We start from the raw sequence: 54,791 nt of genomic DNA on the forward strand, positions 1-54,791 counted from the left end.
ACCTTACTTAGGTTATTTTACAGAAAAAGTTTCATAGGCTCAACGAATCAGAATATATTCAACAAAAACGTCATTCTTTTTTAAATCGTTATTATAATGGTAAAATAACAGCTATGATATCCTCTTATCTCGAAGATGATGCATTACCTACAACAGAAATAGAGGAACTCCGTTCCATTCTCACAAAAATGTCACAAAAAGGAGGAAAGTAATATGAGTGATTTTATGATACGCTTTCTCATTTGTAATTTATGGATTAGCTGTATCATTGGAATCCTTTTAGTAGTTAAAAAATTATTCAAAAAAATTTTAACTAGCCGTATGCAATATAATTTATGGTTCTTATTATTTATATTGTTGTTAATCCCTTTTGTACCATCAAAGCCAACAAAATTTTTTTCCATATTTGCGTTATTTAGTAACATTCCACAATCAGAATTACCAAATAATGATATTGTATCACATACAACCAATGAAACAATTTTTGAAAATAATATGAATTGGATGAATGACTTTACACTTTCTATCACTCAAGATACATCATCAATATTTGGATTGATTTTAGGAGCTGTTTGGATTATAGGTGTACTAACAATGATTATTTTGGTTACAAAATCAGTTTTACGCTTACATATGTTAAAAAAATCCGCTCTATCTTTGCAAAATGTTGAAGTACGAAAAATTTATTATAGTTGTTTAGATGAGATGAATTTAAAAAAGGATATCCCCATTTACAGTACTGCTTTTTTAAAATCTCCCATCATCGTTGGTATTTGGAAACCATGCATTTATTTGCCGATACATTTGATTTCTGATTATAATACTTCTGATTTACGATATATGTTGCTACACGAGTTACAACATTACAAATATAGGGATAATATTACTAACTATTTTATGATTCTTATTAGAATTATTTATTGGTTTAATCCTATTGTATTGGTTGCGCTAAAAGAAATGTGTCATGATAGGGAAATTGCTTGTGATAGTTCTGTATTAAAAATGCTTGAATATAAGGACTATATTAACTATGGAAATACATTGATTAATTTTGCTGAAAAAATTTCTACCACTCCATTTCCATTTGTAGCTGGACTTGGCGGAAATATGAAGCAAATTAAACGCCGTATTCTTAACATTGCTTCTTATGAAAATCCTACCTATTGGAAACGAATAAAAGGATTGATTGCTTTTTTAATGACAGCTATTTTACTTTTTGGTTGCTCTCCTATGTTGTCCACATATGCATCGGAGGAATGCTATACTTGGGATACTTCCTCAAAAAAGATTACGCTTGTAGATCTCTCATCATATTTTGATGGGTACAAAGGAAGTTTTGTGCTTTACGATTTACAGAAAGATAATTGGAATATATACGATATAGAACAGGCAACTATACGAATATCTCCCAACTCTACTTATAAAATATATGATGCTCTATTTGCTTTAGAAGAAAATATTATTACTTCAGAAAATTCTTTTATTTCCTGTCCTCAACAGAATTATCCATTTGAATCATGGAATGAAGACCAAACTCTGTTTTCTGCAATGAATTCTTCTGTTACTTGGTATTTTCAAGCTTTGGATGCAAAGTTAGGTAAATCTAATTTGCAATCTTATATTGAACAAATTGGATATGGAAATCAAAACATAAATGGAGAACTTTCTTCATATTGGATGGAATCCTCCTTAAAAATCTCTCCTATAGAACAGGTAGAACTTTTAACGTCATTATACTTTAATGATTTTGGATTTACGCCAGAAAACATTCAAACTACAAAAGAAAGTATCCAGCTATTTTCAGATGTTAATTGCACAATTTATGGTAAAACTGGTACTGGATGTATTGAAGAAAAAAATGTAAACGGTTGGTTTATAGGTTTCGTGGAATCTAAAAATCATACATATTTTTTTGCAACAAATATTCAAGCTATAGATAATGCAACTGGCAGTATTGCATCTGAAATTACACTTTCTATATTATCTGATATGAATATTTATAAATTATAAAAGTAACAATCATATAGATAGGAAAAAACAACATAACTCAATCAGTTTAGTTCAACACAATTCTTTAAATTGATAAAAGGATGGTACACAAAAAGATAAACTACCCATATTGTGTGGACAGCATATAAAAAACATTCTTGTTAAGATAATAATATTTGAGTTAAAAACAGGAGTGGCAATGCCACTCCTGTTTTTAACTGGACATACTTATGGTTATAAAAAATGACTAACAGATATAAAATATCCTGTTATATATACATATAAGAAATATCTATTACCCATTTTCTGTGTCAGCAACTTTCTATCCATATTTCTTCATAAATTGCATGATTGTTTTCGAAAATCATAATATCCACAGCAAGATACCTAAAAGAAATGATACATCATTGATAATGTATCGCATACTCTGTGTCTGTATATAACCTCATATTGCACCTGTACTCTCACATCCGTTCTTCTAATCGCAGAAAATTCCGTAAAAGTTCATTTTTCATCTTCAGGCACTCAATTTCTTACTGATATTCTCTGATACTAGCTGGTTCTGTCTGTTTTTTAGGACGTCCTCTGTATTTTAGCAGAAGCCCAGCAATAAGACGAGTCTATTCCCGATTATAGTAATTGATTCAGTTTTCAATTTGTCGAATCTCTAATTAAAAGTATTTTACAAGCTTACGGATTGGTTTTTCCTACTTTACACATAGCAATCAGCTTTGGTTCAATTATTTGATATGCGTGTATTTACTTTTTGCTATAACAAAACCTGCTCATATAATCAAGTGTTTTTTGTTGAAACCACAGGCTCCTTATGTGATTCTATTATTTTAAATAAGGGGGCTTTTTGTCATTGTCCGTTTTTATTGGTTCAGTTCACTTTTTATGCTCAGATACAATAGGAAAAATTATTTTAAATTTTGCTTGACTTTTAAATATTACTATTGTAATATTTAAAGCGTGCTTCACACAATAGACTTATTGCTATATTTTCTCAACTAAAATTTTATATTGACAAATACATATAGAAACTTGTTAGGTGGCTTATACCGAGAAAATCCAGTAAAATCAAGGAATTATGAAGCGGTTAAGAGTAGTAAAAAGTGGGAAAATGTAGGTAATTCATACATTATTCCTGCACTACTCCTATACCGCTATTCCTATATTTGAGCGTCAAATACAAGTCATTTTATTTTTTCTATTTCAGTTCTGAGCCATTCAAATTCTCTGGCTGTATACACCTTTTCGGTGATATCTGAAATCTTATGTCCGACCATATATTTGATAGCGTATTCATCGACTTTAGCATCTTTGCATTTGGTTACGAAATGCTTTCTGCCGTCGTGAGGTCTATGATCCGGGTTGAGTTTAAGCTCGTCCCGAATGCGATTGAATATTTTGCTATACCGATTGTATGTCAACTTGGTATTCTTACCGCGGCGATCTTCATCTGTATAATTGAAAAGATATTTGCTCCCAAGTTGATCAGCCTCTTCGTATGATTTAGAAACCAAGTCCCTTATCCGAGGATGAATCGGTACAACTCTGTTTTCACCAGCATCGGTTTTAATTCCACCTTTAAATGTCCAGTTCGATAAATCAACATCTGCTAATTCTATCAGACCTAACTCCTGGGGTCTCCATCCAGAATAGCATTGAATAATCATGAACTCAATCCCATATTTATGTCCGAGATTCTTCCACAGAAGAGCCATCTCATCATCAGAGAATGGAATGTGTTCTTTCTTGACAGTCTGTATTTCTTTAATGGTATCGTCTGTAAGCTTGAATGTTCTCGAATAGTTCCGATCTACAAGTTCGTATTCAACAGCATAGTCGAGCATCTGATTGAAGAGCGTCTTTATCTTATTCTTCATTGATGCGCTTGGTGTCTGCTCTTGGCCTCTTACGGTAGCAACACCTTCTTCCATGCAGCCTTTTATGTGCCTTGCTCGAACATCCATGACTCGCATATCGTAAACAGCAGAGCAGTATTGCCAAGCCGATGTAGTAGCTCTGGCGCTGTCGTCGCTCTTCAGAGTCTTGAAATATTCCGGTGTCCATTTGTAGTACAGTTCCTTGACTGTGATAGATGGTTCCAGGTCATACGGATTCTTATTAAATTCCACAAGAGCTGTGTATGCATCATTGTATGTTGGAAAGTATGACTCCGGTTTCAACGGCTTACATATTGGTTTGCCATTCTTGTCCTTTCCAACCGTAACCATTGCGCGGAAAGGGTTCCTTAAATTTCTACCTTTAATCTCACTTATTTGACCGAAACCGTTTGGAAGCCGCCTGCGCTTATTTGGTTTACGAGACGATTTGGGCTTTGCGTCTGGTTTCAGCGGGTATCCACAATGCGGACAGGTATTTGCTTTATCGCTTACCTGTAAGTCGCACTCCGGGCATTGTATCAGCATATTAAATCCCTCCTCATGATAATGAACCGAGATTTTATGTTGGATTGTTGATTTATCGTTAGTAATCATATATCATAGTGTAGGAATTGTCAACTCCTACACTAAATTTTTATATTTTAACCTAGGATAGAAAGGGTTAGGTATATGATCAGTAACAATACATCAACCTGCCAGGACTGCGGTGGAAAATTGAAATACTATGACAAAGTTAGAAGAATTGTACGGACGAAAGGTCGTGTGAGCAAATGGGTGAATGTTCCGAGGTATCAATGCTCCGAATGCGGATGTATACATCGGTATCTCCCAGATTATATTTACCCATACAAGCAATACGAATCGGAAATAATAGCCGGTGTTATAGAGGGACTGATCACTTGCGAGACTTTTGGATATGAAGATTATCCATGTGAGATGACTATGATACGTTGGAAGGCGCATAAATCGCAACTGCTTTTATGAATAGAATACATATTTACGGAGGTGCGATATGAGTGTAGAAGAAAGACATCTGCTGAATAAAATTCGATTTTTCGAGGATATGCTTTTGAGAAGTAAGGATTATCGTCAGCAGGAAAACATCGGAAAGGAATTGACTGTAATGCGTATTCGGTTACAGAAACTACGGTTTAACAAAATGAGAACAGGGGCTTAGCAAAGCCTCTTTCTTTTTGCTCATATCCACCGAGGTTGTTTTTACTAAATGCTGTTCCTAACCTAGAATAGCCGTTGAAAGGAGGTAGCAGCCAATGAATGAAAATGAATTTGCAACTGGCTCGGTTCCGGTAATGGTTGCGGCACGAATTTACGGCAAAGACGCGTCATGGGTTAGGGCCGGTATTATATCTGGATGGTTGCCAATCGGAAAAGCCACAAGGAATGGTCAGTTAGTGACAAAAATTGAGGACATGAATTCTAAGTACGGACGTATCAATTTTTATATTTCACCGAAGCGCTTGTACGAGGAGACTGGTTATGTGTGGAAAGGGGAGAAGCGCTAATGGGAACAACAATACGTCCGGAGCTATCCGAAAAGAATCCTTATTGGATAGAGAAGCACCGTTATTACGAGCTTAAACATTTCTGTCTTCAGTATCCAATCTGGAGAAAAGCTTATTCGGTTCTTGATGGGTACTCTAATACGCCGAAAGATTTGGCATCGTTCGTAGCAACCAGTACGCTTGGTGATCCGACTGCAAAATGCGCCATGGCTAAGACATATTATTCTGAGCGTACAGATATGGTCGAGAGAGTCGCAGAGCAGACTGATCGAGAACTGGCGGAGTATATTTTAAAAGCTGTAACAGAGGGATGGTCCTATGACATTCTCAAAGCTAGATTAGAAATTCCATGCTGCAAGGATGTTTACTACGAATTGTACAGACGATTTTTCTGGTTACTTAACAAGGAGCGGAAATGATATGAAGATTGTCGATAAAGCTGTGAAGAAGGTATACCGGTTCAACTGTCCAAATTGCCAGAGCCGACTTGAGGGCGAGAGTAAGGAATTTGAGGATATCGGTGGGAAGATTAGCAAATTCTTTTGCCCAGTATGCAAGAAGGACCGTTATATTACATGGTCTGATCTTCGGAAGAAAACGGTGTACGAAGGTGAGAACACGCAATAATTACAACTCCCTTTATGAAAGGAGAGTGACTACTATGTCTAATTTAAAGAATGTTATCATTTATTTGTTGTCGGTATTGATCGCGTTTGAAAGCGGGGTATTGCTTTTTATAGTGGGGATGTTTACCGTAACAAATGATCTTAAAAACGATCGAAAGAATCGAAGCGTTAGTTACAGAGCTTATCGTAAAGGAGATTGAGCCAGCAATGGCTCTTTCTTTTTATTCTAGGTTAGATACCGTACGTAGGTTACCGTGAAACATGTTATTTTGATATTTGAAAAATTGCCGGGTGGTATTTTTCAGAAAAACATTTTGGAAGGAGGAGCAGAAGTGAGCTTGATGATTGGATTACTGATCGGAATAATGGTTGGGGTGTTATTGTCTCGATTTATATTCAGGGAAAAACCGGTTGGTTCGCTTAGGGTCGATGAATCAGATCCAGATAGCGGACCTTATTTATTTCTCGAATTAGATCGGTCTGGTGCGGATGCAATTTATAAGCAGCGTTACGTACGTCTGCGAGTGGAGCTTAAAAATTATATTTCGCACAAATAACACTCTCTATTATGGAATGAACCTAATAATTATTTGAAAGGAGAACGAAATGGAAGAGAAAAACGTTGATGAATTATTAAGTGAGGAGATTGCAGCACAGATTAAGGCTTTATCTGATTTGCAGTCCGGAAGCAAAGAGAAATCAACAGCGATTGATGATCTGACGAAGCTTTATAAGCTGAGAATCGAAGAGAACAAGAGCGTGTGGGATGCTGATGAGAAGTACAATCGGCGTATGATGGACGGAGAGTCCGTTACGAAAGATAATGACTTCAAAGAACGGCAAATCGCAGAGCAGGTTAAGGATCGATATTTCAGAGTTGGTATTGCAGCGGCAGAATTATTGATTCCGTTGATGTGTTACGGCATCTGGATGAATAAAGGATTTAAGTTTGAAGAAACTGGAACCTTCACATCTTCAACATTCAAAGGGTTAATCAACCGTTTTAGACCTACGAAGAAGTAGAGAGGAAATTCTGAAACGTTGGGGACGTGTGTAATGCATGTCCTCTTCGTTTTTCTCGTGAAAAATGCAAGGGCTATTATGAGAGAATAAAGCTTTATCTCTTGAACTACAGACAACAGCTTGTATACTATATGTATAGGAGCTGGACAGTACGAAAGGAGATATTTAGCTATGAGTATTTTTAACGAGGAGCAGATTAAAGCAATGTTCAGCAGAGAGTATATCTGTCATGAGTGTGGGCATTTAATGGAGTTCGAAGATGAGTGGGAAGATACACTGGTGTGTCCCCACTGCGGCCACAGTATAGATTTAGATGATTACGGCCGTGAAGGCAATGAAGAATATGAGAACTTATACCCAACCAGAGAAGAAGTATTGGGCATTGCAAATGATGATTCCGAGGAAGATTCAGACGATTAAAAACATAAGCTAAGTAGGAGAGGGTCTTAGAGAAATCTAAGGCTCTTTTCTTTTTGCTATGAGGAGATAGAAATGCGGTACCATTACCAAAAGCCAGACATCTATTTATCGATGTATGGTGAGCTTTATATTTGTAATCATCCTGTATATGATCGCTGCACATTATTCACGATAGGCGATAAAGGGCTGGCGGTGATCCAACAGCGATTTAGTGCCGATACAAAAAGTACATATTGGACAGAGGTCGATTCATGGCTGACAGACTCTTTATATTTACATCCAAAATTTAAGGAATATTTCGACAGCCGATCCGGAGAGTGTACGGACGGATTATATCCAACTGTCACTATAAGACAAATAATGTGGGCGTTAAAAATGAAACCAATACAGCGCCAACGATGGGAAACTTGCTTTGACCGGCGAGATATTTAGCGATTTTTACAATTCCTTTTATGGAGAAAGGAGTGTGATAGATATGGATAAATATGAAGAAGCGGTTCGTATAGTGAATAACTACATTCGTGGATTGAAAGAGTGTTATGAAAATGCGTGCGATATTGTTGGTGATAAATCAAAAACACCAGCAGTAAGAGCAAAACACGCTCGAAATGCTGAGGAATTTTATACACTATACAATGAAGTGAACTGTATATTACAGGATATTATTTCACTTGATGAATCAAAAGATGAGTCCTAACAAGGGCTCTTTCTTTTTTTCGCTAAAATCGCAGTTTCTTTTATGAAAAACTGAGGCTTTGAAAGGAGTAAAAGGAGCATGGATGAAATGAGAATAGTATCGAAATTCACAAGAGGAATCATTTCTAAAGCAATAAAGATGGTAATACGCAAGAAGACTGGATACAACATTGATATTCAGTTGAACGAGGCTATTACTACTGTAAACGATGGGAAGACTCATCTTCACTTGGATGTAGATGCAGAACTCGATAAAGATGAGCTGATGAGCATCTTAAAGAGCGTTGGTTTAAATTAACTGAGAGGGGCGCATACAACGCCTCTTTTCTTTTACTTCGCAAAATTTACAAGGCATATTATGAGAGACAGTAGCTCAGTTGGGAGAGCGCGAGACGATCAAAGTCCCGAAGTCGATGGTTCGAGTCCATCCTGTTTCTCTTTTATTTTTTGCAAAAAGGAGAGAGCAGATGTCTATCGAACAACTTGACTTATTGTTATGCGATACGTATCAGATGGATGCGTGGTTTCCATTAGGTTGGAAATGGAAGAAAGAGCTTGAAAAATCGAGCTATTCGGTATGGGGTATTGATGAGTTGAAAAGATACATCGTCGGTAGACTTTATCCAAAGAAATCTGGATCGGTTGAAGATTTCATCACATTTGTTGGTGACTTCCGGCGAATAATGAATCAGTTTTCAAAAATCAATCCGGATAACAATTTTATGTTTTCAGTAGCAGCGGACATATCCACAGATGTCCTGGATTTATTACATGCTATGAAATAAAAACGAAAGGAGAACATGATGAAGAAACCAAATCTTCAAAGACTCGCTCAGAGGTCGAAAATCTATCTGAGAAAAGCATCACCGACAATATTGTCTGGTCTTGGTGCGGCTGGAGTTATCGTAACGTCGGTATTAGCTGTACGTGCGACACCAAAAGCTCTTCGTAAAATCAGAGCGGATAGTAAGACAAATCACGACGGTGATCCAGAGGCTTATAGCAAACTTGAAGCTGTTAAATCAGCATGGGTCTGCTATATTCCGGCAGCAATTAGCGGTACGGCAACGATATTCTGCATCTTCGGTGCCAATGTGTTGAGTAAACGCCAACAGGCAGCACTTACCAGCGCTTATGCGTTGCTGAATGATTCCTATAACAACTATAAGGATAAGCTAAAGGAATTGTACGGCGAAGAGGCTCACCAGAAGATAGTTGATGCTATCGCAGCGGAAAAGGCTAAGGACGTGTATATTACTTCAACTGGATTAGTTAGAAACAGTTCACTTGATTTTGATGAGCATGATCCGAATGACGAAAGGTTATTCTACGATGCCTATTCCAATCGATATTTCGAAAGTTCCATCAACAGAGTTATTCAGGCGGAATATCATTTGAACCGTGATTTTGTCATCAGCGGATATTTACCGGCGAATCATTTTTATCAACTGCTTGGTCTTGAGCCTTTAGAAGGAGGAGATACGGTTGGATGGAGTATTGATACAGGAATATACTGGATCGATTTTAACCATTCCAAAGTAACACTGGATGATGGACTTGAAGTATTGGTTATCGATATGGATTGGGTTCCGGATGCCGGCTGGGATTCTGAATAAATCTGGTCATTCGCAGAAATTACAAGCTGTATTATGAAAGGAGAGTGTCATTATGAGCAATAAAAGTAAATGGATTAAGGCTATTGGAGTAGCAGCAACCGTGATTGGTGTAGGCGTAAACCTTATTACCGATTGGGTGAATGAACAGAAAATGGATGAGAAAATTGAAGAAAAGGTCAGTGAAGCACTTGCCCGGAGAGACAAAGATGAAGCGGAGGAGTCCTAACAAGGCTCTTTCGCTTTTTCTTTTGGAGGAGACAAATGGAATCGCCGACTGAAAGAGCCATTTATACTGTACGTTATGCTATCGCAACAATGCCCGTGGTTCAGCGTGGATATAACTTTGAGCAGGCGAGTTATATGAGATGGGCTGGAAGAGAAGTGTTAATACGACTCTGCAAACACCCAGAGATACCACCGCTGATCGTGATTGAATCATTTCGAGATGAATGTGATTCATATTCATGTGTGAATCCACGAACAAGTTATGTTTTTTCTTGTGCGAAAGATATGCTTGAGTGGATTATTGACCTGCTAATTTCGTAGTTACCAAATAAAAATTTTATATTCTGAAAGGAGAACGTACTATGTGTACAAGAGAAATGACATTAGGAGAAGAAATTATCAACTTAACCAAAAGAGGCATCGATGTTCCGACGGTAGAGAGGATGTATAGAAAGTACATCGATCTTGACGAAAAGGGAAAATCAGAGGGTTGTTATGCGATTGATTTGGGACCGTTATTTCCGACATTTGATATTGGCGATACAGTTCGCTATTGCAGAGCTGATGTTGAGGCGACCTTGAATTTATTTAGAGATACGGTACATAATCCGTATTCTATCCTTCCAGCAGACATTAAAGTTGGCGATAAAATGATGGTTCCTTTAGGAAAGCTCGGAAACTTTACAGCAACAGTTCAGAAAGTTACGAACAATAAGGTGCTATTCATTTTCGACGATTATGTTGCCAAACGCCCGATGAATGAAGATGGTGGCAATGCTGGCGGATATTCTCAGTCCGATCTGAAAAAGTGGATCGATAGCGAGCTGTACAATATGTTCCCTGCGGTTCTTAAGCAGAGAATGACCGGTTTATCAATCCCGACTCTCGGAGAGATTTGTGGCTGGGCCGATAAATGGGATCGAGATCACATCGAAGCGGATGGCGATGAGCAGCTTCCTCTTATGAAACAGAGAAGAAACCGCGTTGCTTATTACAAAAACGATTGTGAGTTCGGCTGGCTCCGCAATGCTACTAAAAAGGAATTTTCTTCGGCTTCCTTTGCCTTTGTGGGCGCCGATGGCATTACGACCTCCGGCTCCGCTTCGGACTCTTTTGGGGTTCGTCCGGAATTCTGGTTGGTTAGATAAATCGCGGGGCCATGTGCCCCGTTTATATTTTATGGAGGATAGACTGAAATGCAGAAACCTAATTTGACTAAGATCTGTAGAAATGTAAAAACAGCTACAGTAAAGCATAGTCCTGAAATCCTCACTGGAGTTGGAATTGCCGGAATGATTACGACTACCGTAATGGCAGTACGAGCTACTCCTAAAGCAATCCAATTATTGGATGAGGAAAAGCGACGTCAGCAGGCAGATAAACTGGAGCCGATGGATGTCGTTAAAACTGCTTGGAAATGTTATATTCCCGCGGCAGTTACGGGAACAGTATCAGTAGCTTGTCTTATCGGGGCAAGTTCCGTTAATGCCAGAAGAAATGCGGCACTGACCGCAGCGTACACCATTTCCGAATCAACGTTGAGAGATTATCAAAAAAAGGTAGTAGAGACAATCGGCGAGAAAAAGGAACAGACTGTGAGGGACGCGGTTGCTAAGGAACGCCTTGAGAAAAATCCTGTTGAAAATAAGGAGGTCATCGTCACAGCAAAAGGCGATACTTTATGTTTTGATGCTGTGTCCGGAAGATATTTTAAGTCAGACATCGACAAATTGAAAAAGGCCGAGAACGATTTGAATCGTAGAATGCGGGATGAAATGTATATTTCACTTAACGATTTCTACTATGAGATCGGGCTTGAGAATATTAAGATCGGCGATGATCTTGGCTGGAATATTGATAATGGATATATCGATCTGAGATTCAGTTCCCAGCTTGCTACGGATGGAACACCTTGTCTGGTTATTGATTATGGCTATGGTCCGAGGTATGACTTCCGTGGCTTAATGTAAGGTTCGCAGAATTTACAAACACTATTATGGAAGAACCACATATTTCAAATCTGAAAGGAGAACATATTATGGAGAACAACGAAATCATGAACAACAACGAAGAGGTTATCGAAACAACTACTGAGGAGATCGTGAAGGCGGCTTCTAACGGCGGTATGAAGAAAGCAACAACTATCGGATTGGCTATGATTGCAGGTGCATTAACCTACAAATTTGTAGTCGTTCCGGCCACATCAAAATTCAAGAACTGGCGTGAGAATCGTAAGACGGTTGTAACTCAGCCGAAGGACGATATCGTCGACGGAGAGTGTATGGATCTCGATGAAGAGACCGAAGAGGATTCTGAATAAGAATTGAATCGATGATTCAGACAGAGGGAGAGTACCTATAACAGGGTGCTTTCCCTTTTGCTTTTTTAAGGGAGGTGTCCTATGAATCAGTATATGTATGACGGACCGGTTATGGAGTTTGATACTTGCGTTGCAAATAGATGGCAGGGTTCTACATACGCGGCATCCGAAAAGAAAGCCAGAAGTAATTTGGCGTATCAGTTTAAAAAGAAAACAAACCGTATTCCAAGTACGAGGATAACCCTCCCTGGAAAAGTGGTAACGGTTAATTGAAAGGAGATTTAGAGATGGAGGAATACAAATCCAATTCCCATAAATCACGACAGAACCAGAATGATGATATTCCGGAGAAAAGAGTTGAAAAAGTTGTCAGCGGTTCTGTCAAATCTAAGAAGAAAAACGGTCTTCAGAAGATTACAAATGTGTTTGTTCCGGAAGATGTAGACGATGTGAAAAGCTATATTTTCGAGGACATTGTGGTTCCGGCGGTAAAGGATATTATCTTGGATGCGGTCAGAGCATTCTTGGGTGTTAGCGGAAGCTCAAGAGGAGGAAGATCGTCAACGTCATCCAAGGTTTCATATCGTAAGTATTATGATGATCGGGATCGAAGAGATTCCGGGCATACAACCAGAACACGAACCGGATACGATTATGATGATATTATTCTGGAATCTCGCGGTGAAGCCGAAGATGTTCTGGAGAGAATGGATGAGCTTATCGCTACATACCAGTTAGTCAGCGTTGCTGATTTCTATGATCTGGTTGGCGTTTCTGGCAACTATACAGACAATAAATATGGATGGACTGATATTCGGAATGCATCTGTAATTCGTGTGAGAGACGGATACATGATTAAACTTCCGAAGGCATTACCGTTGAACTAGGAGGGATATTTATGTACGAATCAGATGATAAAATGGTCTCTCATCCGAGCCATTATCAGTCAGAAACAGGTTTGGAAGTGATTGATGTTATCGAGGCATTCACTTTCGATTTAAAAGGCATCGAAGCAACCGATACAGGTAACATTATTAAGTATGCGTGCCGTTGGAAGAATAAAAACGGTATCCAGGATTTGAAAAAAATCATGTGGTACACGCAGCATTTAATTGAGCATTTAGAGAAGAAAGAAAAAATCGAAGAGGAGAATAACTGATATGAAAAAAGAAGAAATCATGAAGAGCATTTCCACGACTTTCGGCAAAGTAAGTGTGAAACTTAAGAAGCACAGTCCGGAGATTCTGGTGGTGGCTGGAGTTGTCGGTACTGTTGCAAGCGCCGTTATGGCTTGTCATGCAACCACTAAGCTGGACAGCGTATTAGAAAAGTCCAAGAAGGATATTGACGCTATTCATAAATGTGCAGAAAATGAGGAGCTGGCGGATGAGTATTCTAAGGACGACGCAAAAAAGGATCTGGCTATCGTCTATGTACAGGCTGGAGTAAAAGTCGCTAGGCTTTATGCTCCATCCGTAGCACTTGGAACTTTATCCATCGCAAGCATTGTTGCATCCCACAATATTCTCAAGAAGAGAAATGTAGCACTGGCAGCCGCTTACGCAACTGTAGATAAGACTTTCAAAGAATACAGAAATCGAGTTGTCGAGCGCTTTGGTGCGGAGGTTGATAAAGAGCTTCGCTACAACATTAAAGCAAAGAAATTTGAGGAAACTGTAACTGATCCGGACAGCGGTAAAGAGAAAAAGGTAAAGTCTACCGTAGATGTGGCGGCACCTTCTACGAACGATTACGCCCGTTTCTTTGATGAGTCCTGCGAGGCATATGAATCCAATATGGATTACAACCTTATGTATCTGCGCTCTCAGCAGAATCTGGCAAACGACAAACTTAAAGCTAATGGATATTTATTCCTCAGCGATGTATACGATCAGCTTGGCATTAAGCGTACCAAAATGAGCCAGATTGTTGGTTGGGTTTATAAACCGGAAGGAAATGAAAATGGCGACAACTTCGTTGATTTCGGGATTCTGGAGACCAACCGTGAAACTGAGGATGGTGGTTACGAGAAAGCCATTCTAATGGAGTTCAATGTAGACGGACCGATTCTCGATCTGATCTAATTTTTTGAGGAGGATACATATGCGAAATTATATTCGTATTGTGGTCCTTCCTGCTCTTTGCGTATTTGCGATTATTTGCACAGGTTTTGTCTGCTCGGCAGAACAGGTAAACCGATATGAATATATCGAAATACAGCCGACTTTAAAAGCTGAACCTATTGATCCTATTGTAATTATTTCTGAGCAACCCTTAGAGGAAACGGTGTCGGCAGTTGAAATCGAAGAGTATGTGGAGGATACACTATTGCCACGGGAAGATATTGAGCTGATTGCTCTTGTAACTATGGCAGAAGCTGAGGGCGAATGCGAGGAAGGAAAGCGATTAGTGATCGACACCATATTAAATCGTGTTGATTCCGTATATTTCCCGGATACAGTGTACGGTGTTGTATATCAAGCAAATCAGTTTTCATCCATGTGGAATGGGAGAGTTGATAAGTGCTTTGTAGACGATGATATTTGCCAGTTAGTTGAAGAGGAACTGCAATCCAGAACTAATGTAGATACGATATTCTTCACGGCTGGTGAATATGGAAAATACGGAAGACCGATGTTTCAAGTAGGTAACCATTATTTTTCGAGCTATGAATAGAAAGGAGTCCTGAATTATGACAGGTTTTATGGGATTAACATTTTCAGCATTTGCTGGTATTTGCTTTGTTAGTGGTCTGGCCGTTCTTATGGGCGGAAAGGAGCATCACTGATGGATGGCATTGGAAATTTTATATCCATGATGGATTACATATTGGATACCAAAAGAAAAAGACATATCACAGGAGGTATTCTGTTGAGTGCCTCTTTACTTTTCGGTGGGCTTGCGCTTACCGTTATGACAATTCGGAACGAGGAGGACGAAGATGAGTAACAAATCTCTGTTTTCTTTGGCATTTATCATTGGTGCTGCGACTGGATCGGTAGTGACATGGTACCTGCTTAAGGATAAATACGAAGCGCTCGCTCAGGAGGAAATTGATTCTGTAAAAGAGGTTTTCTTAAGACGTGAGCAGGAATTAAAGGATCAGTCCGTAAAGAAAACCGTTGCTGAAGGTATTAAAGATGCGGACAAAGAAAAACCAGATCTTAAAGAGTATGCGGAACGTCTGAAAAAAGAGGGTTACACCCGATATTCTGATTTCGGTTCGGACGAGGAAGAAAAGCCTGTTTCTGAAGCCGGTCCGTATGTGATTCCGCCGGAGCAGTTTGGTGATGATGAGAACTATGAACAGATCAGTCTCACCTACTATGCAGATGGTGTGCTGGCTGATGAAAATGATGAAGTAATCGAGGATGTGGAAGATGCTGTTGGAATTGATTCTTTGAATCATTTTGGAGAGTATGAGGACGATTCTGTCTTTGTTCGTAATGATGCGAGAAAGTGCGATTACGAGATTCTCCTTGATCAGAGAACCTATTCTGAAGTGGCTGAAGATATGCCGCATCAGATGGAGGTATGATGACACGGGATGAGCTGAACAATGCATATTTTGACTGGATGTACCAGCTCGTATGTGACGATGAGTATTCGCGAGGTTTATCGTATCGTAAGCTGTTATATTTGCTTCATGATACGGATTTCACGTACACGATTGCGCTTGACGGTAATCGATATGACGATGGAATCGACCTTCGATATAGATTCGGAAACGAGCAAGGATACTGGGATAATATGATTGCAAGTTATTTGGATAATCGTCCGTGCAGTGTTTTGGAAATGATTATTGCCCTTGCTATACGCTTAGAAGAGCACATCATGGATGATCCGGACATCGGTAATCGAACCGGTCAGTGGTTTTGGGATATGATCGTGAGTCTTGGCTTAGGTTCTATGGATGATTCCAAATTTGACAAGGCTTATGCCATCGATGTTATTCGGCGATTCCTGAATCGTGACTACGAACGGGATGGAAAGGGTGGCTTATTCACAATCGAGCATTGCAGATACGATATGAGAGATATTGAGATTTGGTATCAGGCAAACTGGTATCTTGACAATATCAGATAGGAGGGCGTTATGAGCCATAGTGAAGTATACAAGTGGTTCGAGTTATATTTTCCTCAGTATGCTGGGGATAAAGTAGAGACCTGGTTTCAGAACGGAAAGAACAGTATTCGCATCCGTCAGAAAAACCATCAGGAATTTATATTTACATTCAACAATGAAGGGAATTGGCGGTTTGAGACCGTTGAAAGCTTCATGAATGGATTAAGAGGAGGTAAGAAATAATGGGTGAAATGCTTACTTATATTTTCAGCAGTTTACGGTCATCGGAGAAAAGATTGGACGTTGTCACAAGAGCAGTCAGTAAACAGCGGAGCTTTAATAAGCAGCTTACAATCTTTGCTGCTCTGACAACTGTAAACTTGGTTGTTATGAAAATCGAGCAGAAGGACCAGGCACTGCGTATCAGAAAGCTGGAAAAGGAAATCGAGGAACTTAAGCGTCCGGAAGGAGAGTAAAAAATGCGATGATCGACTTTATGGTGATTTCAACACGTTCAACGAAACGTGGAGTAATAGAAATCTATCCAAAGTTCATTATAAAAAAAAGCACCGATCTAATGATTCGAGGTGGTGATTTCTATGCTATCTGGATTGAGGAACGTGGTTTATGGTCTACGGACGAGCAAGATGCCTTACAGCTCATTGACCGCGAACTGGATAGATATGCTGAGGAGAACCGCCAGCGTTTTAACTCCGATATTAAAGTCCTGCATATGTGGGATGCCGAGTCGGGTATGATCGACTCATGGCATAAGTATTGTCAGAAACAGATGAGGGACAGCTTTCATACGTTGGATGACAAACTTATATTTTCCAATACAGAAACTAATAAAAAAGACTACGCCAGCAAAAAGTTGAATTATCCGCTTGAAGCTGGCGATTTGTCTGCTTACGAGAAATTGATGTCTACTTTATATTCGGAAGAAGAGCGGACAAAAATTGAGTGGGCTATAGGGTCAATCGTATCTGGAGAATCCAAAAAACTGCAAAAATTTATGGTTTTATACGGAGCTGCTGGAACAGGTAAATCCACAGTTCTTAACATTATTCAGCAGCTTTTCGACGGATACTATTCTGTATTTGACGCAAAAGCACTCGGATCTTCCAGCAATTCATTTGCATTGGAAGCATTTAAAACAAACCCTCTGGTTGCTATTCAGCACGATGGCGATTTGTCGAGAATTGAGGACAACACCAGATTAAACAGCTTGGTATCTCATGAGTTGATGACCGTGAATGAAAAATTCAAATCCACATACTCAAACCGGTTTAAATGTTTCCTGTTTATGGGAACGAATAAGCCGGTCAAGATTACAGATGCGAAGTCGGGTCTGATTCGAAGACTGATAGATGTATCACCGTCTGGAAATAAGCTGAATCCAAAAGAGTACAAAACAATTGTGAAGCAGGTAGATTTTGAGTTGGGAGCTATCGCTTATCATTGCCAGGAAGTATATTTGAGCAATCCTGGTCGTTATGACGATTATATTCCGATCACGATGCTTGGAGCATCTAATGATTTTTACAACTTTATCATCGATTCGTACCATGTATTTAAGAAAGAAAACGGGACAACTCTGAAAGCCGCATGGGAGATGTACAAAACCTACTGTGATGATGCCAAGGTCGGGTTCCCGTTCTCGCAGAGGGTATTCAAAGAGGAACTTAAAAACTATTTTCATGATTTTCAGGAACGCTTCAATCTCGATGATGGGACTCGTGTTAGGAGCTATTACATTGGGTTCAGGACAGAAAAATTTGAAGAAGAAACTGTAGAGGAAAAAGCGGAAGCAGTCAAACCGGCACTGATCCAATTCGATAGCACTGAATCTATATTTGATGATGTGTGCTCGGAATGCCCTGCGCAGTATGCTTCGGAAAACGAAACACCTCAGAAAAAATGGGATTCTGTTCGCACGAAATTATCTGGAATTGATACGAAAAAACTTCATTATGTGAAAGTTCCGGAGAATCATATCGTGATTGACTTTGATATTCCAGACGAATCTGGAAATAAGTCATTTGAAAAGAATTTAGCAGAAGCAAGTAAGTGGCCGCCGACCTATGCCGAGCTTAGTAAGTCAGGACAAGGTATACATCTTCATTATATTTATACCGGCGATCCGACACAGCTCAGCAGAGTGTATGACGACCATGTTGAAGTTAAGGTGTTCACAGGCAAAAGCTCTTTACGGCGTATGCTGTCAAAGTGTAATAATTTGCCTATCGCAACAATTAGCTCCGGTTTACCGCTGAAAGGAGAACAAAAAATGGTAAATTTTGAAGCGATTAAGAGCGAGAAAGGGCTTAGAACACTGATCAAACGGAATCTTAATAAAGAGATACATCCGGGAACTAAGCCCAGTATCGATTTTATCTACAAGATACTGGAAGATGCGTATGGAAGTGATTTGAAGTACGATGTCACCGATATGCGAAATGCAGTATTAGCATTTGCAGCAAACAGCACTCATCAGGCAGATTACTGTATTAAGTTAGTCAACAAAATGCAGTTTAAATCCGCAGATCCGTCCACAGCGGTAAAAAATGATGATGCAAAGCTGGTATTCTATGATATTGAGGTTTTCCCAAACTTATTCCTTGTAAACTGGAAAATCGAGGGCGAAGGAAAGCCTGTTGTAAGAATGATTAACCCGTCTCCGAGTGAGATCGAGGAGTTGATGCGGTTCAGACTGGTTGGCTTCAACTGTCGGAGATATGATAACCATATTCTGTATGCAAGGTTAATGGGTTATACAAACGAACAGCTCTATAACCTTTCGCAGAAAATCATCAACGGAGGACGGAACTGTTTCTTTGGAGAGGCGTACAACGTATCCTATACGGATGTGTATGATTTCGCTTCAGCTGGTAATAAGAAGAGTCTTAAGAAATTGGAAATTGAGATGGGAAACCTCACCGATGACGATCTCAAGAAAAAAGGATTCTCCGATGAAAAAATAAGAATCATCAAGGCAGGTACGCATCACCAGGAGCTTGGTCTTCCATGGGATCAACCGGTTCCCGAAGAGCTTTGGATTAAGGTCGCTGAGTATTGTGATAACGATGTTATTGCTACTGAGGCGGCCTTTAATTATCTTGAGGCTGACTGGACGGCGCGACAGATTCTGGCAGATTTAGCAGAGATGACCGTTAATGATACTACGAACTCTCTTACAACCAGAATTATATTTGGAAACAACAGAAAACCACAGTCAGAGTTCCATTACAGAAATCTGGCAGAACCGGTGGAGTCGTTGGATAAAGAGAGCATGGACTTCCTTAAGGAAGCCTGCCCGAAGATGATGGAAGAGCCTCACTATGGTTGGAAGTACAATGATAAGGACGAAGTTCCGTTCGAAGCTCACAGTATTCTTCCATATTTCCCTGGGTACGTATTTGACCACGGAAAATCTACATATCGTGGAGAAGAAGTAGGCGAGGGCGGATTTGCACAGGGTGTTCCAGGAATGTATGGAAATGCGGCACTTCTGGATATTTCTTCAATGCATCCTCATAGTGCTATTGCTGAGGTTCTGTTTGGACCGAGATTTACGAAAGCATTCCGCGATATTGTTGAGGGTCGTGTAAGCATTAAGCATGAGGCTTGGGATATTGTTAATACAATGCTGGACGGCAAGCTTACTCCATATATTCAGAGGGTTATTGATGGTGAGATGACATCAAAGGATCTTGCCAATGCACTGAAGACGGCTATCAATTCCGTATACGGTCTTACATCGGCATCCTTTGATAATCCGTTCCGTGATCCGAGAAACATTGACAATATTGTGGCGAAGCGTGGAGCGTTGTTTATGATCGACCTTAAGAATGAGGTTCTGAAGCGTGGATTCCAGGTTGCTCATATTAAGACGGACTCTATTAAGATTCCGGACGCTACACCGGAGATCATTCAGTTTGTTATGAACTTTGGCGAGAGATATGGATACACATTTGAACACGAGGCTACGTACGATCGTATGTGCTTAGTCAACGATGCCGTATATATCGCTAAGTATAAATCAGCAGAAGAATGCCAGAAAATGTATGGTTATGTCCCTGGCGACAACAAAAAGAAAGGTGGAAAGTGGACGGCAACGGGTACTCAATTCCAGATTCCATATGTATTTAAGAAGCTGTTCAGCAGAGAAGCCATCGCATTTGAAGATATGTGCGAGACCAAATCTGTGAGCAGCTCTTTATATTTGGATCTGAATGAGGAGTTACCGGATGTCAGTAAAGAAGAAAAAGAATTCAGCAAGGCAGAAAGTGATTATAAGAAAGGACTGTTATCTGACACCACTTTTGAAGCCACATGCCAGAAGCTTACGCCATTGATTGAAAAAGGACACGATTATCACTTTATTGGAAAGGTTGGTCAGTTCTGTCCGATGAAAGATGGATATGGAGCTGGACTTCTGATGAGAGAAAAAGACGGTCGTTATTATGCTGCGACCGGTTCTAAAGGCTATCGTTGGATGGAATCGGAGATGGTAAAAGAACTTGGCAAGGAAGACGGCATTGACCGATCCTATTATGACAAGCTGGTTGACGAGGCTGTAAAGACCATTTCTCAGTACGGAGACTTCGAGTGGTTTGTATCTGATGATCCGTATATCCCAGAGCTTGGCGCCAACGACGCTGATGTCGATTGTGTTGTTCCATGGGCTATGCCTTGCGGAGAGGATAAGTATCGGACATGCTTCGACTGCCCGCATTTCAACAACGATAACTTCCATATGGATTGTGACCTTGATTACGATATTTCAGATATTGTGATGAAGCACGCAATGAATCCGCCGGAAAATTAAAAAAAATTAAAGGAGACTAAAATGAGAACAAATCTTGTAATTATCGAAGGTGCTAAATTTATTTATGACACGAACTTTTCTGGAGATCCAAAAAGAGACCGTTTTGGAAATGATCAGAGAAAAGCAAATCTTGTCATTCCGGACATTGAGCAGGCAAGAAGGCTGATTGACGAGGGATATAATGTTAAATTAACTAAGCCTAAAGAAGGCGAAGAAGAAGGATTCATTCCTAGATACTATGTGGTCATCAAAGTTAATTACGATAGCCCATGGCCGCCCAAAATATATTTAGTTACCGAAGAAGAAAACGCCACTCTACTGGACGCTGAATCCGTAAGTGTTATTGATGATATGTGGGTCGAGAGCGTAAATGTTGTATTAAATCCGTATGAAGGTCCAAATGGCAAATCTTTGTACGTTAAGAGTATGGAAGTGTTTCAGAAAGTTGATGACGATCCGATTAGTTCTAAATATGCTAAGAATCGTCGTTATGATGATTCTGATGAGGAGGAAGATATTCCATTCAATTAAAAAATCATATTTTGAGGGTGTCGGTGTAAAAGCCGGCACTCTTACTTTATGAAAGGAGAAAATTTATGTTTTGGAATAAGAAAAAGCCGAAGTCAAAACCACAGATTAAGACTACGGTACCTAAAACATTCAAAGCAAAAGAACCGCCGCCTAGGTGGCAACCAACTTTCGGTGAAACGAAAAAGAAGGATGAGAAACCACCGGAAGTAACTACGAAATCCGAACCCAAAATTGACTGGGAAGATAAATTTTTAAAATCTTTTCAGAAACTTACATACAGACATCGGGCATGGGATGTGTGGGGAGATTATATTTTACTTCATGCATGTTCAATCTCGAATGTTTTGGACAAGGACAACTACGACCAAAGAGAGAAGCGGTATCTAAAAATTATTCATCAGTATTCAAAAGAAGAGCAGGCTATATTTCCAGAATTAGCAGCATATACGACCATGGCTCTGGATCAGAATCAAGAGCAGGATTTTCTCGGAAAAATGTTTATGCGGTTGGATCTTGGAAATCGTTCGGCCGGTCAATTCTTCACACCGTATCATGTTTGCGAACTTATGGCCGAAGTGGTAGCGACTGATGCTTTAGAAAAGATAGAGCAGTATGGTTATATCTCAATTAACGATCCATGCTGCGGTGCTGGAGCAACTTTGATTGCCGGTGTGCATGTAATACGAAAGCAACTTGAACATTGTGATCCGCCGAGGAACTACCAGAATCATATTTTAGTAGTTGCACAGGACATTGATGAAATTGTTGGGCTGATGTGTTATATCCAAATCTCGCTTCTTGGATTGGCTGGATTTATAAAAATAGGTAACTCGATAACTGACCCAATGTCTACGGACGATTCATATGAAAATTATTGGTATACACCTATGTATTTCTCAGACGTATGGAGTACCAGAAGAATGCTCCGTCAGATTAACAAGTTATTTGGAAAGGGTGATGACGAATGAAAAAAAGATATTCTATTTCAAAAGAGCAGTGTACATGCGGAATCAGCGAGCTTTATGACAATGTTGCTAAAATCATGGGCGTTTCAGATTTAAGCAAAGTTGTGTACGATTGTCGTAAATTATCTATCACCAAAAAAGTGCTGGACTGCCTGTATGAGTTCTATCGTTCAGAGAATCAGAGTGACGAAACCATCACAACCTGTATGCTCTTGTATGGTCCAAAAGCAGATCTGGATGGAGATGGCTACGAAGTCGAGGTAGAAGATGTATTCATCACGAAAGGTGTGTGATGGCTGGCGTAGAATTACGGGACTATCAGGAAGAAGCTGTACGACGAATGCGAAATGGCTGCATACTTTGTGGTGGTGTTGGTAGCGGAAAATCCAGAACTTCGTTGGCCTACTATTATGTTCGAAATGGCGGAGAGCTTGGAACGGATGAGTATGTTCCTATGGACGATGTGAACATTAAGGATTTGTACATAATCACAACCGCTAGGAAACGAGACACCTTTGAATGGGAAGAGGAACTCTCGCCGTTTCTATTATCAACGGATAAAGAAGAGAACTTGTATACTAATAAGGTTGTGATTGATTCCTGGAACAACATCAAGAAGTATGCAGATGTTAAGGACGCTTTCTTTATATTTGATGAGCAGCGTGTTATAGGCTCTGGAACATGGGTTAAAGCATTCTTGAAAATAGCTAAGGTAAATGAGTGGATACTGTTATCTGCAACACCTGGTGATACCTGGCAGGATTATATTCCAGTATTTGTGGCTAATGGATTTTATAAAAACCGAAGCGAATTTACAAGAGAGCATATAGTCTATAGCCGATTCAGCAAATTTCCTAAAATTGACCGATATTTGAATACTGGAAGATTGATTCGACTGCGAAACAAAATCTTGGTGAATATGGATTTTAAGCGCCAGACGGTTTCGCATCACGAGGATATTTATGTCAAGTACAATATCGAAAGATATAAAGATGTCGGAAAAACCAGATGGGACCCGTTTAAAAAAGAACCAATTATCAATGCTGCTGGTCTGTGCTATGTATGGAGAAAAATTGTAAACACCGATCAGTCCAGACAAATAGCTTTACTTGAAATTGTGGAGAAGCATCCGAAAGCGATTATATTTTACAATTTCGATTATGAGCTCGAGCTTCTGAAAGAGATATTCTCTGGATATGAAGTCGGAGAGTGGAACGGCCACAAACATCAGCCAGTGCCGACTAGCGATGCGTGGGTATATTTAGTTCAATACAATGCTGGGGCTGAAGGATGGAACTGTATTACGACGGACACGATTATATTCTATTCTCAGAATTATTCGTATAAGATCATGGCACAGTCTGCCGGTCGAATAGACAGAATGAATACGCCATATACGGATCTGTATTACTACCATTTGAAATCTCGGTCTGGTATCGATCTTGCTATCAGCAAAGCATTGAAAGATAAGAAAACATTTAATGAGACCAAATGGATCAATAAAAAGCCCATAGTATTTGAGCAGTCATCTGGTATGGCAGCATAAAGCGGAGGTGACACAGATGATAGAAGTCCTTAGGAACATCATTGTATTTTTGCGAGTTATGTCATTTCGGATAAAGTCTCTATCGGAGGAGGAATTTAAAACCTTATTATCCAACTGTACATACGAGCAGGTATGGTATGCGATCTGGCTCCGCTACTATATGTGAAAGGAATAGCTTATGGAAAATATTTACAAAGAGGTTGATTTCAAAACCTATTGCAAAACCTGCGAGCATAAGGATCTCGAAGAAAAATTTGATCCGTGTAACGACTGTTTGGCAGAGCCGATGAATGCCAATTCAGATAAACCTGTTTACTGGAAGGAGGCTGAAAATGGTAGATAGTATATTAGTTAGTGTTGATTTTTCAAACAAAAACGATACTGGAGTAATGGTTGTGGGAAGAAAACGGATGAATCAGTCTGTAGAGATTATCAATGCTTTCCAAGGAGATGAAGCGAGAGAGCTTTATGAAAGGTTAATAACAACGAAAAAGAAGGAGGGTCAAAAGTGAGCTTTCAGTACGATCAATATTTAGCCAGACATCGAGCTAATGTGAAAAGAGGGTTCGACTGGCTTTCTGAGAATTTACCTGGACTTATGACAAATACACTCACCGCCGGGTGGAATACGGAATTTGCTCATGATCAGTCTAAGAACGAGCCGGATGAGTATGAGGCATACGATGCATATTTCTATGGAAATAATCGCTCTTATGAAGTTGTACAGCGGTATCAGAGAGCATGGTTACTTCACATTCACCGGAATCCACATCATTGGCAGCACTGGGTTCTTATCCATGACGATATGGAAGACGGTGAACTGGAGACCGTTTTGGAAATGCCATACGATTACATCATTGAGATGATTTGTGATTGGTGGTCATTCAGTTGGCAGAGTGGAAATCTCTATGAGATATTCAAGTGGTACGAGGAACATTCTAAGTATATAAAACTGGCGCAGACAACGAAAATCACAGTTGAATATATTTTAGACAATATGAAGAAAAAGCTTCAGGCATTGCAGTATGCAGATCAATCAGCCATGCAACCTGGAGCTTGATTTTTGGAGGAGCTATGAATAGAACGACAAAAATAAACATCTTGGCGTATGCTTCAGAGCCTGACAAGAACTATAAGTACGAGGGTGACATCGTCGATTATAAGGGAAAAAGGTATTTCGTAAGTCTGGCAGAAGAGCAAGTGGAATTTATCGGGATTATTAAGGAGGATGAGTAGAATATGAAAGCAATTAAAGAAAATTGGAAACTGGTACTTATCGTGGCCGCTGGAATTATAGCGGTTATTTTTATGTGTATTTTTGGAGTACAGGGAGCACAAAACAAAGCGTTTGCAATGGAGGAGCAGGTCAATACGGCTGATTCTGACATCAAGGTACAGGAAAAAAGGAGAGTCGACCTTGTATATAATCTGGCTGATTGTGTTAAGCAGTACGATAAGCATGAGGCAGAAACTCTTACGGCTATTGTAGAAGGTCGAGGGAAAACAACCAACCTTGAAAATGTAACCACTGCAATAACGGCTGTTACAGAGGCATATCCAGAATTAAAATCCAATGAAAATTACAAGGAACTGATGAATGAATTGTCCATTACTGAAAATTTAATCGCCGAATATAGAGAAAATTATAACAAGCAGATTAAAGAATACAATCGCTATGTTAGAAAATTTCCTACTCGATTCTTTTTAAATATTTTGGGATATGAAACGCAGCAGTATCAGTACCTTGATTATGGTGCTCCTGTAGATGCGCCTCAAAATTTATTTGGAGATTGATACCATGAAAAATAGAGGCTTTGATTTTGGAGATTTTGAAATTACTAAGCGTGAGATTCTGGCAAGTATATCCATAATTGCAATGATGCTTCTTATTGGTTTTGTGATTTCTGGGAGAATTTCAAACTATATTCTGGATCGGAACGAAAAGTACAATAAAGCTATTAAAATCGAAAGCTCTGATCTGTTTGAATATGGGATGATAACCAACGTCGGTTATGCGTTCGTTTATGGAGATTTGAAGGCTGTGGATACTGTTTCATATCCAGAAATTAACGGAGAGTATATGTATATAGAAAAAATAGAGGAACATTACAATATGCATACACGAACCGTCACTACAACCGATTCTAAAGGAAAGACACATACCAAAACTGAAACTTATTGGTCTTGGGACTATGCAGGAAGCGAAGAACAAAGATGTTCGGAAATTACATTTTTAGGACACATCTTCCCATCGAACAAGGTAGAGTTTCCAAGTACTGAACATATTGACACTATAAAAGAATCAAGTCATGTCCGGCATAAGTATTATGGAGTTGATACGGAATATATAGGAACCATATTTACTGAATTACGGGATAAAACCATATCTGATAATTCTTCATTTTATGAAAACAGCACCATTGAAGAAACTGTTGATTATTTGGAAAGAGATTGGGAACTATGGTTATTCTGGGTGATTTGGATAATTGTTATCGGACTATGCGTATTTGGTTTTTACTATATCGATAACGAATGGATTGAAAACTGAAAGGAGAAAATAAATGAAACAGAATATTATTGCAGTAGATTTTGACGGAACTTTATGCGAGAACAAGTGGCCGGAGATTGGTATGCCGAACGAGGAGCTCATCGAGTATCTGAAAAAGAGACAGGCTAACGGAGAAAAGCTGATTCTTTGGACATCCAGAAATGAAGAGCAGACAAAAGAGGCTGTGGAGTGGTGTAAAAAGTACGGACTGATCTTTGATGCTGTAAATGATAATCTTCCGGAAATCGTGGAAGCATTTGGCGGAAATTGCAGAAAGATATTTGCAAATGAGTACATAGACGATCGCAACCGCTCTATCGGTTCCTGCCGTGAAAAATCAAGCATGGAGCGTTGGGCTGAAAACGAGGTTGCCATTGCTTGCCGTCGAGAGAAGCCGGACAGAAAAGGCGGGGAGTGGGATTATGGTTGTGCTTGCTATGAAAGTGCATTGAAAGCCTTTGGCTCTCTGTGTGAGGACGGTCATTCTGGTTTCAGTATTGGTCTGACTAAGGCTATTCTGAACCGTCTCATCAACAACAAGCCGCTTCTTCCGATTGATGATACCGACGAGGTATGGAGTGATATTTCTGATATGAGTGGTCTGAAGGGAGAAGAGCGTAACTATCAGTGCAAACGCATGTCTTCCTTATTTAAGTACGTGTATGCTGACGGCACGGTTAAGTACAGAGATGTGGATCGCTATCATGGCGTGAACATCAACTGTCAGGATGCTCCATATCACAGTGGACTGATTGATACTGTTATGGACGAACTGTATCCGATCACTATGCCTTATATGCCGGCTGATAGAGCCTTTAAGATTTATACGGAGGATTTCCTTGTAGATCCGGCGAAAGGTGATTATGATACCGTCGGAATTCTATACGTAATCACTCCGTCTATGGAAAAGGTGGCAATCAACCGATATTTCAAAGAAGCTCCGAAAGGCTTTGCTGAAATTGATGAAACGGAGTACAAGGAGCGAAAGGAAGCTGCTAAAGCTCGGATGGAGGCAACCGATGGATCGAAATAGATTTATCCAGTGCATGAAAAACCATATCGAGTTGTCGGATAAAGAGCGGCGAAGAATTATCAGAAGAAGCGTTGAGAGTCAGCCGTGGAAATTAAAGTGTACGATTGCTATGGAGGAATTCGCAGAACTTACGCAAGCAATCAGTAAACAGATTCGAGGGTATGATAACAGAATTGGGCTTTTGGAAGAGATGGCAGATGCTTATATTTGCCTGGAATTCCTTAAGTCCATTTTTAATATTACACCAGAAGAGTTGCAGAAGGCTATGGATGTTAAATTACAAAGAGAAAGGAACAAACAGAGATGAGTAAAGAGATTAAAATTGCCGGAAGTATTTCGTTTGGAGGAAAGCGCCTTAATGTATATGGAGATCTGGACGCTCCGCTGTTCAAGGCAAAAGATATTAGTCATGCTATAGGCTACAGTAGCGGTAACGAGTGGAGAATGCTCGAAATGTGCGAGGAAGATGAAAAGCTGAAACTACCTTTGGTAGTAGCAGGCCAGAGACGTTCCGTCAACTTTGTGACTGAGAATGGTCTGTACAACATCCTTGCACAGAGTCGTATGGAAATCGCAAGATCCTGGAGACGTGTGGTTCATGATGAGCTTATCAACATGCGAAAGGAAAAGGGTAGAAACATCGCTGAGCAGTTTGAAGAGTGGGATCACGCTATGGATAACATTTACTTCGATGAGGAAACCGGTCAGCTTATGCAGTCGGTCACAGTTCCTGGCGGGGATGTGATCCAGATTCCTTATGAGAAGGAAGAAGAGTAATTGAAAATGTGGGCTATGCCGAACACAGGGGCATAATAATCCAGATTGGTGGGGATCTGGATATTTTGAAAGGGGAACAAGATGATTTTATATGTGGTTCATGGAAATACCTATTACGATGGATATGGACATATAGAAAATATATTTGGTATCTATACGAAAAAAGACGTAGCAGAAGCAGCTAAAGATCTAATAATTAAAGAACTTTACGAAAAAGAAATTGCAAGAGGGCAGATAACCATCGTTGAGAATGTATCAGATATCGAAGTAAATATTTTGGAAATCGAAGCTGAAAAACTTGTAAATATCGAACTGGGAGGGTATTGCGAATGAGTATTAAATTAGAGCATGTGGTTATGGCAAGTCCGGAACAGATGAAATTTATTATTGAAGGGGTGCGTAATCCTATGAATTCTTGGGGGAAGAGCGATAGTGAATACGTAACCGCTGGATACGATATTGTCGGGTTTGATCTTGGTGAGAATGATCACTCACTCATGCAACGCTTAGCTAACGCTGGTACAGATCATAGAAAATTTATGAGAATGTTGCCGGTGTACGTGAGAATCACAGCACCGTTATATTGGTGGAAAGAATTTGATACTTACAAAGTCGGAACGGTCGCTAATAGTTGCAGTACCATGCATAAAATCCAGGCTAAGGAATTTACAATGGATGATTTCAGTTGTGAGCATCTCGATATCCGCACCAAAGCATTACTGGAAGAAACAATAAAGGCATTAAACGATTATCGAAAATTATATATTGAATATAACGCAGATGATTTTGAGATTAAAGGGTGCCCGAGCAAGAAAGATATTTGGTGGCAGATGATTCAGCTTCTCCCGAGCAGCTATAATCAGACACGCAATGTCATGATGAATTATGAAGTTCTGGCAAATATTTATAAGAGCCGTCGAGGACATAAGCTGGATGAGTGGTGTGATTTCTGCAAGTGGATCGAGACACTGCCATATTCTGAGATTATTATGTCTTCATCCGGTTTAGATCTCAATTCAATTAACGCATTACAGGGAGCGGCTAGAAATAGTAGCAAGGGTTATATCTATAAAAGAAAAACGGAGGATTGAACAGTGAAAAGGATGGTTAAAGTGAAAGATATTTTACCGCTTGTAAAGTGGAACGATGTTCGACTCGTGTTGGGTGAAGAGGATGAAATTTGTTTACTCAGAAAAGAGTTTATCACCGAGACCCTTTCTGACAAGATTTTAGAAATGACGGTTACCGGAATTGAGAACGATGAAGCTATTTTAGACACGGTCAATATCTATGTGTTCGGTTATAAAAAGGAGGATTAAATCTATGAACTTTACATTTATGCAGCTTATTATCATGTTTCTTATCGTCTATGTATGTTTATATGCTTTGGTAGATCGCATCATGAAATGTATTGAGCATTGTGCTACAGCCAAAGCATACGGAAGGTTCAAAGAAGCCGGTGTTATGATAAAAATGGATGATGTAGCAGCTGGCATCGCAAAGTCAAAAGAGGAGAAAGACAATGTTGAGAAGGGACTTAATTAAGAATAAGATATACGGAATCATATTCATTGTACTTGGAGCGTTGACAATCCCGATTGAATGGGATGCAACGTTCTTTTTATTTACCTTGATGTTGGGCATTTTATTATTTGTATCAAGAGAAAATTGCATTATGAATTAAGGAGGCGGCTATATGAGCCGGGCTGAAAGGAGAAGGGCACAGAAGTGCGAGCAGAAAGCTAAGACCGCTACATACAATCTGACAAGAGCTCAATTAGATGCCCTGGTTCGAGAAAAGATATCTGGTGAACTGGATAGAGTTAAGCAGGAGGCTACGAATGATGCTATCAATCAGGCGATGATCCTTCTGCTTACTCTGCCGCTTGAAGTGTTGATGGATCACTATTGGACGAAGACATATGCAAAGCGGATTCCGGAGTTTACAGAGCATGTTCTCGAATATTATGAAAAGTGGCAAAACGATGAGTTAGACATGGACAAGCTCAAAGAAGATCTTTGGATATATGGTGGAGTGCGATTAGAAGAAGTGGAGGGTAAGTAAATGGGATATTTAATTTTAGGAATTATCATTTTGGCAGCTATTCTTGTTTTAGGCGGATATATTGTTTTATCTGTTATGAATGCTGCAATGTGGATGGACGATTCTATGAGATGGGGAGGTAGAGATGACAGCTAAGGATGACAGAAAAAATGCAGAGGGTTACAATGATCCGACAGCTTATAACGCGATTAAGAACGTGGAGCAGGAACAGGACAAGGACGATGTGAGGTTTCATCAGTTACTGAACACTCTGTTTTCACTTTGTGAATTGGCAGATTTCCATATCGAGGGACGAGTTGTGCTGAAGGATAAGAGAACGGGAAAGGTTTGGAGGTAGGTGAGATGAAAATCTGTAAGGTAAGATCTGATCGCTCAACCTGTTCTGCTTGCATTGCAACTCAGGAAATGTTTAATGTGGTTGATGATTGCAGTAAATGTAAATTAAATACCGATATTTATGAATTATTACAGATCGGGACTGGATTTTGGAGCGGAGACTATGCAATGGTTCAAAAGGACGGCAAAATCACTAAAGTATCATTAAGTCGTGTTTATGATGTAAAGGAGATATGATTATGACAGTAGAAGAGTTACAGAAAGCATGTGCAGCATTATCTGAAGCTTGGGTTAAGGCTATGGAACCACTGAAAAAATTGGCGGAGGCGTTGAATTCTGTTTCAGGACAAATCGAGCAGAGTGAAGAGAAGCGGAAAATTCATATCGTTTGGAAGTGTAAATCCCACAGACGTTTGCCGGATTCTACGAGGTCTACGTACACTTATAAGCCGGTCGGAAGACGAAATTTACCGTATCAGAGGAGGAATTTCTGACTGGTTTCAGCTAATCTAGGTTAAAAATCTTTGTAGTAGCAGGTCATTTTTCTGCCCACTTTTGGGTTTTAGGATTTGACCAAAGCCCGGATATTTTTGACCGGAGCTGAAAATCGGTGTCGATTTGGAGAAAATTTATGAATTTTGGTCAAATTTCTGGCCATTTGCCCGGTTTTGCCCACTTTTAAAAACCCGGATTTGACCAGTGAAAACCAAGTATTTATGCGGGTTTGCGGGTTTTCTGCCCACTTTCCCACTTTTAATACCAAACTATTATGATAGAAAGTTTAAAAATATATAGTAATAGGCGAATAAAAGTGGGTTTTTGACCAGAAGCAAGAAAGAGGTGATTTCGTGACGAATGACAAGAAATTGGTCGAGGATTGGTTATGCGAGCATTTTCAGTATCATTTGCGAGTGGATAAAGATATTCCGAAAGGTGCGTATGTGATGATGAAGAACGAAATACTTATGTCACAAGGGTGGCTGCGGGTTGATAATCCGCCATATCGATCTTTTGATGATCTGATGTTTGGCTATACCATTCCTAGAGATTTCTACTCAGGTGCTGGAGGCATCTATTGTGGATATCCATTTGGAGCATTGTATCCAATAGTAGGAGGTTTGCCGTGAATGTAAAGCGTAAAGTGACATGGAAAGATATTTTCAATAATTTCAAATCGGTGTATCCGCGGTTATCAAAAGAAGCCCAGGATTATCGTCCGTACAACTACATGAGCATTGTCGTATATTTAGCAGACGGAACCAAGGTGGTTTATGATGATATGGCAAAGCGAGCTAAGATGCTTGCAGCCTAGGATCTGGCTACAGAATCCGCTTTCCATTTTGTGTGCTTCATGCTATACTATAAGAGCCACACAATCTAATAATGAAATCGCGTTCGAGGAATAACTTTGGTAAAAAGTGTATTCTCTTTTACTCGTACCCTTGAACGGCGAAGAGGATTGTGTGGCAACAATAAGAGATGCGCTTTTTCGGTGCGTCTCTCAAATTGGGGCGCACTTTTTATTTGCCCTAAATTCCTACTTGAGTATGAAAAGGGTGATTGTATGGGAACGAAATCAAATAAGAATATTTCGGGTGTCATAGGAGCAATCGGAGCCGTTGGCGGTTTGATTACTGCGGTTACACCTTTGGTTGAAAAAGCAATAGATAATGCTCAGAATAAGCCGACTGAGAAAATAGATACGAAAGTTATCATTCCAGAATTATATCGTAAGGGATTTCCGATAGACCTGGAACAGGCTGAAGAATTATTAACCGAACGTGGCTTGAAAGTTTCAAAGAGTAAGCTTCGTATGAAAGAAGCAGATCCAAAGTATCGAGATTACGAGGATACCCAAGTCATAGACTCAAATCCTAAGCAGGGCGCTAAGGTGAAAGTCGGCACAACTGTTTGTCTGAGATACATAACGGCTGAAGTTATCGAGGAGAGCCAAAAGATATTTGATGATGACGTTCGTATTAAACAGGAGGCTAAAGAACAGAAGGCCGCTGAGAAGCAGGAGAAGAAAGAACGTTTGAAAGAAAGTGTTTCTGAAACTATGGATTCTGCTAAGAGTGGTTTAGGAAAGATATTTAAGAAAGATCGAAAAGCTATAGAAGCTGAGAAAGGAGAAACGATAGATGAGTAAAGGTGGAAAGAAAAAGCGTAGCACGGCTGGGTTAATCCTTGATGTGATTCTTACATTGTGTACCGGTGGCTTATGGTTGATTTGGATACTGATCCGGTATTTAAGAAATAACAGCTGACAACTACATATTTGGACAGAGATGCTTAATCGTGTCTCTGTCTTTTTTTTATGCTCTTTTTTGCGCGCGAAAAAAACATGCCCTTTTATGAAGAGAGAGGATAAATAGGCATTTTTATTAAATACCACATCCTCTTTTGAGTTTTTAGAAAATTGAAAGGAGGCTCCATTATGTTGGAAAATAAGTTCCAGGCAAATTTGATCAAGGAACTGAAAGAAAGATTTCCGGGGTGTATTGTGATGAAAAATGACCCGACGTATATTCAGGGAATTCCAGATCTGCTGGTTCTGCATAAAGACAAATGGGCTTCCTTAGAATGTAAAAAAAGTGCTGGCGCAAAGAAGCAGCCGAATCAGGAATATTATGTGGACCGTATGAATCAGATGTCATTTTCAAGATTTATATGTCCAGAAAATAAAGAGGAGGTACTGGATGAACTTCAACAATCATTCGAACCTTGAAGGACAGCACGCCTTTCTTGGTGCCAGTAAATATCACTGGATAAATTATGGTGAGGATAAAGTTGCGGAAGCATATCGGAATTTCCTTGCCACACAAAAAGGAACTGTATTACATGCATTTGCGGCTCAGTGCATTATGCTCAATCAGAAATTGCCAAAATCGAAGCAGACATTAAATATGTATGTGAATGACGCTATTGGCTTTAAGATGACGCCGGAACAGATCCTTTACTATTCCGATAATTGTTTTGGCACAGCTGATGCAATTTTGTTTCGGAATAATTTCTTAAGAATTCACGATTTGAAGACCGGAAAGATTCCGGCACACATGGAGCAGCTTGAAATATATGCGGCTCTTTTTTGTTTGGAATATAAAGTGAAGCCTGCGGATATTGAAATGGAATTGCGAATTTATCAGAACAATGAAATTCTGTACCATAATCCAACGGCTGAGGATATCGTTCCAATCATGGACAGAATCATTACTTTTGATAAGGTGATTAAAAGAATCAGAGAACAGGAGGGGTAAGCTATGAATTCCATCGTGGAAGATATTTTAATGCATTATGGTATGCCACGGCGTTCTGGGCGTTACCCTTATGGTTCTGGAGAAAATCCGTATCAGCATAGTGGTGACTTTCTTAGCCGTGTTCAGGAATTGAAAAAATCCGGAATGAGCGAAACCGACATAGCTAAGAATATGGGTTTGACTACCACACAGCTTCGTACTCAGATGAGCCTCGCAAAAGATGAGCGTCGTGCTCTTCAGGTAGCAACCGCAAAAGGTCTTCGCGAGAAGGGTTACAGTTTGAATGAAATTGCCGATAAGATGGGATTCGCTAATGACTCATCTGTCCGATCTTTATTGAACGAAACTTCTGAAAACAGAATGAACCAGGCTAAGGCCACTGCGGATGTTCTGCGGAAACTTATCGAAGAAAAGGGAATGATCGATGTCGGAACCGGCGTTGAAAGAGAGCTTGGCGTGTCAAAAGAAAAACTGAATCAGGCTCTTTATATGCTGGAACTGGAAGGCTATCCAATTTATGGAGGCGGTGTTCCACAGGTTACCAATCCCGGAAAGCAGACCAATATCAAGGTCATTTGTCCACCAGGTACCGAGCATAAAGATATTTATGACTTTGAGAATGTCCATTCTGTAAGAGACTACATTTCCTATGACAATGGAGAGTCCTTCAGAAAATCTTTTGAGTATCCAGCCAGTATGGATTCAAAGCGCCTACAGATCCGCTATGCTGATCAGGGTGGTGTCGATAAGGATGGCGTAATCGAACTTCGTAGAGGTGTGAAAGACCTGTCTTTAGGCGATTCCCACTATGCACAGGTTCGCATTATGGTAGACGGAACCCACTACCTTAAAGGTATGGCTGTTTACTCTGATAATATGCCGGATGGTGTTGATGTGATTTTCAACACTAACAAAAAGTCTGGTACGCCAACCAAAGATGTTCTTAAGAAGATTAAGGATGACCCGGATAATCCGTTTGGTTCCTTGATTAAGGAGCATGGTGGTCAGAGCTATTACGATGATCCAAAGGGTAAGTATACAGATCCTGTAACCGGAAAGAAACAGTCCCTTTCTCTGATCAATAAACGAGCAGAAGAAGGCGATTGGGGTGAATGGAGTAAGACACTTCCGTCACAGTTTCTTTCCAAGCAGAGTTTAACACTTATCAAAAAACAGTTAGGTTTAGCAAAAGCCGATAAGCAGGCTGAATATGACGAAATCTGTTCGCTGACAAACCCAACAGTAAAGAAGGCTCTGTTGAAATCATTTGCTGATGATTGTGATGCAGCCGCCGTACATTTACAGGCAGCAGCGTTACCTCGTCAGAAGTATCAGGTAATTCTTCCATTAACGACAATTAAAGATAATGAGGTGTATGCTCCAAACTACAAAGATGGAGAAACGGTTGCATTGATCCGATACCCGCATGGTGGAACTTTTGAGATTCCTATTCTGAAAGTCAACAATAAACTGGCTGAAGGAAAAAGCGTTCTCGGAAACACGCCGGCAGATGCAATCGGTATCAATAAGAAGAATGCAGACCGTTTGTCAGGAGCAGACTTTGATGGTGATACCGTAATGGTAATTCCTTGCAACTCCACAAAGAGTAAGGTAAAGATTACTTCCACTTCTCCATTAAAAGGTTTGGAAGGTTTCGATACCAAAGACGCTTATGGTGGAACCGTTAAGAAGGATGTCGATGGTGTAGATCACTATTACCGTAATGGTAAAGAGTATAAGATTATGAGAAATACTCAGACAGAAATGGGTAAAGTATCGAATCTGATTACTGATATGACTCTGAAGGGAGCCACACAGGATGAATTAGCGAGGGCAGTTCGTCACAGTATGGTTGTAATTGATGCCGAGAAACACAAACTGGATTATAAGCAGAGTGAAATCGATAACGGTATCGCTTCTCTTAAGAAGAAGTATCAGGGAAATGTGGATTCAGAAGGTCGTTACCATGAAGGTGCATCTACCCTCATTTCAAGAGCAAAATCTGAGACACAGGTTCTTAAGAGAAAAGGTTCCCCGACAATCAATGAAGATGGTTCTTTGTCATACAAGTCTGTTAAGGAAGAGTATGTCGATAAGAATGGAAAAATTCAGGTGAGAACTCAGAAGAGTACAAAGATGGCTGAAACAAAAGATGCCCGTACACTTTCTTCAGGTACCCCCCAGGAAGAAGCTTATGCCGATTATGCAAATTCTATGAAGTCTTTAGCTAACCAGGCTCGTAGGGAGATGATGAGTACAGGTAAAATTGCTTATTCTGCGTCTGCTAAGGCAACTTATTATGAAGAAGTAAACTCTTTAAATGCTAAGCTGGATTTGGCTTTGGCAAATGCTCCTAGAGAGAGGCAGGCTCAGACAATGGCGAATGCTACTGTTGCGGCTAAGAGAAAAGACAATCCGGATATGACAAAAGCCGAAGTTAAGAAGGCAAGTCAGCAGGCTCTGGCACAGGCAAGAAGTTCTGTAGGGGCTAAGAGATCTAACATCGAAATTACGGATAAAGAATGGGAAGCCATCCAGGCCGGAGCAATTTCTGAGAATAAGCTTACGCAAATTCTGAATAACACGAATACCGATACTATTCGTCAGAGAGCGACTCCTCGTGCAAGCACTGCTCTGAGCACAGCTAAACAGAATCGTATCGCTGCACTTAGCGCATCTGGCTACAGCACTTCAGAGATTGCGGAAGCTCTTGGGGTTTCTTCTTCGACAGTTTCTAAGTATTTGAATGGAAAGGAGTGAACTAAGTAAGATGAGATTTGCGCTTACAACTTTTGATAATCCTTATGATCCGTTTGAACAGTTCACTCAATGGTTCATGTTCGATGAAGAAAAAGGTTATCACACAACTGCTTACCTTGGTCGAATCGCTCGAACATCGGATCAGTTGTCGGATGAAGAGAACAACAAGGAAGTAGAGCGAGCTATTGATGAGATAATCCGTTATGATTTCCAGAATATCTATCGAAAGGTTACAAGTAAATCAGAAACAAATGAAAATAAAGAAAAAGCTTCCTAAAAGTGATTTCGTCGGCATATCAAAAGCCGAAACCGCCAGTGCATAACTAAAAGGGGTATAGGGGGGTGTCTAAAAAACATACCCCCACCCATATCGCGGTGGTCTTTAAAATTTCCCCGGAGGGTATTTTTAGGGAGCCTTTTCAGCTGTTCCAGTGTTTACAAGGGTCTATAACTCATGATATTTGACAACGGTTTCTGTGGGATCGGCTCAAAGTTAGTTCTCCTTTCGTTGAGTAGCATTGTCATGATTTGTAGGTCCTTTTAAATACTGGAAAAGTATGTGAGAACTATCACAGAAGTAACGAACAACTAAATGGAAGGAGGCATCAACTTTGAGGAAAGCAAAGCAATCCGAGTCTTCTAGGATGATGCGTCCAGCATTAACGCCAGAAGCGAGAGAAAATCAGCTTGTTTCATTGGCGGTTGACTTGGCTGAAAAGCAGTTACGAGAGGGAACAGCTTCATCTCAGGTAATTACTCACTATTTAAAGCTCGGTTCAACGAAAGAAAGAATCGAAAAAGAGATTTTGGAAAAACAGAAGGAACTGATAGAGGCAAAGACACAGAATCTGAAATCTATTGAAAATTCTGAGAAACTGTATGCGGATGCATTAAAAGCATTTCGTGGTTATAGCGGTCATGGAGATGAGGTGGATGATGCTTAGATGCTATTCAGAACTCTTGCAGATTCCAACCTTTAATGAACGATACGAGTATCTTCGTTTGGATGGAGTAGTTGGCGAAGAGACATTCGGATTCGATAGATACCTTAATCAGATATTTTACAATTCTCAAGAATGGAAGGACATTCGGAGAAAAATTATTATTCGTGATAATGGATGTGATCTTGGATTGGATGGTTACGAGATTCGTGGAAAGATTCTCATTCATCACATGAACCCAATAAGGCAGCAGGATATACTGTTGCGGACCGATTTGGTTCTGAATCCAGAGTATCTAATTGCAACAACTTTATCGACCCACAATGCTATACATTATGGAGATGAGAAACTACTTTTAACAGTTCCAAATGAACGACGAAAAAATGATACATGCCCATGGAGGCATTAGGAGGAAAATTATGGAAGGAAACAAGAAGCCACTTATGGGTGTTGTGGTAAATTGTATGAATTTAAACATTCGCAAAGACCCGACGCAGGCATCCAGATCATTAGGAATCATCGGTTCGGATACAGTTGTGAAGGTATGCAACGATGAGTCTGTTTCCGGTTTTTATAAAGTAAAGACTGTGGATGGTATCAGCGGGTATTGCATGAGTGAGTTTATAAAACTCTGTTAGATGGAGGTGCGATCATGAATATTACAGATAGTGTACTGACATCAATCAAGAAATTACTCGGTATCGCAGAGGAGTATGAACATTTCGATGCAGATTTGGTCATGCACATCAATTCTGTGTTCTCAATTCTTACACAGCTTGGTGTCGGTCCATCCAAAGGTTTCATGATCGAAGATAAGAGTGCAACGTGGAAAGATTTCATTTCTGATGAATCCAAATACATGCTTGTCAAATCTTATATGCATTTGAAGGTCAAACTTCTTTTCGATCCGCCGCTTAGTTCGGCCGTGCTGGAGTGTTATAAAACACAAATCAGTGAGTACGAATGGCGTCTAAATGTTGCTGCGGAAAACGATGACACCGATCCGGACGAGCCTGAGCATTATTCTGGATCGTACGAAGTTACGCCAAAGGCGCATCAGACTCAAACTTTGGATACATCTGGAAAGGTGCTTAGCGAAGACCTTGTGATTCATGAAGTTCCATATTATCAGACATCCAATGCCAGCGGAGGTGTTACCAGTTACATCGCAAAGGAGGGAGATTCAAAATGAATAACACCTATTTAGCACACCATGGAATTCTTGGAATGAAATGGGGAGTTCGAAGATCAGAAGCACAGCTTGCAAGAGCCAGAGGACATTCTTCCAAATCTTCAGATGATAAGAATGAGGTATCAGCACGTAAAGCTGCTGTTAAGAATCGGCGTACAATGTCCGATGCCGATCTGAAGAAAAAGATTGAGAGACTTAAATTAGAACGCGAGTTTAAGAATCTTACAGAAGACGACATCGCACCTGGTAGAAAGTATGTGTCAGAAATTCTTTCTGCATCCGGAAAGAAAGCGTTGACTGTGGCTGCGGCTGGAGCAATGACCTATGCCGTAAAGACTGCAATGACAAAAGAATTCAATCTTAAAGAGGCCGCACAGTACATCGCTGCAAACCCGAATAAGAAGAAGTAGGAGAAGAAAATAATGGCGTTATCGAACACTGCCGTCCCGAAATACTACGGCATGTTTCGTGATGCCGTAATTCGTGGCGAAATTCCGGTATGCCGAGAAATCGAGATGGAGATGAACCGAATCGATGATCTCATTGCAAATCCTGGAATTTATTACGACGATCAAGCAGTAGAGGGGTTTATCAGTTATTGCGAGAATGAGCTTACTTTAACTGACGGTTCAGATTTGAAACTGCTTGACACATTTAAAGTTTGGGCTGAGCAGATTTTCGGCTGGTACTATTTTGTTGAGAGAAGTGTATACGAACCTTATGAAGATGGTCATGGCGGACATTATGTCACCAAGTCTATCCGAAAAAGATTAGTTAATAAGCAATATCTCATAGTGGCCAGAGGTGCTGCAAAGTCAATGTATGGTTCATGCTTGCAGAATTTCTTCTTAAATGTTGATGTCACAACGACACATCAGATAACCACAGCCCCGACGATGAAGCAGGCAGAAGAGGTGTTGTCCCCGATTCGAACCGCTATTACCAGATCAAGAGGACCTTTCTATAAGTTCCTTACAGAAGGATCGTTGCAGAACACAACCGGATCAAAGGCGAATAGAATGAAATTGGCATCCACTAAGAAAGGAATTGAAAACTTCCTTACTGGATCGCTTCTTGAAATTCGTCCAATGAGAATCGACAAACTTCAGGGACTTCAGCTTAAAGTGGCGACGGTTGACGAGTGGCTTTCTGGTGATATTCGAGAAGATGTAATCGGAGCAATCGAACAGGGTGCATCGAAGGTCAACGACTACCTTATCGTTGCGATCAGTTCAGAGGGTACTGTCCGTAACGGTGCTGGCGATACAATCAAAATGGAATTGATGGATATTCTAAAAGGGGATTATATCAATCCGCACGTATCGATCTGGTGGTATAAGCTGGATTCTATCGATGAGGTTGCCGATCCGGATAAATGGTTGAAAGCAAATCCGAACCTTGGAAAGACTGTTTCTTATGAAACCTATCAGCTGGACGTTGAGAGAGCAGAAAAGGCTCCGGCAGCTCGAAACGATATTTTGGCTAAGCGCTTCGGACTTCCTATGGAGGGATACACATATTACTTTACATATGAAGAAACTCTCCCACATCGCCATCGAGATTATTGGCAGATGCCATGTTCTTTGGGAGCTGATTTATCACAAGGCGACGATTTCTGTGCATTCACATTTTTATTCCCATTGTCGAACGGATCATTCGGCGTCAAAACCAGAAACTACATTTCCTCATCGACTCTGATGAAACTCCCAGCAGCAATGAGAATTAAATACGATCAGTTTATGAAAGAGGGAAGTCTTATTGTGTTGGAAGGGACGGTTCTTGACATGATGGAAGTATATGAGGATTTGGATAACCATATTATTGAATGCGGTTATGATGTACGATGCTTTGGTTATGACCCATACAATGCAAAGGAATTTGTTGAACGTTGGGCAAGTGAAAATGGACCATTCGGAATAGAAAAAGTTATCCAGGGTGCAAAGACAGAATCTGTCCCACTTGGCGAATTGAAGAAACTTTCAGAAGAGCGAATGCTCCTGTTTGATGAGGATTTGATGACATTTGCTATGGGAAACTGTATTACTCTGGAAGATACTAACGGGAACCGTAAATTGCTGAAAAAGCGGTATGAGCAAAAAATCGACGCCGTCGCCGCAATGATGGATGCGTACATCGCATTCAAGGCGAATCGGGAAGCATTCGAGTAGGGGGTATAAAGATGCTAATAGCAAAGTTAATTGATTGCTCTTCTGTATTACGACCCTACACCATCAGAAAAGTAGCTCGTATCGAATCAAATGATAATTTGATGCATTATGGAATAAAAGGTATGAAATGGGGAGTTCGGAGAACGAAAGAACAATTAGCTCATGATAGAAGCTCTATCCAGGCAAGAATGAATAGTAAGTTGCGAACACCTGTAAAAGCTTCAAACGGAATATTGGTTACACGCTTTTCAGATCATGCCCTTGATAGGACACAAACAGAATCAAGACCGGTAACCGTTGAAGGAATTTTGGATGCATTGAAAAATCCGTTGAATCATGGTAGCATTAAAACAAAAACCGATAACCTTGGACGACCAAGTCAGCAGTTTATAGGGAAATCTGCGACAGTAGCAGTGAATCCTGAAAATGGAACCATAACAACCACTTGGTGTACAGGAAGTAGAACAAAGCGTAAATATTTAAAGAAAGGATGAGCATATGTTCAGTGAAGAAGAAATAAACCTTATGCAGTCACTCGGATTGGACTGCAATTTTAACGGTTTATCTGAGACCGATGAATATTGGGCAGACATAGAAGAAAAGGTTGGGAATTTCCTGACACTGAAGTGTTTAGACGAGCATTATAATCCCGATAGTAACGGAATCATATGCGAATCTATACTGAACAAAATACCGGTGTAAAATTACTGGAGACCTCTTAAGAAAAGGGGTCTTTTTTTTTGCCTATTTTTAGGAGGTGAGAATTCAAAATGGATTTATCATTAAGTTCCAGGTTTAAAAATGCCTGGAATGCTTTTCGCAATAGAGCCCCTACCATGATGTCACAGAATATCGGTTCGGGTTATTCATATCGTCCTGATCGTTTTCGCCTTACCAGAGGAAACGAAAGATCGATAGTCACGTCCGTATACAATAGAATCGCTTTAGACGTAGCCGCCATCAACATTCAGCACGTTCAGTTGGATGATGAAGGGCGGTTTTTAAATGTTATAAAAAGCGGTTTAAACGAATGTTTGTCGTTGGAAGCCAATCTTGATCAGACTGGTAGGGCATTTATCCAAGATGTTGTTATGTCCATGATGGATGAAGGCTGTGTAGCAATCATTCCTGTGGATACCGATGATGATCCAGATGACACAAAAGGATATCAGATTCTTTCGATGCGAGTTGGTCGAATTCGTGACTGGTATCCTCGTCACGTCCGTGTTGAGGTATATAACGAAAATACTGGGCGAAAACAAGAAATTGTTGTTCCGAAAGATACGGTTGCTATCGTAGAAAATCCACTGTATGCGGTAATTAACGAACCGAATTCGACGATGCAGAGGCTTATTCGAAAATTGAATTTGTTAGATGCTGTCGATGAACAGAGCAGCTCCGGCAAGTTGGATTTGATCATTCAGCTACCTTATGTAATTAAATCAGAGGCAAGGCGTCAGCAGGCAGAGAAGCGGCGTAAAGATATCGAGCAGCAGTTGTCCGGTTCTAAGTATGGCATTGCTTATACTGACGGAACAGAGCGAATCACACAGTTGAATCGTTCGTTGGAAAACAATCTAATGAAGCAGATTGAATACTTAACGAGTATGCTTTACAGCCAGTTAGGAATCACTCAGAGCATCTTAGATGGTACCGCAGACGAGAAGACTATGCTGAATTATTACAACCGGACAATCGAACCGATCATTTCCGCAATCGTTGATGAAATGAAGAGAAAATTCTTAACGAAGACTGCCAGAGCCCAAAACAAGTCAATCATGTTCTTTAGAGATCCATTCAAGCTTGTTCCGGTAGCTGATCTTGCTGAAATTTCTGATAAGTTTACCAGAAATGAAATTGCTACATCAAACGAAATCAGACAGGTAATTGGTTGGAAGCCATCCGCTGATCCTAAGGCTGATGAATTGAGAAACAGCAATTTAAGTGAGCCTGGTGGTAGTTCCGTAACAGATGCTACGACGAGCGGTGAAGAAACAGAATCCAGCGATACCAGTGATTACGATGCTCTGGTTAATGAAGTTCTTGACAGCATTTCTGCACAAATCGATGACATCATCGGCAATTATACGTCTGGCGATGATAAGGAGGGAGATGATTCTTAATGGATGAACCTAAAGTTGCGGTTCTTAGACATTATGCATCGCCCTATTACGATCCTCAGAAAGCGCATGAATACTATATGCGTACCAGAGAGTTAAAAGGCCGTTCTACCACATCGCTGAATGATGAGGGAAAGAAGATTTGGTCTTATACAAAAAATAATATCAAATCTGAAAAGGCAGCAAAGGTCAAAGAAGAGCAGGAAAAGCGAGATCAGAAAATTACGGAACTTCGTGAAAAAGCAGAAGCAACGAGGGAACAGATATCTTCTCGTTTGAAAGAACTGAATGAGGCCTTAACCCAAAATGCTTCCGATAGGAAGAAAAGCATCGATACTGATAAAGATTCTGATTTGGAAGAAATTGAAAAGGAATCATCTAGCCAGAAGGAACGAATCGATAATAAAAAGGATGCCGAAATCGAGCGTTTGATGGCAATAGAAATTCCATCAGGATTATCTAAGGCTGAGAGATCTAAGCGTGTTGCTGAAAGAACCGCAAAGATTGCAAAGCTTAGAAACGATGCAAAATCAGATAAAGCAAAAATCAGTAGCGATGCCAAAACGGACAAGGCTAGTGTTCGAACAGATGCGACAAACAAGAAAGTGAAAGTATCGTCCGATACCAAGGAAGAAAAAGCTGAGAACCATGCTAATGCTAAAAGTGAAAGAGCAAAAGTTAGCTCCGAGCTTAAAGCAGCGGTTAAGTCAGTTAGAGAAGCTTACAAAGCGGCTAAAGCTGACCTTGATTCGTCATATGAACAAACCTATCAGGATGAATTTGACAAGATTCAGTCAGAGTACAAGAAGGTCAAGAAATCAAAGAAAAAGTCTTCCAGCTCATCAAAGAAGACATCGCATCCGTTATCGTACTATATCAGAAAATAGGAGGAAAATCAAAATGAAGTATGACTTTGGTGGCTGGGCCACTAGAAATGATCTTCAGTGTGCCGATGGAAGAGTCATTAAAAAAGACGCTTTCAAAGGACAGAACGGGCAGACTGTCCCGTTAGTATGGATGCATAATCATGCTGATCCGGCGAATGTGCTTGGATTAGCTCATCTCGAAAATAGAGATGAAGGAGTTTATGCGTTCTGTGAATTTAATGATACAGAATCAGGAAAGACTGCACGGGAACTTGTAAAACATGGCGACGTACAGTCTCTTTCTATCTTTGCCAATCAGCTTAAACAGGCCGGACACGATGTTGTTCATGGCATTATCAGAGAAGTAAGTCTGGTATTAGCCGGTGCAAATCCAGGAGCATTTATCGATGATGTGGTGATGCATGGCGATGGGGAAACCGGTATTGTCATTGGCTATAATGAAATGATCATGGGTCGGTTGGAGCATTCCGCAGATGAGCTGGATAAAAAGAAGGAAGAAGAAAAAATCGAGCCTAATGACAAATCAGATAATAGAGAGAAAAAAGACGATAAGGTTGAGACTATCGAAGACATTTTTAAATCCATGAACGAGAAACAGCAGACAGCAGTTTTCGCCATGATGGCTGAATTCGTAGACAAAGAAAATCCTAAAAAAGAGGATGATGAATCTAAAGGAGGAGATGACAATATGAAACACAATGTTTTTGACACCGACAAGCGCGATGATAAGAGCTTTCTGTCTCACGCAGACCAGGAGGAGATCCTTAAGCTGGCAAAGACTAGCCAGGTTGGAACATTCCAGTCAGCGCTGGAGATCTATGCTAACGAAAACGCACTTCAGCATGACGCTCTTGCGAGTGGATTTGCTCAGACAGGAGATGGTAATGTAACACTTCTGTTCCCGGAATACAAGGATGTACGTCCTGGTGCACCGGAACTGATTACCAACGACCAGGGTTGGATTACAACCGTAATGAACAAAGTTCATAAGAGTCCGATTTCCAGAATCAGAACCAGACAGGCTGATATCCGTAATATCGATACCCTGAGAGCAAAGGGCTATAAGAAAGGAAAAGAGAAGGCTCAGGCTGGAAACTTCAAGCTTGTTAGAAGAACCACCGATCCACAGACCGTATATATTAAGGATGCGCTTAACCGGGATGATATTGTGGATATCACTGATTTTGATTATGTTAGCTATCTGTACAATATCGATCGCATGATGCTTAACGAAGAACTGGCAACTGCGATTATGCTGGGCGATGGTCGTGATGATGGCGATGAGGGTAAAATCTCTCCGGATCATATCAGACCGATTTGGCTTGATGACGATCTGTACACCATTCATGTTGATCTCGATGTCGCAGCTGCAAAGAAAGAGCTTCAGGGAACTAATACAGCGGCTAACTTCGGTGAGAATTATATCATCGCAGAAGCTATGATCAATACGGCTCTGTATGCAAGAGAAAATTACAAGGGAACCGGAACTCCGGATCTGTTCATTACTCCTCACATGCTTAATCAGATGCTCCTGGCAAGAGATATTAACGGAAGACGTATTTACTCTTCCAAGGCAGAACTTGCTACTGCACTGAATGTCGGCAGCATCAATACTGCGGAGCAGTTCGAGGGCAAGACCAGAACCACATCGGACAACAAAAAGAAGAAGCTGGTTGCTATCATCGCAAATCTGGCAGATTACTCCCTCGGTGCAACCAAGGGTGGAGAGGTTACTCATTTCACTCAGTTCGATATCGACTTCAACCAGGAAAAGTCTCTGCTTGAGACCAGATGCTCTGGTGCGCTTACTCGTGTATACTCTGCAATCGCAATCGAAGAGGATGTAACATCCGCATCTTCTGCTTCTGAGGATCATACCGTCTAAGTCTTAGAGGAGAAAATTCAAAATGAGTAAATTCTACGGGGCAATCGGTTATGCCGTAACAGAGGAGATTCGACCTGGTGTCTGGGGAGAGACGATTACAGTTCGTGACTACTACGGAGATGTTATTCGGAATACTCGACAGTATCAGAGTTCAGATAACCTTAACGACAATCTCAACGTGTCGAATGAATTTAGCATTGTAGCCGATCCGTTTGCTTATGCGAATTTTCATTCGATGAGATTTATCGAGTATATGGGGGCTAAATGGAAAATTTCAAATGTTGAAGTTCAGTATCCCCGTTTAATATTGACCGTTGGAGGTGTTTACAATGAGCAGACGAATGAAACTGCATAATATTCTATGCGCCATTCTCTCGTGCCCGGACAAAGGATTAGAGTGTCGAGCTTATTTTCAACCACCGTCATCGGTAAAAATGAAGTACCCCGCCATCGTTTACGCTCTCGACGATATCGAGAATACGTTTGCGAATGACGGGGTTTATTTGTCTGCGAGAAAGTATTCGGTAACAGTTATTGACAGCGATCCAGATAGTTCTCTCGTTGGCAAGGTGGCATCTATGCCGACAAGTCGATTCAATCGGCATTACACGAAAGACAACTTAAATCACGATGTCTTTGAAATATTCTTTTAAGGAGGACAAATTCTATGAAAAAGAAACTCGTTTGGGATAAGACTGGCGAGCGCCTGTATGAGACCGGTGTCAGCCAGGGTGTCCTTTATCCGATTCAGACCGGCGGCGTATATAACTCTGGTACCGCATGGAATGGTCTTAGCACCGTAACAGAGAGTCCGTCCGGAGCAGAACCTACTGCAATTTATGCAGACAACATCAAGTATCTGAACCTTATGTCCGCAGAGGAATTTGGCGGTACGATCGAAGCTTATATGGCACCGGATGAATTTGCAGAGTGCGATGGTTCCAAAGAAATCGCTCCTGGAGTGTTCGCTGGTCAGCAGAACCGTAAGATGTTTGGCTTATCTTACAAGACACTCCTCGGCAACGATGTTGATTCCAACGATTACGGTTATAAGCTTCATCTTGTGTATGGTTGCTTAGCTTCCCCTTCCGAGAAAGGTTATTCCACTGTAAATGACAGTCCGGAAGCTATTACCTTATCCTGGGAGTTTAGCACCACACCGGTTGAGATTGCAACCTTAATCGATGGAAAGAAGCTGAAGCCTACTTCTATTCTCACCTTCGATTCTACCAAGGTCGATGCTAAGAAACTGGCTGCTCTTGAAGAGATCCTGTATGGTAAAGATCCTTCTTCTGCCGAAGCAGACGATGGTGTTGAACCGAGACTTCCGCTTCCAGATGAAGTAATTAAGATTATGACCGCAGAAGGTTAATAAAAAAATAATACACAAACCACAGATGGAGTCGTATTCAGGAAAGCTGGCGACTCCTTTTTATTTGAAAGGAGAACAAAATTATGTATGCAGTAACAAAGACTTATAAAGATTTTAATGGTGTTGAACGCACTGAAACAAAGCTCTTCAACCTTACCGAAACAGAGGTTATGGAGATGGAATTGGGCACAGCTGGTGGAGTTGCTGAGATGCTTCAGCGCATCGTAGATGCAAAAGATCAGCCGACCATTATCAAGTTCTTTAAGGAATTTATCTTAAAGGCATACGGAGAGAAGAGTGCTGACGGCACATATTTCGAGAAGTCCGAAGAGATTTCCAGAAAGTTTGCCTGCACTCAGTTCTACAATCTTCTGTTTATGGAACTGGCTACAGATGACAGCAAAGCCGCTGAATTCGTAAACCATGTAATTCCGAAAGTTGTAGATATCAAGAAGCATTCGGAAAATCCGGAGATTGCTCCTGTGGTTGCCACCATGAACTAAAGAGGTGAGATCGAATGCTTGAACTTACGATACCAAGAACTGATCTGTGGGATGAGCGGAATCAGCGATTTATCCCTGTAAAGGAACAGAAGTTGCGTTTGGAGCATTCGCTCGTTTCACTTTCAAAATGGGAAAGTAAATGGTGCAAAGTCTTCTTAACTAAAGAGCAGAAGACTATTGAAGAAACCATTGATTATATACGCTGTATGACACTCACACAGAATGTTGACCCGCTGGTCTATCAATGCATTACCAATTCTCACATTGATGCGGTAAATGCCTATATTGAAGCGCCTATGACGGCTTCGACTGTTAAGGAAGAAAAGGGTGGTCCAATAAACAGGCAGCAGATAACCAGTGAGCTTATCTATTATTGGATGACCGCGTATCACATTCCGTTTGAGTGTCAGAAATGGCATTTGAATCGTTTGTTAATGCTTATCCGGATTTGCAATGCGGAAAATAAGCCCCCGAAGAAGAGGAGCAAACGAGATTTATACAGACATCATGCGGAAGTAAACGCCGCAAACAAAAAGAAATTTAATTCGAAAGGATAGTGATTAAAATGGCGAAATCAAGGCAGGCCGTTGTAAATCTTGTCAAATCCTGGGAAGGAAAGAAAGAATCGAACGGTTCACACAAAAGTATTATCGATTTGTATAACGACTTCTTTGAGAAGATCTGCGCCGGCAAATTTCCTCGTGGCATTCGTATGCGCTATGACTGGGCTTGGTGCGCTTGCACCTGGTCTGCATTAGCGGCAGCTCTCCGATATGAGAGCATTATGCCTATGGAAATTTCCTGCTATTACCTCATTGAAGCGGCAAAGAAAATGGGATGTTGGCAGGAGAACGATGCTTATGTTCCGAGTCCTGGAGATGCGATTTTGTATGACTGGCAGGATAACGGATTCGGTGACAACTCTGGCAATCCGGATCATGTCGGTACCGTAATCGAGGTGCATAAGGAATCCGGTTACATGGTTATCGAAGAGGGCAACTACAGTAATGCGGTCAAGAAGAGAACGCTGTCTATTAACGGAAAATTTATCCGCGGCTTCATCACACCAAAGTACGACGACAATACTGTTGCCGCTCCTGGATTAAGCAAGGGTAAAGACATCAAAACCATCGCTCATGAGGTTATCGTTGGACTGTGGGGAAGCGGCGAGAATCGTAAGAAATTGCTTACTGAGTACGGATACAGCTACTCTGAAGTTCAGAACATGGTTAATCAGATTCTGAATGGATCGGCGGTAACACCGTCCAACACCAAACAGGATCAGAACCAGTCAGTTTCAAAGAAAGTGGTGGCTACCTGTTCTGCCAAGCAGTTTAACAAAACCTGTGCTGGTGAATATAAAACAACGGCAGTTCTTTATTGCCGTAATGATGCCGGAACCAATAAGAAAGCTATTTGTAAAATCCCGGCTGGCACTAAGGTTAAATGCTATGGCTACTACACAATGGCAAACGGAGTTAAGTGGCTGTACATCCAGTTTGTACTTGATGGTGTGCAGTATACTGGCTTCTCATCCAGTGCTTACTTAGCAAAGTAGGAGATTCATATGATCACGTTCAGACAAAAGGGTGATTTTTCTAAGCTGACTCGATTCTTAGAGCGAGCAAAGGAATCGGTTCGTCTCGGTGACCTCGATAAGTATGGTCGAGAGGGCGTAGCCGCCCTTGCGTCTGCAACACCAGTTGATACAGGACAGACAGCAAATTCGTGGCACTACAAGATCGAGCAGAAGCAAGGTTCCGTGTCAATCAGCTTTTATAACACAAATATTCAAAATGGAGTCCCTATTGCAGTCATTTTGCAGTACGGACACGCAACAAGAAACGGCGGCTGGGTACAGGGGCGAGACTACATCAATCCTGCTATCCAGCCTATTTTTGACAAAATTGCAGATGCGGCATGGAAGGAGGTTACTAAGCTATGAGTACAACCGTTGACGAACGTGTCGTCGAAATGCGGTTTGATAACAAACAGTTTGAGCAAAATATTCAGACCAGTTTATCAAGCCTCGATAAGTTGAAGAAGAGTCTTAACCTCGAAGGGGCAGCAAAAGGCTTAGAAACCGTAAACGATGCCGCAAATAAATGCAGTGGGAATATGTCACCGCTGAGTAATGCAGTTGAGACTGTGCGAGTGCGATTTTCGGCATTGGAAGTGATGGCGATTACAGCTTTGCAGAACATTACCAACTCTGCACTTGCTGCTGGAAAAAATCTTGTCTCCGCTTTTACCATCGATCCGATTAAAACCGGTTTTGAGGAGTATGAGACCCAGATCAATGCCGTTCAGACAATCCTTGCAAATACCTCTTCAAAAGGCACAACGCTTGATCAGGTAAACAATGCGTTGGATGAACTAAACCATTATGCAGATATGACCATTTACAATTTTACGGAAATGACCCGTAACATTGGTACGTTCACTGCGGCTGGCGTAGATTTGGACACATCTGTAGCCGCTATCAAGGGTATTGCGAACCTTGCAGCCGTATCAGGTTCCAACTCTCAGCAGGCAAGCACCGCTATGTATCAGCTTTCACAAGCATTAGCGGCAGGAACAGTAAAATTACAGGACTGGAACTCAGTAGTAAACGCTGGTATGGGTGGTCAGGTATTCCAGGATGCGCTGAAAGAAACGGCTAAAGTTCATGGAATTGCCATTGATGAGATGATCAAAGATGAGGGCTCATTCAGAGAGACCCTTAGTAAAGGATGGCTTACCTCTGACATCTTGACTGAAACTTTGGCAAAATTTACAGGCGATCTCAACGAAGATCAGCTTCGAACCATGGGATACACCGATGATCAGATCAAATCCATCATGGAGATGGGTAAGACCGCGAATGATGCTGCGACAAAAGTAAAAACTTTTACCCAGTTATTCGACACATTGAAAGAGGCTGCCCAGTCCGGATGGACACAAAGCTGGGAAATTATCGTCGGCGACTTTGAAGAGGCGAAGGAATTACTTACGGAAGTGAGTGATACGTTCAGTGCCGTAATCAATGCTTCTGCCGATGCAAGAAATAAAATGCTTCAGGATTGGAAAGACCTTGGTGGTCGAACCATGATGATCGAAGCAGTAAAGAATGTTTTCGAGGGACTGGTTAGCGTTGCTAAGCCTGTTCGGGAGGCATTTAACGAAATCTTTCCGCCAATGACTGGAAAACAGTTAGCCGAAATCACAGAACGTATCCGTGATCTTACAGCAAAATTCAAAATGGGGGAAGAGAGTTCAAAGAATCTAAAGAATACGTTTAATGGCGTATTTGCAGTGCTTGATATCGTCGGACAAGCTTTCAAAGCTGTTGCTGGTGGTGTCGGCGAATTGATTGGTCTTTTCTTACCGGCTGGAAACGGGGTGTTATCACTTACCGGAAGCTTCGGTGAGTATCTCGTTAAGCTTGATGAAACTGTAAAGAAGACAGATATCTTTGGTAAAGCAGTTTCGACTGTTGTTGATATCGTAAAGACAGTTATTACGTTTGTTAAAACTGCCGGAGAAAAAGTAAAAGAATTTGGAAAAGCCGCAGGGGAGAAGTTCGATTTCCCTGGATTTGAATTATTCCACTCATTCCTTGAACGAGTACATGATCGCATGGCTCAGATTGGTGATGGTGCTGGAAAAATGAAGAGCGGAGTCATTGTTGCTTTTGAGATGATGGGAGAAGCACTGGAAAAATGCAAATTTCTCAAAGTCATGGAAGCATTGTGGACAGCTGTAAAGGTAATTGCTGGCGGTATTGCCGATGCAGTCGGGACTATGATGGGAACACTTGCCGAGAAACTTGGAAATGCAGATTTCAGCGGAGTTCTTGACATTCTTAACAGCATTGCTGTCGGTGGAATTGCTTTATCAGTTTCTAAATTCTTAAAGAGTGTAACCGAACCTCTTGAGGGGTTAAATGGCGTTCTCGAAGGAGTAACTGGAATTCTTGACGGGGTCAGAGGCTGCTTTGAGGCATATCAGACAAATCTTAAAGCTGGAACGCTACTTAAAATTGGAGCAGCAATCGCTTTGCTTGCAGGTTCTATCGTTGCAATTTCCCTGATCGATAGTGATAAACTATCAGCTTCTCTTGGAGCAATTACTGTACTCTTTGCTAATTTACTTGGAGCGATGGCGATTTTCAATAAAATCAGTAGTGATACGGGAAAAGTATCTAAAGCATGTACCGCAATGATTGCTATGTCAGTTGCAGTATCCATTTTGGCAGGAGCTTTGAAGAAGGTTTCAGACCTTGATTGGGGTGAACTTGCAAGAGGGTTGGTTGGAATTGCTGGTCTTACGACTATTGTTGTTGCATCATCTAAAGCCATGGCAAGCAGTCAGAAGCAGGTTATGAAAGGCGCTACCAGCTTAATTATATTTGGAGCGGCTATCAAAATTCTGGCTTCAGCATGTGAGGATTTATCGAAATTACAGTGGGATGAACTCGGACGTGGATTAACAGGAGTAGGAGTATTATTTGCTGAGATTGCTGTATTCCTTAGAGTTGCAAAATTCAACGGGAAAATGATCAGCACTGCAACTGGAATCGTTATTCTGTCGGCAGCAATGAAGGTTTTGGCGTCCGCTTGCAAAGACTTTGGTCAGATGGAGTGGAGCGAGATTGGAAAAGGATTAGCTGGAATTGGTGGATTACTTGCCGAACTTGCTGTCTTTACGAATTTGGCTGGAAATGCAAAACACGTAATGTCTACTGGCGTAGCCTTAATTGCTATTGGCGCTGCAATGAAAATCTTTGCTTCCGCTGTAAAAGATTTTGGTCAATTACAGTGGGATGAAATCGGCAGAGGTTTAACTGCTATGGGCGGCGCACTTGCAGAGGTAGCTATTGCTGTTAATCTGATGCCGAAGAACATGATCGGTATTGGAACTGGGCTCGTTATCGTCGGCGGCGCACTTGAAACCATTGCAAACTGTATGAGTAAATTCGGAGGTATGCAGTGGGAAGAGATCGGTAGAGGTCTTACCGTCATGGGTGGGGCCTTAGCTGAGTTGGCTATCAGTCTCAATTTCATGAAAGGTACGCTTGGTGGATCAGCAGCATTGTTGGTTGCGTCCGGAGCCTTAGCTGTTCTTGCGCCGGTACTCAGTATTTTGGGAGCGTTATCGTGGGAAGCGATTGCGAAAGGACTTATTTCTATTGCCGGAGCATTCACGATTATCGGCGTAGCAGGCGCGGTACTTACACCATTGGTTCCGACTATTCTGGCATTATCGGGAGCGTTTGCATTGATTGGTGTTGGGGTTCTTACAATCGGAGCGGGTTTACTTGCAGCTGGCACAGGACTTTCGGCACTTGCTATCGGATTCACAGCGCTGGCAACTGCTGGTGCCGCTGGAGCGACTGCAATCGTAGCAGCACTGACAGTTATCGTTACTGGTATCGCTGGCTTAATTCCGGCTGTTCTTACAAAAGTCGGAGAAGGAATTATCGCAATCTGCAAAGTTATTGCTGCCGGAGCGCCAGCTATTGGTGAAGCTGTAAAGGCAGTTGTCTTAACGCTGATCGATGTTTTCGTATCCTGTGTACCGCAGCTGGCAGACGGAGCTTTACAATTAGTGGTTGGTGTATTAGCGGCTCTGGTTACTTATACGCCTCAAATTGTAGATCTAGCTTTCAAATTCCTTATTGGAATTTTAGATGGTATTGCTAGTAATCTGCCGTCACTGATTAAAGCTGGTGTCGATGTACTCGTAGCATTTTTCGCTGGTATCGTCGATGCACTGAGAGGAATCGATACTGGAGCTTTGCTAAAAGGAATTGCCGGAATCGGTCTGTTATCAGCTATTATGCTTGCTCTTAGTGCAACAGCATCGCTTGTTCCAGGAGCAATGGTTGGAATCCTTGGTATGGGTGCGGTTGTTGCTGAGATGGCGTTAGTGCTTGCAGCCGTCGGACTCTTATCGAAACTTCCAGGACTTTCTTGGCTTATCGGAGAAGGTGGAAAGCTTTTACAGGGAATCGGAACGGCAATCGGTCAGTTCGTTGGTGGAATCGTCGGCGGATTTATGAGCGGTGTGTCGAGTCAGTTCCCGCAAATTGGAGCTGATTTATCCACTTTTATGAATAATGTTCAGCCGTTTTTACAGGGAGCTAGTCAGATTCAGCCATCTATGATGGACGGAGTAAAGGCATTAGCCGAGACTGTGCTTATTCTGACAGCGGCTGATATTTTACAGGGATTGACTTCTTGGCTTACAGGAGGGTCGTCTTTATCTAAGTTCGGAGAGGAACTTGTACCGTTTGGCGAAGCTATGAGAGATTTCTCGTTAGCTATCGGAAACATGGACGGGGAAATCGTGGCAAATGCGGCGACAGCTGGCAAAGCATTAGCTGAAATGGCAGCCACAATTCCAAATACAGGCGGATTAGTGTCTTTCTTCGCAGGAGAAAATGACATGACTGCCTTTGGAAAGCAGCTTGTACCATTTGGCGAAGCTATGAGACAGTTCGGGGATGCAATTACTGGACTCGATGCAAATGCCGTTACAGAAGCGGCAATCGCTGGCAAGGCCATGGCAGAGATGGCAACAACCATTCCAAATTCTGGTGGTGTCGTAGGATTCTTTGCTGGTGAAAACGATATGGGTGAGTTTGGAAAACAGCTTGTACCATTTGGCGAAGCAATGA

General features: G+C 40.9%; 76 protein-coding genes and 1 pseudogene (1 of these 77 running past the window's edge). 76 read left to right on the forward strand and 1 reads right to left on the reverse strand.

The window, feature by feature from the left end:
- Positions 1-38 precede the first annotated feature (38 nt).
- Together DW677_RS12285 and DW677_RS12290 are read left to right on the forward strand one after the other, a co-directional pair.
- Positions 39-212 (forward strand): annotated as a pseudogene (locus tag DW677_RS12285) (BlaI/MecI/CopY family transcriptional regulator); the annotation flags it as partial.
- Between the two features lies 1 nt (position 213).
- The gene (locus DW677_RS12290) at positions 214-2,010 is read left to right on the forward strand and encodes a BlaR1 family beta-lactam sensor/signal transducer (protein WP_002575561.1); all 1,797 of its coding nucleotides are present in this window, start codon (positions 214-216) and stop codon (positions 2,008-2,010) included.
- Positions 2,011-3,185: 1,175 nt separating this feature from the next.
- On the opposite strand, the gene DW677_RS12295 is transcribed toward DW677_RS12290, so the two are convergent.
- Positions 3,186-4,424, reverse strand: a complete 1,239-nt coding sequence (locus DW677_RS12295; protein ID WP_117567424.1) for a tyrosine-type recombinase/integrase — start codon at positions 4,422-4,424, stop codon at positions 3,186-3,188.
- Between the two features lie 144 nt (positions 4,425-4,568).
- Between DW677_RS12295 and DW677_RS18810 the strand changes: the two genes are divergently transcribed.
- From DW677_RS18810 to DW677_RS12655, 74 genes are all read left to right on the forward strand, one after another.
- On the forward strand, positions 4,569-4,883 hold the full coding sequence (locus DW677_RS18810; RefSeq protein WP_117567426.1) for a DUF6431 domain-containing protein: 315 nt from the start codon (positions 4,569-4,571) through the stop codon (positions 4,881-4,883).
- A gap of 28 nt (positions 4,884-4,911) precedes the next feature.
- Entirely contained in the window at positions 4,912-5,076 is a 165-nt protein-coding gene (locus DW677_RS18340) for a hypothetical protein (protein ID WP_006772694.1), read from the forward strand.
- A gap of 94 nt (positions 5,077-5,170) precedes the next feature.
- Positions 5,171-5,422: a hypothetical protein gene (locus DW677_RS12305; protein ID WP_006772693.1), complete on the forward strand. Its 252-nt coding sequence runs from the start codon at positions 5,171-5,173 to the stop codon at positions 5,420-5,422.
- Positions 5,422-5,841, forward strand: coding sequence for a hypothetical protein (locus DW677_RS12310; protein WP_117567427.1), 420 nt, complete (start codon positions 5,422-5,424; stop codon positions 5,839-5,841). The genes DW677_RS12305 and DW677_RS12310 overlap by 1 nt, the downstream gene beginning before the upstream one ends.
- A gap of 1 nt (position 5,842) precedes the next feature.
- Positions 5,843-6,049, forward strand: a complete 207-nt coding sequence (locus DW677_RS12315) for a hypothetical protein (RefSeq protein ID WP_006772691.1) — start codon at positions 5,843-5,845, stop codon at positions 6,047-6,049.
- A 253-nt stretch (positions 6,050-6,302) separates the two neighbouring features.
- Complete coding sequence (locus DW677_RS18815; RefSeq protein WP_006772690.1) at positions 6,303-6,605, forward strand: hypothetical protein; 303 nt, start codon at positions 6,303-6,305, stop codon at positions 6,603-6,605.
- Between the two features lie 49 nt (positions 6,606-6,654).
- Entirely contained in the window at positions 6,655-7,071 is a 417-nt protein-coding gene (locus DW677_RS12325) for a hypothetical protein (protein WP_117567429.1), read from the forward strand.
- Between the two features lie 171 nt (positions 7,072-7,242).
- Entirely contained in the window at positions 7,243-7,491 is a 249-nt protein-coding gene (locus DW677_RS12330; RefSeq protein ID WP_117469780.1) for a DNA-directed RNA polymerase I, read from the forward strand.
- A gap of 475 nt (positions 7,492-7,966) precedes the next feature.
- The gene (locus DW677_RS12340; RefSeq protein WP_117567433.1) at positions 7,967-8,188 is read left to right on the forward strand and encodes a hypothetical protein; all 222 of its coding nucleotides are present in this window, start codon (positions 7,967-7,969) and stop codon (positions 8,186-8,188) included.
- A gap of 78 nt (positions 8,189-8,266) precedes the next feature.
- Positions 8,267-8,485: a hypothetical protein gene (locus DW677_RS12345; RefSeq protein WP_054344783.1), complete on the forward strand. Its 219-nt coding sequence runs from the start codon at positions 8,267-8,269 to the stop codon at positions 8,483-8,485.
- Between the two features lie 169 nt (positions 8,486-8,654).
- A complete protein-coding gene (locus DW677_RS12355; RefSeq protein ID WP_117567435.1) occupies positions 8,655-8,972 on the forward strand; it encodes a hypothetical protein in 318 nt (105 codons plus the stop codon).
- 15 nt (positions 8,973-8,987) lie between these two features.
- Complete coding sequence (locus DW677_RS12360) at positions 8,988-9,803, forward strand: DUF6353 family protein (protein ID WP_054344781.1); 816 nt, start codon at positions 8,988-8,990, stop codon at positions 9,801-9,803.
- Between the two features lie 52 nt (positions 9,804-9,855).
- Positions 9,856-10,029 (forward strand): hypothetical protein, encoded by a 174-nt coding sequence (locus DW677_RS18345; RefSeq protein WP_015544740.1) that lies wholly within the window; start codon positions 9,856-9,858, stop codon positions 10,027-10,029.
- A 361-nt stretch (positions 10,030-10,390) separates the two neighbouring features.
- Positions 10,391-11,176 (forward strand): DUF6273 domain-containing protein, encoded by a 786-nt coding sequence (locus DW677_RS12365; RefSeq protein WP_117567437.1) that lies wholly within the window; start codon positions 10,391-10,393, stop codon positions 11,174-11,176.
- A 48-nt stretch (positions 11,177-11,224) separates the two neighbouring features.
- Complete coding sequence (locus DW677_RS12370; protein WP_117567439.1) at positions 11,225-11,998, forward strand: DUF6353 family protein; 774 nt, start codon at positions 11,225-11,227, stop codon at positions 11,996-11,998.
- 68 nt (positions 11,999-12,066) lie between these two features.
- Positions 12,067-12,348, forward strand: coding sequence for a hypothetical protein (locus DW677_RS12375; protein ID WP_242992167.1), 282 nt, complete (start codon positions 12,067-12,069; stop codon positions 12,346-12,348).
- An 81-nt stretch (positions 12,349-12,429) separates the two neighbouring features.
- Positions 12,430-12,621 (forward strand): hypothetical protein, encoded by a 192-nt coding sequence (locus DW677_RS12380; protein ID WP_117567443.1) that lies wholly within the window; start codon positions 12,430-12,432, stop codon positions 12,619-12,621.
- Positions 12,622-12,635: 14 nt separating this feature from the next.
- A complete protein-coding gene (locus DW677_RS12385) occupies positions 12,636-13,235 on the forward strand; it encodes a hypothetical protein (RefSeq protein ID WP_117567445.1) in 600 nt (199 codons plus the stop codon).
- 11 nt (positions 13,236-13,246) lie between these two features.
- A complete protein-coding gene (locus tag DW677_RS12390) occupies positions 13,247-13,507 on the forward strand; it encodes a DUF3310 domain-containing protein (RefSeq protein WP_117567447.1) in 261 nt (86 codons plus the stop codon).
- 1 nt (position 13,508) lies between these two features.
- A complete protein-coding gene (locus tag DW677_RS12395; RefSeq protein ID WP_117567449.1) occupies positions 13,509-14,432 on the forward strand; it encodes a DUF6353 family protein in 924 nt (307 codons plus the stop codon).
- 19 nt (positions 14,433-14,451) lie between these two features.
- On the forward strand, positions 14,452-15,024 hold the full coding sequence (locus DW677_RS12400) for a cell wall hydrolase (RefSeq protein ID WP_117567450.1): 573 nt from the start codon (positions 14,452-14,454) through the stop codon (positions 15,022-15,024).
- A 111-nt stretch (positions 15,025-15,135) separates the two neighbouring features.
- Positions 15,136-15,297, forward strand: coding sequence for a histidine kinase (locus DW677_RS12405; RefSeq protein WP_117567452.1), 162 nt, complete (start codon positions 15,136-15,138; stop codon positions 15,295-15,297).
- Complete coding sequence (locus DW677_RS12410; RefSeq protein ID WP_117567454.1) at positions 15,290-15,886, forward strand: hypothetical protein; 597 nt, start codon at positions 15,290-15,292, stop codon at positions 15,884-15,886. The genes DW677_RS12405 and DW677_RS12410 overlap by 8 nt, the downstream gene beginning before the upstream one ends.
- Positions 15,883-16,434, forward strand: a complete 552-nt coding sequence (locus DW677_RS12415; RefSeq protein ID WP_181968351.1) for a hypothetical protein — start codon at positions 15,883-15,885, stop codon at positions 16,432-16,434. The genes DW677_RS12410 and DW677_RS12415 overlap by 4 nt, the downstream gene beginning before the upstream one ends.
- Before the next feature lie 9 nt (positions 16,435-16,443).
- Positions 16,444-16,656 (forward strand): hypothetical protein, encoded by a 213-nt coding sequence (locus DW677_RS12420; protein WP_015544770.1) that lies wholly within the window; start codon positions 16,444-16,446, stop codon positions 16,654-16,656.
- Entirely contained in the window at positions 16,656-16,889 is a 234-nt protein-coding gene (locus DW677_RS12425; RefSeq protein WP_117567458.1) for a hypothetical protein, read from the forward strand. The genes DW677_RS12420 and DW677_RS12425 overlap by 1 nt, the downstream gene beginning before the upstream one ends.
- A gap of 8 nt (positions 16,890-16,897) precedes the next feature.
- A complete protein-coding gene (locus DW677_RS12430) occupies positions 16,898-21,244 on the forward strand; it encodes a DUF5906 domain-containing protein (RefSeq protein WP_117567460.1) in 4,347 nt (1,448 codons plus the stop codon).
- Between the two features lie 21 nt (positions 21,245-21,265).
- Complete coding sequence (locus DW677_RS12435) at positions 21,266-21,775, forward strand: hypothetical protein (protein WP_117567462.1); 510 nt, start codon at positions 21,266-21,268, stop codon at positions 21,773-21,775.
- 65 nt (positions 21,776-21,840) lie between these two features.
- The gene (locus tag DW677_RS12440; protein WP_117567464.1) at positions 21,841-22,743 is read left to right on the forward strand and encodes an N-6 DNA methylase; all 903 of its coding nucleotides are present in this window, start codon (positions 21,841-21,843) and stop codon (positions 22,741-22,743) included.
- Positions 22,740-23,033, forward strand: coding sequence for an L-tyrosine decarboxylase (locus DW677_RS12445; protein WP_117567466.1), 294 nt, complete (start codon positions 22,740-22,742; stop codon positions 23,031-23,033). Before DW677_RS12440 ends, DW677_RS12445 begins: the two co-directional genes overlap by 4 nt.
- Positions 23,033-24,286, forward strand: coding sequence for a DEAD/DEAH box helicase family protein (locus tag DW677_RS12450; protein ID WP_117567467.1), 1,254 nt, complete (start codon positions 23,033-23,035; stop codon positions 24,284-24,286). The genes DW677_RS12445 and DW677_RS12450 overlap by 1 nt, the downstream gene beginning before the upstream one ends.
- 178 nt (positions 24,287-24,464) lie before the next feature.
- Positions 24,465-24,629: a hypothetical protein gene (locus DW677_RS18350; RefSeq protein ID WP_015544764.1), complete on the forward strand. Its 165-nt coding sequence runs from the start codon at positions 24,465-24,467 to the stop codon at positions 24,627-24,629.
- Complete coding sequence (locus tag DW677_RS12455; protein WP_181968352.1) at positions 24,619-24,798, forward strand: hypothetical protein; 180 nt, start codon at positions 24,619-24,621, stop codon at positions 24,796-24,798. The genes DW677_RS18350 and DW677_RS12455 overlap by 11 nt, the downstream gene beginning before the upstream one ends.
- Positions 24,795-25,346, forward strand: coding sequence for a DUF5662 family protein (locus DW677_RS12460; RefSeq protein WP_117567469.1), 552 nt, complete (start codon positions 24,795-24,797; stop codon positions 25,344-25,346). The genes DW677_RS12455 and DW677_RS12460 overlap by 4 nt, the downstream gene beginning before the upstream one ends.
- A gap of 14 nt (positions 25,347-25,360) precedes the next feature.
- A complete protein-coding gene (locus tag DW677_RS18355; protein WP_181968353.1) occupies positions 25,361-25,522 on the forward strand; it encodes a hypothetical protein in 162 nt (53 codons plus the stop codon).
- 3 nt (positions 25,523-25,525) lie between these two features.
- A complete protein-coding gene (locus DW677_RS12465) occupies positions 25,526-26,080 on the forward strand; it encodes a LemA family protein (RefSeq protein WP_117567471.1) in 555 nt (184 codons plus the stop codon).
- A gap of 4 nt (positions 26,081-26,084) precedes the next feature.
- Entirely contained in the window at positions 26,085-26,834 is a 750-nt protein-coding gene (locus DW677_RS12470; RefSeq protein WP_117567473.1) for a hypothetical protein, read from the forward strand.
- Positions 26,835-26,847: 13 nt separating this feature from the next.
- Positions 26,848-27,867, forward strand: coding sequence for a hypothetical protein (locus tag DW677_RS12475; RefSeq protein WP_117567474.1), 1,020 nt, complete (start codon positions 26,848-26,850; stop codon positions 27,865-27,867).
- Positions 27,854-28,174 carry a hypothetical protein gene (locus tag DW677_RS12480; protein WP_117567476.1) on the forward strand — a complete coding sequence of 107 codons (321 nt, stop codon included), beginning with the start codon at positions 27,854-27,856 and terminating at the stop codon, positions 28,172-28,174. Before DW677_RS12475 ends, DW677_RS12480 begins: the two co-directional genes overlap by 14 nt.
- Positions 28,171-28,644 (forward strand): BRO family protein, encoded by a 474-nt coding sequence (locus DW677_RS12485; protein ID WP_003500550.1) that lies wholly within the window; start codon positions 28,171-28,173, stop codon positions 28,642-28,644. Before DW677_RS12480 ends, DW677_RS12485 begins: the two co-directional genes overlap by 4 nt.
- Positions 28,645-28,725: 81 nt before the next feature.
- Complete coding sequence (locus DW677_RS12490) at positions 28,726-28,977, forward strand: hypothetical protein (RefSeq protein ID WP_117567477.1); 252 nt, start codon at positions 28,726-28,728, stop codon at positions 28,975-28,977.
- Positions 28,974-29,735 (forward strand): hypothetical protein, encoded by a 762-nt coding sequence (locus DW677_RS12495; protein WP_181968354.1) that lies wholly within the window; start codon positions 28,974-28,976, stop codon positions 29,733-29,735. The genes DW677_RS12490 and DW677_RS12495 overlap by 4 nt, the downstream gene beginning before the upstream one ends.
- A gap of 12 nt (positions 29,736-29,747) precedes the next feature.
- Positions 29,748-29,963 carry a hypothetical protein gene (locus DW677_RS12500; protein ID WP_233434746.1) on the forward strand — a complete coding sequence of 72 codons (216 nt, stop codon included), beginning with the start codon at positions 29,748-29,750 and terminating at the stop codon, positions 29,961-29,963.
- Between the two features lie 4 nt (positions 29,964-29,967).
- Complete coding sequence (locus DW677_RS12505; protein ID WP_117567481.1) at positions 29,968-30,189, forward strand: hypothetical protein; 222 nt, start codon at positions 29,968-29,970, stop codon at positions 30,187-30,189.
- Positions 30,190-30,340: 151 nt separating this feature from the next.
- On the forward strand, positions 30,341-30,709 hold the full coding sequence (locus DW677_RS12510) for a hypothetical protein (RefSeq protein ID WP_117469762.1): 369 nt from the start codon (positions 30,341-30,343) through the stop codon (positions 30,707-30,709).
- Positions 30,710-30,844 carry a hypothetical protein gene (locus DW677_RS19105; RefSeq protein ID WP_278286999.1) on the forward strand — a complete coding sequence of 45 codons (135 nt, stop codon included), beginning with the start codon at positions 30,710-30,712 and terminating at the stop codon, positions 30,842-30,844.
- Entirely contained in the window at positions 30,834-31,046 is a 213-nt protein-coding gene (locus tag DW677_RS12515; protein WP_117567483.1) for a hypothetical protein, read from the forward strand. Before DW677_RS19105 ends, DW677_RS12515 begins: the two co-directional genes overlap by 11 nt.
- A gap of 5 nt (positions 31,047-31,051) precedes the next feature.
- The gene (locus DW677_RS12520; RefSeq protein ID WP_117567485.1) at positions 31,052-31,282 is read left to right on the forward strand and encodes a hypothetical protein; all 231 of its coding nucleotides are present in this window, start codon (positions 31,052-31,054) and stop codon (positions 31,280-31,282) included.
- A 2-nt stretch (positions 31,283-31,284) separates the two neighbouring features.
- Positions 31,285-31,539, forward strand: a complete 255-nt coding sequence (locus DW677_RS12525; protein ID WP_117567487.1) for a hypothetical protein — start codon at positions 31,285-31,287, stop codon at positions 31,537-31,539.
- Between the two features lie 354 nt (positions 31,540-31,893).
- Complete coding sequence (locus tag DW677_RS12530; RefSeq protein ID WP_117567488.1) at positions 31,894-32,172, forward strand: hypothetical protein; 279 nt, start codon at positions 31,894-31,896, stop codon at positions 32,170-32,172.
- The gene (locus DW677_RS12535) at positions 32,169-32,357 is read left to right on the forward strand and encodes a hypothetical protein (RefSeq protein ID WP_117567489.1); all 189 of its coding nucleotides are present in this window, start codon (positions 32,169-32,171) and stop codon (positions 32,355-32,357) included. Before DW677_RS12530 ends, DW677_RS12535 begins: the two co-directional genes overlap by 4 nt.
- Before the next feature lie 96 nt (positions 32,358-32,453).
- Positions 32,454-33,194, forward strand: coding sequence for a PASTA domain-containing protein (locus DW677_RS12540; RefSeq protein ID WP_242992168.1), 741 nt, complete (start codon positions 32,454-32,456; stop codon positions 33,192-33,194).
- Positions 33,195-33,482: 288 nt separating this feature from the next.
- Positions 33,483-33,773, forward strand: coding sequence for a hypothetical protein (locus DW677_RS12545; RefSeq protein ID WP_006776126.1), 291 nt, complete (start codon positions 33,483-33,485; stop codon positions 33,771-33,773).
- The gene (locus DW677_RS12550) at positions 33,745-34,302 is read left to right on the forward strand and encodes a DUF2800 domain-containing protein (protein ID WP_117567493.1); all 558 of its coding nucleotides are present in this window, start codon (positions 33,745-33,747) and stop codon (positions 34,300-34,302) included. Before DW677_RS12545 ends, DW677_RS12550 begins: the two co-directional genes overlap by 29 nt.
- Before the next feature lie 3 nt (positions 34,303-34,305).
- On the forward strand, positions 34,306-37,062 hold the full coding sequence (locus tag DW677_RS12555) for a helix-turn-helix domain-containing protein (protein ID WP_117567495.1): 2,757 nt from the start codon (positions 34,306-34,308) through the stop codon (positions 37,060-37,062).
- 10 nt (positions 37,063-37,072) lie between these two features.
- Entirely contained in the window at positions 37,073-37,339 is a 267-nt protein-coding gene (locus DW677_RS12560; protein WP_117567496.1) for a hypothetical protein, read from the forward strand.
- 334 nt (positions 37,340-37,673) lie between these two features.
- Entirely contained in the window at positions 37,674-38,006 is a 333-nt protein-coding gene (locus DW677_RS12565; RefSeq protein WP_319021197.1) for a hypothetical protein, read from the forward strand.
- Positions 37,996-38,412, forward strand: coding sequence for a hypothetical protein (locus tag DW677_RS12570; protein WP_347473192.1), 417 nt, complete (start codon positions 37,996-37,998; stop codon positions 38,410-38,412). Before DW677_RS12565 ends, DW677_RS12570 begins: the two co-directional genes overlap by 11 nt.
- Before the next feature lie 10 nt (positions 38,413-38,422).
- Positions 38,423-38,641, forward strand: coding sequence for an SH3 domain-containing protein (locus DW677_RS12575; protein WP_117567497.1), 219 nt, complete (start codon positions 38,423-38,425; stop codon positions 38,639-38,641).
- 14 nt (positions 38,642-38,655) lie between these two features.
- A complete protein-coding gene (locus DW677_RS12580) occupies positions 38,656-39,195 on the forward strand; it encodes a structural protein (RefSeq protein ID WP_117567498.1) in 540 nt (179 codons plus the stop codon).
- A complete protein-coding gene (locus DW677_RS12585) occupies positions 39,192-39,605 on the forward strand; it encodes a hypothetical protein (protein WP_117567499.1) in 414 nt (137 codons plus the stop codon). The genes DW677_RS12580 and DW677_RS12585 overlap by 4 nt, the downstream gene beginning before the upstream one ends.
- A gap of 12 nt (positions 39,606-39,617) precedes the next feature.
- Positions 39,618-41,363: a terminase TerL endonuclease subunit gene (locus tag DW677_RS12590; RefSeq protein WP_117469751.1), complete on the forward strand. Its 1,746-nt coding sequence runs from the start codon at positions 39,618-39,620 to the stop codon at positions 41,361-41,363.
- A gap of 11 nt (positions 41,364-41,374) precedes the next feature.
- On the forward strand, positions 41,375-41,857 hold the full coding sequence (locus tag DW677_RS12595) for a hypothetical protein (RefSeq protein ID WP_117469750.1): 483 nt from the start codon (positions 41,375-41,377) through the stop codon (positions 41,855-41,857).
- 4 nt (positions 41,858-41,861) lie between these two features.
- On the forward strand, positions 41,862-42,065 hold the full coding sequence (locus tag DW677_RS12600; protein WP_117469749.1) for a hypothetical protein: 204 nt from the start codon (positions 41,862-41,864) through the stop codon (positions 42,063-42,065).
- 68 nt (positions 42,066-42,133) lie between these two features.
- Complete coding sequence (locus DW677_RS12605; protein ID WP_117469748.1) at positions 42,134-43,486, forward strand: phage portal protein; 1,353 nt, start codon at positions 42,134-42,136, stop codon at positions 43,484-43,486.
- Positions 43,486-44,370 (forward strand): hypothetical protein, encoded by an 885-nt coding sequence (locus tag DW677_RS12610; protein ID WP_117567500.1) that lies wholly within the window; start codon positions 43,486-43,488, stop codon positions 44,368-44,370. Before DW677_RS12605 ends, DW677_RS12610 begins: the two co-directional genes overlap by 1 nt.
- Before the next feature lie 13 nt (positions 44,371-44,383).
- Complete coding sequence (locus DW677_RS12615) at positions 44,384-46,255, forward strand: HK97 family phage prohead protease (protein ID WP_117567501.1); 1,872 nt, start codon at positions 44,384-44,386, stop codon at positions 46,253-46,255.
- A 22-nt stretch (positions 46,256-46,277) separates the two neighbouring features.
- A complete protein-coding gene (locus DW677_RS12620) occupies positions 46,278-46,610 on the forward strand; it encodes a hypothetical protein (protein ID WP_117567502.1) in 333 nt (110 codons plus the stop codon).
- Between the two features lie 312 nt (positions 46,611-46,922).
- A complete protein-coding gene (locus tag DW677_RS12630) occupies positions 46,923-47,627 on the forward strand; it encodes a hypothetical protein (protein WP_003500508.1) in 705 nt (234 codons plus the stop codon).
- A gap of 83 nt (positions 47,628-47,710) precedes the next feature.
- A complete protein-coding gene (locus DW677_RS12635; RefSeq protein WP_003500504.1) occupies positions 47,711-48,130 on the forward strand; it encodes a hypothetical protein in 420 nt (139 codons plus the stop codon).
- A gap of 14 nt (positions 48,131-48,144) precedes the next feature.
- Positions 48,145-48,687, forward strand: a complete 543-nt coding sequence (locus tag DW677_RS12640; protein WP_117567503.1) for a hypothetical protein — start codon at positions 48,145-48,147, stop codon at positions 48,685-48,687.
- Between the two features lie 8 nt (positions 48,688-48,695).
- On the forward strand, positions 48,696-49,688 hold the full coding sequence (locus DW677_RS12645) for a CHAP domain-containing protein (protein WP_242992169.1): 993 nt from the start codon (positions 48,696-48,698) through the stop codon (positions 49,686-49,688).
- A 9-nt stretch (positions 49,689-49,697) separates the two neighbouring features.
- Positions 49,698-50,075 (forward strand): HK97 gp10 family phage protein, encoded by a 378-nt coding sequence (locus DW677_RS12650; protein WP_117567505.1) that lies wholly within the window; start codon positions 49,698-49,700, stop codon positions 50,073-50,075.
- A protein-coding gene (locus tag DW677_RS12655; protein ID WP_117567506.1) for a tape measure protein crosses the window boundary here: on the forward strand, positions 50,072-54,791 show its 5' portion. 1,694 nt of this gene lie beyond the right edge of the window; only the first 4,720 of its 6,414 coding nucleotides appear in the window; the start codon lies at positions 50,072-50,074; its stop codon lies off the right edge, out of view. The genes DW677_RS12650 and DW677_RS12655 overlap by 4 nt, the downstream gene beginning before the upstream one ends.

Origin of the sequence: Clostridium sp. AM25-23AC, assembly GCF_003435125.1 — a bacterium.
Taxonomy (GTDB): Bacteria; Bacillota; Clostridia; order Lachnospirales; family Lachnospiraceae; genus Pilosibacter; species Pilosibacter fragilis.

What these genes read in the sequence shown, in the direction of transcription:
- DW677_RS12510 (WP_117469762.1), top strand. Translation starts at nt 30,341, where the DNA reads ATGAGCCGGGCTGAAAGGAGAAGGGCACAGAAGTGCGAGCAGAAAGCT.
- DW677_RS12410 (WP_117567454.1), top strand. Translation starts at nt 15,290, where the DNA reads ATGAGTAACAAATCTCTGTTTTCTTTGGCATTTATCATTGGTGCTGCG.
- DW677_RS12570 (WP_347473192.1), top strand. Translation starts at nt 37,996, where the DNA reads ATGATGCTTAGATGCTATTCAGAACTCTTGCAGATTCCAACCTTTAAT.
- DW677_RS12425 (WP_117567458.1), top strand. Translation starts at nt 16,656, where the DNA reads ATGGGTGAAATGCTTACTTATATTTTCAGCAGTTTACGGTCATCGGAG.
- DW677_RS19105 (WP_278286999.1), top strand. Translation starts at nt 30,710, where the DNA reads ATGGGATATTTAATTTTAGGAATTATCATTTTGGCAGCTATTCTTGTT.
- DW677_RS12595 (WP_117469750.1), top strand. Translation starts at nt 41,375, where the DNA reads ATGCTAATAGCAAAGTTAATTGATTGCTCTTCTGTATTACGACCCTAC.
- DW677_RS12400 (WP_117567450.1), top strand. Translation starts at nt 14,452, where the DNA reads ATGCGAAATTATATTCGTATTGTGGTCCTTCCTGCTCTTTGCGTATTT.
- DW677_RS12620 (WP_117567502.1), top strand. Translation starts at nt 46,278, where the DNA reads ATGAGTAAATTCTACGGGGCAATCGGTTATGCCGTAACAGAGGAGATT.
- DW677_RS12550 (WP_117567493.1), top strand. Translation starts at nt 33,745, where the DNA reads ATGAACTTCAACAATCATTCGAACCTTGAAGGACAGCACGCCTTTCTT.
- DW677_RS12605 (WP_117469748.1), top strand. Translation starts at nt 42,134, where the DNA reads ATGGATTTATCATTAAGTTCCAGGTTTAAAAATGCCTGGAATGCTTTT.
- DW677_RS12415 (WP_181968351.1), top strand. Translation starts at nt 15,883, where the DNA reads ATGATGACACGGGATGAGCTGAACAATGCATATTTTGACTGGATGTAC.
- DW677_RS12650 (WP_117567505.1), top strand. Translation starts at nt 49,698, where the DNA reads ATGATCACGTTCAGACAAAAGGGTGATTTTTCTAAGCTGACTCGATTC.
- DW677_RS12580 (WP_117567498.1), top strand. Translation starts at nt 38,656, where the DNA reads ATGAATATTACAGATAGTGTACTGACATCAATCAAGAAATTACTCGGT.
- DW677_RS18355 (WP_181968353.1), top strand. Translation starts at nt 25,361, where the DNA reads ATGAATAGAACGACAAAAATAAACATCTTGGCGTATGCTTCAGAGCCT.
- DW677_RS12310 (WP_117567427.1), top strand. Translation starts at nt 5,422, where the DNA reads ATGGGAACAACAATACGTCCGGAGCTATCCGAAAAGAATCCTTATTGG.
- DW677_RS12330 (WP_117469780.1), top strand. Translation starts at nt 7,243, where the DNA reads ATGAGTATTTTTAACGAGGAGCAGATTAAAGCAATGTTCAGCAGAGAG.
- DW677_RS12360 (WP_054344781.1), top strand. Translation starts at nt 8,988, where the DNA reads ATGATGAAGAAACCAAATCTTCAAAGACTCGCTCAGAGGTCGAAAATC.
- DW677_RS18345 (WP_015544740.1), top strand. Translation starts at nt 9,856, where the DNA reads ATGAGCAATAAAAGTAAATGGATTAAGGCTATTGGAGTAGCAGCAACC.
- DW677_RS12635 (WP_003500504.1), top strand. Translation starts at nt 47,711, where the DNA reads ATGTATGCAGTAACAAAGACTTATAAAGATTTTAATGGTGTTGAACGC.
- DW677_RS12435 (WP_117567462.1), top strand. Translation starts at nt 21,266, where the DNA reads ATGAGAACAAATCTTGTAATTATCGAAGGTGCTAAATTTATTTATGAC.
- DW677_RS12475 (WP_117567474.1), top strand. Translation starts at nt 26,848, where the DNA reads ATGAAACAGAATATTATTGCAGTAGATTTTGACGGAACTTTATGCGAG.
- DW677_RS12490 (WP_117567477.1), top strand. Translation starts at nt 28,726, where the DNA reads ATGATTTTATATGTGGTTCATGGAAATACCTATTACGATGGATATGGA.
- DW677_RS12295 (WP_117567424.1), bottom strand. Translation starts at nt 4,424, where the DNA reads ATGCTGATACAATGCCCGGAGTGCGACTTACAGGTAAGCGATAAAGCA.
- DW677_RS12380 (WP_117567443.1), top strand. Translation starts at nt 12,430, where the DNA reads ATGAATCAGTATATGTATGACGGACCGGTTATGGAGTTTGATACTTGC.
- DW677_RS12480 (WP_117567476.1), top strand. Translation starts at nt 27,854, where the DNA reads ATGGATCGAAATAGATTTATCCAGTGCATGAAAAACCATATCGAGTTG.
- DW677_RS12555 (WP_117567495.1), top strand. Translation starts at nt 34,306, where the DNA reads ATGAATTCCATCGTGGAAGATATTTTAATGCATTATGGTATGCCACGG.
- DW677_RS12420 (WP_015544770.1), top strand. Translation starts at nt 16,444, where the DNA reads ATGAGCCATAGTGAAGTATACAAGTGGTTCGAGTTATATTTTCCTCAG.
- DW677_RS12395 (WP_117567449.1), top strand. Translation starts at nt 13,509, where the DNA reads ATGAAAAAAGAAGAAATCATGAAGAGCATTTCCACGACTTTCGGCAAA.
- DW677_RS12520 (WP_117567485.1), top strand. Translation starts at nt 31,052, where the DNA reads ATGAAAATCTGTAAGGTAAGATCTGATCGCTCAACCTGTTCTGCTTGC.
- DW677_RS12325 (WP_117567429.1), top strand. Translation starts at nt 6,655, where the DNA reads ATGGAAGAGAAAAACGTTGATGAATTATTAAGTGAGGAGATTGCAGCA.
- DW677_RS12515 (WP_117567483.1), top strand. Translation starts at nt 30,834, where the DNA reads ATGACAGCTAAGGATGACAGAAAAAATGCAGAGGGTTACAATGATCCG.
- DW677_RS12590 (WP_117469751.1), top strand. Translation starts at nt 39,618, where the DNA reads ATGGCGTTATCGAACACTGCCGTCCCGAAATACTACGGCATGTTTCGT.
- DW677_RS12470 (WP_117567473.1), top strand. Translation starts at nt 26,085, where the DNA reads ATGAAAAATAGAGGCTTTGATTTTGGAGATTTTGAAATTACTAAGCGT.
- DW677_RS12440 (WP_117567464.1), top strand. Translation starts at nt 21,841, where the DNA reads ATGTTTTGGAATAAGAAAAAGCCGAAGTCAAAACCACAGATTAAGACT.
- DW677_RS12455 (WP_181968352.1), top strand. Translation starts at nt 24,619, where the DNA reads ATGGTAGATAGTATATTAGTTAGTGTTGATTTTTCAAACAAAAACGAT.
- DW677_RS12560 (WP_117567496.1), top strand. Translation starts at nt 37,073, where the DNA reads ATGAGATTTGCGCTTACAACTTTTGATAATCCTTATGATCCGTTTGAA.
- DW677_RS12345 (WP_054344783.1), top strand. Translation starts at nt 8,267, where the DNA reads ATGGATGAAATGAGAATAGTATCGAAATTCACAAGAGGAATCATTTCT.
- DW677_RS12430 (WP_117567460.1), top strand. Translation starts at nt 16,898, where the DNA reads ATGATCGACTTTATGGTGATTTCAACACGTTCAACGAAACGTGGAGTA.
- DW677_RS12610 (WP_117567500.1), top strand. Translation starts at nt 43,486, where the DNA reads ATGGATGAACCTAAAGTTGCGGTTCTTAGACATTATGCATCGCCCTAT.
- DW677_RS18350 (WP_015544764.1), top strand. Translation starts at nt 24,465, where the DNA reads ATGGAAAATATTTACAAAGAGGTTGATTTCAAAACCTATTGCAAAACC.
- DW677_RS12315 (WP_006772691.1), top strand. Translation starts at nt 5,843, where the DNA reads ATGAAGATTGTCGATAAAGCTGTGAAGAAGGTATACCGGTTCAACTGT.
- DW677_RS12465 (WP_117567471.1), top strand. Translation starts at nt 25,526, where the DNA reads ATGAAAGCAATTAAAGAAAATTGGAAACTGGTACTTATCGTGGCCGCT.
- DW677_RS12450 (WP_117567467.1), top strand. Translation starts at nt 23,033, where the DNA reads ATGGCTGGCGTAGAATTACGGGACTATCAGGAAGAAGCTGTACGACGA.
- DW677_RS12355 (WP_117567435.1), top strand. Translation starts at nt 8,655, where the DNA reads ATGTCTATCGAACAACTTGACTTATTGTTATGCGATACGTATCAGATG.
- DW677_RS12485 (WP_003500550.1), top strand. Translation starts at nt 28,171, where the DNA reads ATGAGTAAAGAGATTAAAATTGCCGGAAGTATTTCGTTTGGAGGAAAG.
- DW677_RS12645 (WP_242992169.1), top strand. Translation starts at nt 48,696, where the DNA reads ATGGCGAAATCAAGGCAGGCCGTTGTAAATCTTGTCAAATCCTGGGAA.
- DW677_RS12365 (WP_117567437.1), top strand. Translation starts at nt 10,391, where the DNA reads ATGTGTACAAGAGAAATGACATTAGGAGAAGAAATTATCAACTTAACC.
- DW677_RS12585 (WP_117567499.1), top strand. Translation starts at nt 39,192, where the DNA reads ATGAATAACACCTATTTAGCACACCATGGAATTCTTGGAATGAAATGG.
- DW677_RS12600 (WP_117469749.1), top strand. Translation starts at nt 41,862, where the DNA reads ATGTTCAGTGAAGAAGAAATAAACCTTATGCAGTCACTCGGATTGGAC.
- DW677_RS12505 (WP_117567481.1), top strand. Translation starts at nt 29,968, where the DNA reads ATGAACTTTACATTTATGCAGCTTATTATCATGTTTCTTATCGTCTAT.
- DW677_RS12575 (WP_117567497.1), top strand. Translation starts at nt 38,423, where the DNA reads ATGGAAGGAAACAAGAAGCCACTTATGGGTGTTGTGGTAAATTGTATG.
- DW677_RS12370 (WP_117567439.1), top strand. Translation starts at nt 11,225, where the DNA reads ATGCAGAAACCTAATTTGACTAAGATCTGTAGAAATGTAAAAACAGCT.
- DW677_RS18340 (WP_006772694.1), top strand. Translation starts at nt 4,912, where the DNA reads ATGAGTGTAGAAGAAAGACATCTGCTGAATAAAATTCGATTTTTCGAG.
- DW677_RS12500 (WP_233434746.1), top strand. Translation starts at nt 29,748, where the DNA reads ATGGTTAAAGTGAAAGATATTTTACCGCTTGTAAAGTGGAACGATGTT.
- DW677_RS12495 (WP_181968354.1), top strand. Translation starts at nt 28,974, where the DNA reads ATGAGTATTAAATTAGAGCATGTGGTTATGGCAAGTCCGGAACAGATG.
- DW677_RS12640 (WP_117567503.1), top strand. Translation starts at nt 48,145, where the DNA reads ATGCTTGAACTTACGATACCAAGAACTGATCTGTGGGATGAGCGGAAT.
- DW677_RS12290 (WP_002575561.1), top strand. Translation starts at nt 214, where the DNA reads ATGAGTGATTTTATGATACGCTTTCTCATTTGTAATTTATGGATTAGC.
- DW677_RS12630 (WP_003500508.1), top strand. Translation starts at nt 46,923, where the DNA reads ATGAAAAAGAAACTCGTTTGGGATAAGACTGGCGAGCGCCTGTATGAG.
- DW677_RS12445 (WP_117567466.1), top strand. Translation starts at nt 22,740, where the DNA reads ATGAAAAAAAGATATTCTATTTCAAAAGAGCAGTGTACATGCGGAATC.
- DW677_RS12390 (WP_117567447.1), top strand. Translation starts at nt 13,247, where the DNA reads ATGTACGAATCAGATGATAAAATGGTCTCTCATCCGAGCCATTATCAG.
- DW677_RS12375 (WP_242992167.1), top strand. Translation starts at nt 12,067, where the DNA reads ATGGAGAACAACGAAATCATGAACAACAACGAAGAGGTTATCGAAACA.
- DW677_RS12615 (WP_117567501.1), top strand. Translation starts at nt 44,384, where the DNA reads ATGAAGTATGACTTTGGTGGCTGGGCCACTAGAAATGATCTTCAGTGT.
- DW677_RS12545 (WP_006776126.1), top strand. Translation starts at nt 33,483, where the DNA reads ATGTTGGAAAATAAGTTCCAGGCAAATTTGATCAAGGAACTGAAAGAA.
- DW677_RS12405 (WP_117567452.1), top strand. Translation starts at nt 15,136, where the DNA reads ATGGATGGCATTGGAAATTTTATATCCATGATGGATTACATATTGGAT.
- DW677_RS18810 (WP_117567426.1), top strand. Translation starts at nt 4,569, where the DNA reads ATGATCAGTAACAATACATCAACCTGCCAGGACTGCGGTGGAAAATTG.
- DW677_RS12525 (WP_117567487.1), top strand. Translation starts at nt 31,285, where the DNA reads ATGACAGTAGAAGAGTTACAGAAAGCATGTGCAGCATTATCTGAAGCT.
- DW677_RS12340 (WP_117567433.1), top strand. Translation starts at nt 7,967, where the DNA reads ATGGATAAATATGAAGAAGCGGTTCGTATAGTGAATAACTACATTCGT.
- DW677_RS12305 (WP_006772693.1), top strand. Translation starts at nt 5,171, where the DNA reads ATGAATGAAAATGAATTTGCAACTGGCTCGGTTCCGGTAATGGTTGCG.
- DW677_RS12385 (WP_117567445.1), top strand. Translation starts at nt 12,636, where the DNA reads ATGGAGGAATACAAATCCAATTCCCATAAATCACGACAGAACCAGAAT.